Consider the following 57,555-nt stretch of genomic DNA (forward strand, 5'->3'; position numbering starts at 1 on the left):
CACTGGCCATCTGGTATGAAGATAACAGTGCGGATATTGCCGACTTTGAAAAACAAATGCGCCTCAAGGTGCATTATGTCATCGAGCCGCAATTTCTGTGGAGCAGTATTGCCGAAATGGCGCGCACCCAACACGATGATTTGCTGGATACGCTGTGGAATGGCTTTAAGTATATTGAAGAAAAATCCTTCGAGAGTACCTTTCAAGGGTTGTTCTCGGAAATCAATCTGCACTCGGAAAAGCTGGGCAAAACACCCAAAGCACGCAATGAAAAGCTCTGTACCATTATCCAGAAAATCGCCGAAGGCATTGCCGAGTTCAGTAGTGACAGCGATGCGCTGGGTGATGCCTATGAATACCTGATCGGTCAGTTTGCCGCCGGTTCTGGTAAAAAGGCGGGTGAATTTTACACCCCGCAACAGATTTCCAGCATCCTCTCCGCCATTGTCACGCTGGACGGACATGAGCCCGCCACCGGCAAAAAGAAAAAGCTCAAGCGGGTGCTGGATTTCGCCTGTGGTTCGGGTTCGCTATTGCTTAATGTGCGCAAAAAAATGGGGTCGCACGGTATCGGCAAAATTTACGGCCAGGAAAAAAATATCACTACCTACAACCTGGCGCGTATGAACATGCTGCTGCACGGCGTGAAAGATGCCGAGTTCGACATTCACCACGGTGATTCACTGCTGAATGAGTGGGATTTGTTGAATGAAATGAACCCCGCCAAAAAACTGCAATGTGATGCCGTGGTTGCCAACCCGCCGTTTAGTTATCGCTGGAAGCCAACGGACGCACTGGGCGAAGATTTCCGTTTTAAAAGCTACGGCCTGGCACCCAAATCAGCTGCTGATTTCGCCTTTTTGTTGCACGGTTTTCACTTTCTCAGTGATGACGGCGTGATGGCGATTATTCTGCCCCACGGTGTTCTGTTCCGAGGTGGTGCTGAGGCGCGTATTCGTACCAAGCTACTCAAAGACCAGCATATCGACACCGTGATCGGTCTGCCGGCCAATCTGTTTTTCTCTACCGGTATCCCGGTTTGTATTCTGGTGTTAAAACGCTGCAAGAAACCGGATGATGTGCTGTTTATCAATGCCAGCGAACATTTTGAAAAAGGTAAACGACAAAACCGTCTGTTGCCTGAGCATATCGACAAGATCATCGATACCTACCAATACCGTAAAGAAGATACGCGTTACGCCCGTCGTGTTTCGATGGAAGAGATTGAAAAGAACGATTACAACTTGAATATTTCCCGTTATGTGAGCACCGCCAAGCCAGAGAAAAAAGTTGATTTAAAAGTTGTAAATGATGAGCTTGTTGGCCTTGAAAAGAATATTGTAGAGACCACCCGTAAACATAATGAATTTCTTAAAGCACTCGGTTTGCCTCTACTGCCTTTTGAGACAAAATAATGTAGGTGAAAATTTGGGTTGCTTTTCACCCTGAAGAGTCGCCTGCTGCCAGCTTGAGGGTCGCCAGGCAGGAGACGGCCGGCCCCTTACTGCTCCTAATCTTCAACAGCAACGAGACTGCTTTATGCCGCACCTTCTGATTATTGGCTCTGTCTGGCCTGAGCCGCGCTCTTCTGCGGCAGGCGTTAACATGATGACGTTAATTCGGTTGTTTGTGGATCAGCAGTGGTCCATCACCTTTGCTTCGGCAGCTAACCCAACGACACATATGTCAGATATTGAAGCCTTGGGTGTTTCGACCGCGACGATTAAGCTTAACAGTGCCTGCTTTGATCTGTTTATGGTTGAACTACAGCCAGATGTCGTGTTGTTCGACCGCTTTATGACCGAGGAACAGTACGGCTGGCGGGTAGCAGAGCAAGTACCTGAGGCTCTGCGCATTTTGGATATGGAGGATCTGCACTCATTGCGTCTGGCACGTCAGCAGGCGCTTAAACAGCAGCGGCCATTTTCTCTGAATGATCTACAGAGCGAGGTGGCTTTCCGTGAGGTGGCGGCGATCTACCGTTGTGATCTGAGCCTGGTGGTTTCAGATTATGAGTTGCAGATACTGACTGAGCAGCTGGGTGTTCCGGCCACGCTGTTGCACCACCAGCCTTTTATGCTGGAGGCACCCTTTGCAGCAGAGGGGCTGCCGAGCTTTGAACAGCGCCAGCACTTTCTGGCTATAGGTAATTTTCGCCACCCCCCTAACTGGGATTCAGTGCTGTGGCTAAAGCAGACTCTGTGGCCCGCCATTCGACAGGCGCTTCCCCAGGCAGAGCTACATATTTACGGTGCATACCCACCCCCTAAAGCGACTCAGCTTCATAATCCCAAACAGGGCTTTCATGTTAAAGGTTGGGTCGACGATGCCATGCAGGTGATGCGCGAGGCCAGAGTCTGTCTGTCACCCTTACGCTTTGGGGCCGGTATAAAAGGTAAGCTAGCCGATGCGATGCGTTGTGGTACACCCAATGTGACCACCGCCATTGGTATGGAGGCGATGCACGGTGGCCTCCCCTGGGGAGGGCTGGTTGCTGATGAGGTGAGCTATTTTGTGGCGGCGGCTGTTGAGTTATACAGCGATCAGCGGTTGTGGCAGCAGAAGCAACGCGCAGGTTTTTTGATTGTTGAGCAGTTTTTTAATAAGGAGAGGCGAGGTACTGCGCTGTTAGAAAAAGTTAACCAGTGTTTGGTGCAACGTGAACAGCGGCGGCGCAATAATTTTACAGGGCAGATGTTGCAGCATCATCAATATAAAAGCACTCGCTATATGTCGCTGTGGATTGCGGAGAAGCAGCGGTGATGAGTGTCACCTTAGAAGAGGTTTTTCAATCAGTGTAAAAAGTTACTGGGCTTTCAGCTGGCTATCATTTTGTGCAGAGATGCCGTTGTTGAGTGACGCCATTTCTTATTGTGAAGTGTGCCCCCTTACACAGGATGTGTAAGGGGGCTTTTTTGTTCAGGGCTTATTTATAGTCGCCCCTGTTGTTCTACCGGACTAACCCAGTAAATGCCTTGCCCGCTTAGGCTATTCTGGCCGGTTATCGCGGTGATGACTTGGTTGACATCTTCATCTTTCAGTAAAATATCGACCCGAACTCGCGGTATATAGCCGACCACTTTGTCCTGTGCTGAGAGGAAGGGATCCTCCTCACTGAATTCGGAGTGGCCTTCTACAGGGCTAAAGGTGAAACCGGTGACCTGTTCGAGTGCCCGCAGGTTATCGGCCAGTGTCTGCTGGGCACTCGCGTGTATCACGATGCTGAGATTTTTCATAGCTGTGCTCCTTTGCGCTGCTCTTTGCGCCCTTCAAGCCAGGCGTAGAGGGTAGGCAGTAGAATAAGGGTGAGCAGTGTCGAGGTGAACAGGCCACCAATAACAACCACTGCCAGTGGCCGTTGCAGCTCAGAGCCTGGCCCGGTGGCGGTGAGTAGTGGCACCAGCCCTAAGCTGGCGATGAGTGCGGTCATCAGCACCGGCCGCAGCCGTCGCTCTGCACCCTCTTGTACCGCCTCGAGCACCGTGCGGCCCGCTTCACGCAGCTGGTTGAAGTAACTCACCATCACGACGCCGTTGAGTACGGCGACCCCGAACAGGGTGATGAAGCCTACCGAGGCGGGCACTGATAGATAGAGCCCGGAGAAGTAGAGGGCGACCACACCGCCGATCATGGCAAAGGGGATGTTGAGGATGATCAACCCCGCTTGTCCCAGTGAGCGGAAGGTGGTGAAGAGCATTAAAAAGATCAACACAATCGCCAGAGGGACGACCAGTGCGAGGCGCTGTGCAGCCCGCTGTTGATTCTCAAACTGCCCACCGAAGGTGACATAGTAGCCCTGTGGCAGTTGTACTTGCTGCTCTATTGTGTGACGTACCTCCTCTACAAAGCTGACCACATCGCGGCCTTCAACATTGGATTGAATCACCACCAGCCGCTTGGCGGACTCTCGTGAGATAACCACCGGGCCATCCACTTCGCTTATATCAGCGAGGCTGCTAAGTGGGATTCTGTGGCCATTGGGTGCGCTGACCAGGAGTGCACTGATCGCCTGGGGTGAGGTGCGCACCTGCTCAGGGTAGCGTAGTAACACGCCAATTCGCTGGCTCCCTTCGATCACTTCGGTGACCACTTGGCCACCCACCGCAACTTCGATAAGGCGGTTGATGTCTTCAATGTTGATACCAAAGCGGGCGATCGATGCCGGGCGAATCTCAATCTGTAGGTAGACTTGGCCTGAGAGCTGGTTGCGAAAGACATCAACCGCACCCGGTATATTATTGATCAGCTCTTCGATCTGCTTGGATTTTTCTTCAAGCAGGCTCAGGTCGTCGCCATAGAGTTTAATTGCCATGGCGGCGCGCACACCGGTCAGCATCTCAGAGACGCGCATATCAATGGGCTGGGTGAAGGCGTAGTCGATGCCGATAAACGTGTCCAGCTTTTCACGCAGGTTTGCTTGAAACTCCTCGAGTGTAATGGTCCATTCACTTCTTGGTTTGGTGATCAGGAAGTTATCTGTTTGGTTAAGATCCATGGGGTCCATACGCAACTCATCGGCACCGGTTCGCGAGACGATACCGGTCACTTCAGGAAGCTCCATAATCGCTTTTTGATACGGTGCATCCAGCTCCAGTGAGCGCTCCAGTGAGATGCTGGGTAGCTTTTCGATGATCACCACCGTGGTGCCTTCATCCATCACTGGCATGAACTCTCGACCGATCATGGTAAACAGCACGGCAGAAATCGCCAGCCCAACCAGCGCACCGCTAATCGCAACTGCCCGTTGGCGCAGTGCCCAGCGCATTACCGGCAGGTAGACGCTTTTGAGTGCACTGAGGAGGCGGCCATCATCTTCACTCCCACCACGCATTAAGAAGCTGGCGATTACCGGGATAACAGTGAGTGAGAGAATCAGCGAACCGATCAGCGCAAAACTGATGGTCACTGCCAGTGGGGTGAACATTTTACCCTCTAGCCCGGAAAGGCTGAATAGCGGTAAAAAGACCGTGATAATAATCAGGATACCCGAGATAACGGGCGTCGAAACCTCGATGACTGCACGATAGATCAGGTGTAGACGACTGACACCGGGCGGGGCTTTGCTGAGCCGGGTGTGGATATTCTCTACCACCACCACTGCTGCATCAACCAGAATACCGATGGCAATGGCCAAGCCACCCAGTGACATGAGATTGGCACTCACATCAAACAGGCGCATCATGATGAAGGTGAACATCACCGAGAGGGGTAGAATCAGTGCTACGGTGAGTGCGCTTCGGAGGTTGCCCAGCATGACTAATAAGACGATTAACACCAGGATAACCGCCTCACCCAGTGCTTTCTCAACGGTCCAGATGGCATCGTTGACCAGCTCGGTTCGATCATAGAAAGCGCTGATGGTAACCCCTTCTGGAAGGGCTGGTTTTAGCTCTTCAAGGGCCTGCTTGGCCGCCTCTATTGTGGAGCGGCTGTTGGCACCCCGGCGCAGCAGTACCAAGCCGGTGACCACTTCGCCCTCACCATCGGCAGTGACTGCACCGTAGCGTGTTAGTGAGTTGATGCGCACTTCGGCAACATCGCGGATATGTATCGGAATGCCGTTATCGCTGGCCACCGTAATGCTACCGATATCTTCCATGGTGCGCAGCTGGCCGATGGTTCGCACTAAGAGCACTTCATTGTTGCGGTTGATTCGGTCGCCACCCGCATTGCGGTTATTCGCTTGCAGTACACGCTCTAGATCATTGATTTCAAGCCCATAAGAGGCGAGCGCTACAGGGTCGGCAACCACTTCATAGACCTTGACTTCACCACCCAGCGAGTTGACTTCGGCAACCCCATCAACGCCGCGCAGACGTGGGCGGATAATCCGGTCCTGAATTCGGCGTAACTCCTGATTGCTGTAGTCGTCGCCGTTTATGCGGTACATATACCCTTCGCCGAGCGGTGTCGTGATGGGGCCCAGGCCGCCTTCAATACCGGTGGGGAGATCCCCCCAGACCTGATTAAGGCGCTCGGTGACCTGCTGGCGAGCCCAGTAGATGTCGGTGCCATCTTCGAAATCAATCACGATGATGCTCAATGCATACTTAGTGGTCGAGCGCAGTATGGTTTGGCGTGCCAAACCCTGCATCTCCAGCTCGATGGGGTAGGTGATGCGGTTTTCGACCTCGGAGGGCGAAAGCCCCGGAGCCTTAACGATGACCTGCACCTGGGGTGAGGAGATCTCGGGGAAGGCATCGATGGGCAGGGTGTTAAATGCCCACATGCCGGCACCGGTCATTCCCAGCGCCAGTAGTAGCAGCATCAGCCGCTGTACCAGGGCAAAACGAATCAGTGAATGAATCATGGTCTACTCACCTCCCTGGTACTGCCAGTGGGACTTGAGCTCGGCGACACCGTCACTGACCACTTCAACACCGGCGCTGATACCTGATTCAACCTTAACCCAGCCACCTTGAGGCGGACGGACGGTGACTTGGGTTGGCTGGTACTGGCCCGGCCCGGTGACGACAAAGAGGTAGTTTTCATTGCCACGGCGGAAAAGGGCACTTTCTGGAACCATCAAACCTGAATAGCGAGCACCCTCAAGTTGGGCTTGAACATACATGCCGGGGCGTAATAGCCCCTGTTTGTTGTTAATGACCACCCGTCCGGCAAGGGTCTGGCTACTCTCATCCACTTCGCCGCTGAGTGTTTCGAGCTGGCCGTTGAAACTCATTTGTGGGTAGGCGGCCACCTTTAGTGTCGCTTTGGCACCGATCTGAACATCGCTGATGCGCGCAACGGGAATGCGAATATTCGCCCATACCACGCTAAGGTCTGCGATGCGAAAAGCGGTTTCACCCGCCGCCAGCATCTGTCCGTTTTCAGCGCTTACGCTTAATAAAATGCCCTCTGTTGGGCTTATTAGCGGGTATTCAGCGATGTTATCAGGGTGTTGGGCAATCTTTTCAATTTGTGAAGGTGTCATGCCTGTGAGTGTGAGTGCTCGATGGTGCTGGTCGAGTATCGCGTGGGCTGTTTTATATTGGCTGTCAGCGGCGATCAGGCGGCTCTCAGAGACTACGCCATCCTCGCGCAGGCTTTTGATGCGCTGGTAATCGGCCTGCGCCACATCATAGTGAGCCAATGCCGCCAGATAATCGGCTTGTGCCTGGCCCAGGGTGTTGCTGTATAAGATAGCCAGCACTTGGCCTTTACGCACCTGGGTCTGCTCGACTACGTTAAGTTCGGTGACCAGCCCATCAACTACGGGCGAGACACGAAATAGTCGCTGCTGGTCTGCACGCAAGGTGCCATTTACTCGCAGTGTTGCCGCGGCTTGTCGCTCTGTGACGGGGCTAGTGGTCAAATTTGCAGTGCTGATCTGTTGTGGGGTTAACTCCAGTGCGGCTGCCGTCATTGGAAGAAGTATCGCAGGCAGTGTAACCAGTGTGAGCAAAAGGGGGTTTAAGAATAAGCGCTTCATTGTGCGGCTCCTTCATTAATAGACGGTTGTGTGGTGAATAACGAAATACCCGCGCTGCGGCGCAGCTCTGCGGACTCGAGCCAGGCCTCTTGTAACAGCTCAAGATAACGGCTGCGGGCATTGAAATAGGTATCAACGGCATCCACCAGGTTAAGGATTTCAACCTGGCCCGAGGAGAATCCCTTGCGGGTCAGTTGGAATATCTCATTGGCCGGTTCCAGTACATGGTGGCGATAATCGTTCGCTTGCTCAATCAGGTGAGACAAGTGCAGGTGGTTGAGGCGCAGGCGATTACCCAGGTTGCGTTGCAGTGCATTTACCTCAAATTGCGCCTTCTGTCGGGTTGCCTGCGCGGAGTCAATATTACCTGTGCCTCGATCCCACAGCGGTACCGTTACCGATACACCGAGTGCGGTAACATTTTGTCGGCGGTCTCCAACAAAGCTGCGTTCACTGCTTAGCCATATTTCAGGGTCAGAAAAACGATTGGCACGGGCGATGGTCACCCCGTTACGAGCTGCCTCTACGGCTTGGCGAGCAGCCCTAATGGATGAGTGATTTTCAAGCTGGGCCTCCAGCGTTGCCAGGTTGGGTAGGGCGGGTGGCTGGTCGAGCGCCGTCAGCTGTGGGTTGTGGTGACGCCTATTTACCAATGTTTGGAAATCAGAGAGTGATTCGCTGACTTTACCTTCAGCAGAGGTGATGGCTTGCTTGGCGGCCTCGCGTACCATATCAAGGCGTAGCCGTGCCAAGCGAGAGAGATCACCCGCCTGTTCACGGCGCTGGCCAATATGTTGGAACTCATTGGCGGCTTCCAGCTGTTGTTGTGCCAACTGAAAGAGTGCAAGGTGCAGCTGTAGATTGTGGAAAACCTGAGAGGCTTGATACTCCAGCAGCAGCTTCTGCTCGGCGAGCTGTGCTTCAGCCTGCTGAAGGTTGGCTTGCGCCTGTTTGCGCTGTCCCTTGAGGCGGCCCGTTAAAAAAGGGAGTGGTTGACTGATGGTGAATTGGTCAAAATCATGGCCACCGGCACCATCCTCTTTGCCCAGCGAATTGCTGAAGCCCAGCTCAATAGTCGGGTTGGGCCAGACGCCCGCCTGCTGTTTAGCGCCCTGGCGGCTTAGTATTTCGGCTTCAGCCGCTTGGCGCTCGGGTGCCTCCTGCAGCACTTGCTGCACTGTAGTGGTTAAGTCCCACGTCGTCTGGGCGGCAAGGTTACTGCTAAAAAGCAGTATAATGGTGTACTTTAAAATACCTTTTAACACGGTATATCTCCTGAACGCTGGATAAACGGTAACAATCACTGCGTAGGCCATTAATGAGTGGCTAACGACAGGTGTAATGGGAATAGTCGGGTGAAATATAGGTGCAAACTGATCCAAGCGCTATGGCTTAAAATGAAATTACACTATTCCAATCGGGAGGGGTTAACAGGGTGGTGCGCGTGGAGGGGGGGTGAAACGGGCTTTTTGGGAGCTGTATGGCGCGGTAAAGCAGCTTGAGTACTCTTGGCCACGACTTAAAAGGGTAACGAAGAGTATGATGCCGAAGAGTAGCATGACAAACAGGCTATCATTCAGTTTAAGGTTTTTGACCGCGCCATCGGATGAGAGCTCAAATTCGCTATCGGGGCCGTAGAGCAGGTCATTAGTATCAGAGGGCATGATGTGTATGGATACGCCGCCCTCTGCAGGCTCTTCAAGGGCCGCTGAATCGTGCTGTTGGCTATGAGTGAGGTGGCTGTGAAGCGGCAAATTTTGCACAAACAAGAGCGCCAGAATGGTGAGATAGGCCATCCATAATGGTTTAAAGTGTGTGTGAGTGCGGCGGTTCATGGGGTTTTGAGGCAGACTTACTCATGTTTAGTGTAGGGTGATTTTCCATGCCATGTTGTCACCTGTCAACTGTTGTGGATAACTTTTTTTATGTGTGGAAATGTTCAGTGAGTTCAATACAAGGTCGTTCAATAGATGAATTTTAACAAGTGGTTGCTGTTGGCTATGGTTGCGTTGTCGATCACACTGTTTTTTGTTTTTGATCTGGGTGCATTTTTCAGCCTGGATTATTTCAAAAGCCAGCAGAGCGCAATTGCCGAATTTCAAATGGCCAACCCCTGGCAAATGGCCGCCCTTTTCTTTGTTATTTATGTGGTAATGGCGGCGTTGTCGTTGCCGGGGGCGGTAATTATGACGCTGGCGGCCGGTGCCGTGTTTGGCCTGTTATGGGGGGTGATTATCGTCTCCTTCGCCTCCACTATTGGCGCAACTTTGGCATTTTTGGTGTCGCGCTTTCTGCTGCGTGATTGGGTGCAGGCACGTTTTGCTCGCAAATTAAAAGCGATCAACCAAGGGGTGGAGAGGGATGGGGTGTTCTATCTGTTTACCCTGCGCTTAGTGCCGCTCTTTCCCTTCTTTATGATTAACCTGCTGATGGGGCTTACACCACTAAAAACACGCAGCTTCTACTGGGTTAGCCAGCTGGGTATGTTGGCGGGTACAGTGGTGTATGTTAATGCCGGAACCCAGCTGGCGCAGCTGGACTCCGTTGCCGATGTTTTATCCCCGGCTCTGCTCGCTTCGTTTGTTTTGCTGGGCATTTTCCCCTGGATAGCTAAAAGTGTGATCAATCTAGTTAAACAAAACCGGCTCTATAGAGGGTATCGTCCACCGAAAAAGTTTGACCGCAATTTGATTGCCATCGGCGCGGGAGCTGGCGGGTTGGTAAGTACATATATCGCTGCGGCTACCAAGGCAAAGTCATCCCTGATTGAGCGGCATAAAATGGGCGGTGACTGCCTGAATACCGGTTGTGTCCCATCAAAGGCGTTGATCTGTTCAGCCAGATATATAAACCAGATATCACGCTGCAGCGAGTTTGGTATCGGTTCAGCAACGGTTGAGTTTGATTTCGCACAGGTGATGGAGCGGGTGCAACAGGTGATCAAGCAGATTGAACCACATGACTCAGTGGCGCGCTACAGTGCTCTGGGAGTGGATGTCATTCAGGGTGAAGCAAAAATCACTTCGCCCTGGACGGTGGAGGTGAATGGCCAAACGCTGACGACCCGTAATATTGTGATCACCACCGGGGCGCGTCCGCGCATTCCCGAACTGCCGGGGATTGAACAGATTAACTACTTCACCTCAGAGACTATCTGGAGTTTGCGAGCATCTCCTGAGCGGTTGCTGATTATGGGTGGCGGGCCCATCGGTTGTGAGCTGGCGCAATGTTTTGCGCGCCTTGGCAGTCAGGTGACTATTATACAGCGTGATGCCCGCCTCCTGCCCCGTGAAGACGACGATGTCTCTGTCCTGGTTGCAGGGCGTTTTGCTACGGAGGGGGTGGTGGTGAAAACCGCCCATGTGGCTAAGGCGTTTAAAATAGAGGGCGAGCAAAAATCACTGCTGTGTGAGTATCTGGGGGCCGCTGTTGAAATTGAGTTTGACCAGCTACTATTGGCCGTGGGGCGAGAGGCGAACAGTGAGGGTTTTGGTTTGCAGGCGCTGGGTATCGAAACCCGAGGGAATGGCACTATTGAAGTGAATGAGTACTTACAGACAAAATACCCCAATATCTACGCGGTGGGTGATGTTACCGGGCCGTTTCAGTTCACCCACACCGCCGCTCATCAGGCGTGGTATGCCACGGTAAATGCACTGTTTGGTCGCTTGAAAAAGTTTAAGGTGGATTATTCGGTGATCCCCTGGGCGACGTTTACCGAGCCGGAGGTGGCACGGGTGGGGTTGAATGAGCGGGAGGCCAAGGCGCAAGGTGTCGCCTATGAGTTGACCCGATTTGATATGGATGAGCTGGACCGGGCAATTGTTGATAGTGAGGCGCATGGCTTTGTGAAAGTGCTCACGGTGCCGGGTAAAGATAAAATATTAGGCGTGACGATTGTCGGGGAGCGTGCGGCTGATTTGATTGCCGAGTATGTGCTGGCAATGAAGCACGGCTTGGGGCTGAATAAAATCCTCGGCACTATCCATATCTACCCCACCATGACAGAGGCCAATAAGTATGTGGCAGGTGAGTGGAAGCGAACCCATGCTCCCCAGCGGTTGCTGAAATGGGCGGAGCGGTTTCACGGCTGGATGCGCGGGTGAGAGAGACTCTTTTTAGCCCTTTTCAGGGTAACCGCTATCACCAACTCCATCGCTTGGTTATAATCAGCGACTCTATTTTCCAGTACCAAGAAGCTAACACCTATGAAGAAACCTGAGTTACTAGCCCCTGCAGGCACCCTGCATAATATGCGTTATGCCTTCGCTTATGGCGCGGACGCTGTTTATGCCGGACAGCCACGCTACAGTTTGCGAGTGCGCAATAATGATTTTCAGCTGGAAAACCTGCAAATAGGGATTGATGAGGCACACGCACAGGGGAAGCAGTTTTTTGTGGCATCTAACGTCATGCCCCATAACTCAAAAGTAAAAACCTATCTGCGGGATATTGAGCCGGTAATCGCCATGAAGCCAGACGCGTTGATCATGTCTGACCCGGGGCTGATTATGATGGTGCGCGAAACATTTCCTGACCAGGTGATTCATCTCTCGGTGCAGGCGAATGCGGTGAACTATGCGGATGTACAGTTTTGGGAGAAGATCGGCCTCTCGCGGGTGATTCTCTCCCGGGAGCTGTCACTGGATGAGATCGAAGAGATTCGCCAGCGCTGCCCTGATATGGAATTGGAGGTGTTTGTTCACGGCGCACTCTGTATCGCATACTCTGGCCGCTGCTTGTTGTCGGGTTACTTTAACCACCGCGACCCCAATCAGGGCACCTGCACCAACTCCTGTCGTTGGGAGTATAAAATGGAAAATGCAGAAGAGGGTGTGAGTGGCGATATACAAAAGCTCGATTTTGACCCCTTCGCTGCGATGAATCAAACCGGCATCACAGATCTTGGCGGTATGAAAAGACATCCGCTGGCCAATCGTCCCTATTTAATTGAGGAGAAAGGACGACCCGGCGAGAGTATGCCGATCTTTGAAGATGATCACGGCACCTACATTATGAACTCCAAAGATTTGCGTGCGGTGGAGCATGTGCAGCGTCTCGCCGAGATGGGTATCGACTCCCTTAAGATAGAAGGGCGTACCAAATCCCATTACTATGTGGCGCGCACCACACAGATCTATCGTCAGGCGATTGATGATGCGGTGGCTGGCCGACCCTTCAACCCTGAACTGTTTGGTAAGTTGGAGGGGTTAGCCAGCCGGGGTTATACCGACGGCTTTTACCAGCGGCACCACACCGCTGAGCATCAAAATTATATTGATGGCAACTCAAAGGCCAATACCCAGCTGTTTGTAGGTGAGATCAAAGATTATGATGATGAGCGTGGTATGGCGCGGATTTTGGCCAAAAATAAAATAGTGGTGGGGGATGAGTTGGAGTTGATACACCCGGAAGGTAATTACCGCTTCAAACTGGAACAGATGGAAAATCTCAAGGGTCAGCCAGTAACGCAGGCCGCTGGTGGTGGCCATGAAGTGATGATCCCGCTGGAGAAGAGAGCGTTTCAGTATGGTCTGCTGGCTCGATTTCTGTAGTAAAGGGCCGCTTAACCATAACGATTGTAGATGCTGTCCCGCAGGAGTGGCGGATATTTCTTGCGGTTATTTGCCTGAGCACGTTTGAGGTTTTCCAGCTCGCCTCGAGCCAGTTCATGCCCCTGGTTTGCAGCGAGGCGAAGCCACTTGTGGGCGTGGTGCAGATTGCGCAGCACATCACCCGTCTCTAACCCATCCAGATAGATGCGGCCCAAGGTGTATTGTGCTTCACTCTCACCCTTTGCAGCGGCTTTAAAAAACCACTCCATGGCAATAAAGGTATCCTGATGAACCCGGTTGCCTGCCAGGTAAATCTCTCCCAAAGCGATTTGCGCAGCGGCAAAGCCCTGATCGGCCGCTTGTCGATACCACTGGAGTGCCTGCTCAATATTTTGAGCAACCCCGATCCCTTCCCAGTAAAAAATCGCGAGGTAGTTTTGCGCTGCCGGGTCATCCGCATCGGCGGCAAGCTGAAACCAGTATAATGATCTCTCATGATCCGCTGCCGCCAGGCCACCATTGATATATTGCAACCCAAGATAGAGCTGCCCATGAATAAAGCCAGCCTGTGCAGACTCTATATAGAGTTTGAGTGCCATTGCCTTATCGATAGCCACCCCTTCACCATTTTCGTACAGTGTGCCAATCGCAAAGGTTGCTGCGGTATAGTGATTGGCAGCCGCCTTTTCAAACCATCTTTTAGCCTCTACTGCATCACGCTGAACCCCTTGACCCTCCAGATACATAAACCCCAACATATGCTGAATTTCAGCATTTTCTTGCTTTGCAATGGGCAGCCATTGGTCATGGGCCGATGGATAGTCGCCATTTAAATAGGCATCCCAACCAGCGACCTCATCAGCTGCGAGTTGTGGCGGTAGCAGTAAAAGGATTAACAAAATGTTGAAAATAATTTTTTTCATGGTGGTGTCCATTACCAGTGAAAGCCTATTTCCATATTTTTCGGCAGGTAATTGCTAAAGCTTGAGCAAAAACAATAAAAAATATAATGTATATAAGGGCATGTTGATGCTGAGGTAGTACTTAGATCGTGTGAGGGTGTGCCTGGTGTTGGCTTTGGGTCTTGTTCTCTGCGGGTACCTTTGCAGATGATAAGCAGAGTGAGGCATGTGAAGGTTTTGGACCACAAACGCCACGGAATATAGATAGTCAGGCGGGTGGTGATAAGCGTGTTTTTGGTGCAGCTTCCGACTCAAGCGAGGTGAACTTGTGTCATATCCACTTCCACGAAAACGCTGAATATAAAGTCACGGTATTTAGTATTTATACGGGTGATCGCCAGCGGGTAACCAACCCTAAGCTGCTCTTAGATATTAAATAGCCAGCGACGCTGAGCGGCTTAAATGCTCAGACGATAGGTAATAAAAAAGCCGCTACTTGCTGATGCAGTAGCGGCTTTTTGGTGGCGTTTGATCACGCGCTATGGGCGGGGTTTAAAGATGACGGCGCGAATGCGGCGGTTCTTTGCCCGCCCTTCCTTGGTTTGATTGTCTGCAATGGGGCGGGTGTCGCCATAACCGGCAATCGAAATATGGGTTCTGGGTACATCTAGCGCGTAGATCATATATTTAGCTACCGTAGCCGCACGAATGGCGGATAACTCCCAGTTGGAAATATAGCGATATTTGAGCTCTTGGTTGAGGGGGAGGCTGTCGCTGTGCCCCTCGATGCGGATATAGTAGCCAGGGTAACGGTTTAAGGTGGCTGCAATTTCCTTCACCACTGTTTTTCCCTCTGCGGTGAGACTCACCTGAGCCGAAGGGAAGAGGGCGGTTTGATCCAGCTCGATAACGGTAAGGTTTTCTATTTTTTGAACCTTGATATTGTTCTGGCGTAGTGCTTCATCCAAGTCAAGGCGCAACGCTTCAATTTCGGAGCGAGCTTTTTTCTGCTCTCTGTCAGAGAGCTGTTGCTGGCTCTCCAGCTGCTCGTCGTAATCTTTGCGCAGCTGCTGCTGGCTGGCCTCCTCTTGTTGCAGTTGAACCTTGAGTACCTCATTTTCCTCCTTTAGCTCCTTGGTGGAGCAGCCACCTAACAGGAGGGTGGTGGCGAGTATCAAGAGCGTAATTCGGTAGCCGGACATGTTTTTCCCCTACAAAATGTCAATGGTATTGTCTAATATTCATGCTGAACTGGGTTTTAGTGAAATACTGCTTCAATACAAGGGGGAGGTCGTTATTTTGAGGTGTCATTCACTTTCGTGTTGCCTCAGTCTGCTGGGTGCAGGGTTAATAGATGCCAATATCCAGGTAGGTTCGTGAGATTTTTTTCAGCGAAACTACATAGCCTGCGGTGCGTAAATCCGTTACTTTTTCATTGTTGTGAAAAACTTCACGCAGCTCACAATAGCCAGTGCGCATGGTGTCATACAGGCCAGAGCGAACAAAGTCGATCTCTTCTGAACCCTGCTCCATTCCTTCACGAAGCTCATTGGAGATGGTGGTACCGGTCAACTGCTCCAGTAGCGAAGTGAAGTGTTGGTGGCGCAGTTCATCATGGCGGCGCTGCAGGCGGCCAAAGCGGATGTGTGAGATGTTTCGAATCCACTCAAAATAGGAGACGATTACGCCCCCGGCATTGGCAAAAAAGTCGGGAATGATCACCACGCCACGTTGTCGCAGTAGCTCATCTGCACAGTAAGTAATGGGGCCGTTGGCCGCTTCGACAATTAATTTCGCTTTGATTTCACTCGAATTACCTTCGTGGATAACCGCCTCCATCGCGGCGGGAATGAGAATGTCGCAGTCGAGCTTTAAGCCCTCTTCGGTCTCACTGCTAAAGCGTGCATTGGGGAAGTTTTGTAAGGTTTTATGTGCGGTGACGTGTTGATAGATCGCCTCAATATCAAGACCATCCTCATTGTAGAGGTAGCCGTCGCTCTTGATAATACCCACAATTATCGCGCCATCCTCTTTGCTGAGAAACTTTGCCGCATGGTATCCCACATTGCCAAAACCCTGAATGACAATGCGTTTTCCCTTCAACTCACCGCTGAGACCGGCCAGCTTAAGATCTTCCGGGTACCTGAAAAACTCTTGTAGCGCATATTGAACGCCACGTCCGGTCGCCTCTTTGCGGCCGCGAATTCCTCCGTGGTGTACCGGCTTGCCGGTGACACAGGCGAGGTAGTTGATATCTTCCGGGTGCAGATGTTTGTAAGTGTCGGCCATCCACGCCATTTCACGCTCGCCGGTGCCCATGTCCGGGGCAGGGACGTTGGTGGAGGGGCTCAAAAATCCTTTGCGTACCAACTCTAGGGTGAAGCGCCGGGTGATCAGCTGAAGCTCATCGCGAGTATATTTTTTGGGGTCAATGAGCAATGCACCTTTAGAGCCGCCAAACGGAACATCCACCAGGGCGCATTTATAGGTCATGAGTGCCGCCAGGGCTTCCACTTCATCCTGATTAGCATAAGGGGCGTAGCGAATCCCTCCTTTGGCGGGCAGGCGGTGGGTGCTATGTACGGCGCGCCAACCGGTAAATACTTCAATTTTATCGCGGATTTTCACCGGGAATTGAACCTGCAAAACCGAGCTGCAACTCTTGATGGCTTGGGCGGTTCCACTATCAAGCCCGATGACCTGCATCGCTTTATCCGCCATCAGGTTGACGCTTTGGTAGAAGCTTACGTTGCTCTCGCTATCATTCATGCTTTTTCTGCCTTTGAGGTGTTGCGGTGGCTAAAAGGATATTGGCAGCCAGCTTATTATGAACACCTGTAAAAATCAAAATGGCGCTGTAGCCTGAATGATTCATGAAATATCCGGGGCAGATGTTGGCTCGCTCTTGTGCCCACGCAGGGGTCAATACATATCAGGAGGCTGTCGGACTGAGGGTGAATCGACTGCGGAAAAGCCATTCAGGCCCCTTTCTCCGATCCTTTTCGTTGAATATGCCCAATATTCGCCTCAAACGATCAAAAAATGGACTCAAAATGGCTTTCCCTCGCTACGATCACCTCAGTCCGACAGCCTCCCAGAGGCTAAAAGTGGTGCATGGTGTTTTATGGGTTCTGGCCGCTAGGTGAATATTGATTGCGGCAATGGGCGCGACTTAGGGTATAATTTGCAAAATTGAAGCGCTTTTAACAGCCATTAGGGTGTGTTGGTTTATGCCATTTTATGAGTATCGATGTCAGTCGTGTGGGCATCAAGTCGAAGTTTTGCAAAAGCTGAGTGATTCGCCACTGGCGTGTTGCCCTGATTGTGCTGGTACCGAGATGAAGAAGTTGATGTCAGCCTCTGCCGATGTCTCTTCCCAGCGCGAGGGCGCGGGCTCCACTGCGGATGCCGTCCCTCCTTGTATGACCGGTGGTGGCTGCAACGGTTGTCCCACCAACTAGATGAGAAGGTCTGGGTCGGATTTGATGCGGGGATCACAACGCTTGCATGTGGCTCGCTCAATCCGTAGTATTTTCCTCTCTTTTTTATTACTAGCCCGTTTTTTGGAAGGAAAGAATAATGCGTAGCCACTATTGCGGCCATGTGAATGAGTTATTGGTTGACCAGGAAGTACAGCTTTGTGGTTGGGTTCATCGTCGTCGTGATCATGGCGGTGTTATTTTTGTTGATCTGCGTGATCGGGAAGGGTTGGTGCAAATTGTCTTCGACCCAGACAGACATGAGATGTTTGCCGCCGCCGAGCGCATTCGCAGCGAATATGTGTTGCGGGTTGTGGGCAAGGTACGGGCGCGCCCTGAGGGGACAATCAACCCAGAAATGGCAACCGGTCAAATAGAGATTTTAGCCCTTGAACTCGAAGTGCTTAGTCAGGCAGAAACGCCCCCTTTCCAACTGGATGATGAGCGGGTTTCGGAAGAGCATAGACTTCGTTACCGTTATATTGACCTGCGCCGCCCCGAGATGTTTCAGCGTCTGAAGATTCGCTCAGATGTTACCCGTGTGTTGCGTAACTTCCTGGATAATCAGGGCTTCCTTGATGTTGAAACCCCCATCCTGACCAAGGCAACCCCAGAGGGTGCGCGGGATTACCTGGTGCCGAGTCGTACCCACCAAGGCAGCTTTTTTGCGTTGCCGCAGTCGCCCCAGTTGTTCAAGCAGCTGTTGATGGTTTCGGGTATTGATCGCTACTACCAAGTGGTGCGCTGTTTCCGCGATGAAGATCTGCGTGCCGATCGTCAGCCAGAGTTTACACAGCTGGATATTGAGACCTCGTTTATGGATGAGGATCAAATCATGGCGATAACAGAAGATATGTTGCGCGAGGTGTTTGCCAAGGTGCTGGAAGTGGCACTGCCTAACCCATTCCCCCGTATGCCCTATTCCGAAGCGATTAGCCGCTTTGGTGTTGATAAGCCTGATCTTCGCATTCCTTTGGAGCTGGTCGATATCGACGATGTATTAAAGGATGTTGAGTTTAAAGTCTTCTCTGGCCCGGCAAGCGATCCCAAGGGGCGTGTTGCTGCGTTGCGACTGCCCAAAGGTGCCGAGCTAAGCCGTAAAGAGATTGATAACTATACCAAATACGTTGGTATCTACGGTGCTCGAGGCTTAGCGTACATCAAATGCAATGATGTTGCGGCGGGCCGTGAAGGCTTGCAATCACCCATTTTGAAGTTTTTGCCGGATCAGACAATCAAAACAATTATGCAGCGCACCGGCGCAGAAGATGGCGATTTAGTCTTCTTTGGTGCAGATAAAGCAAATATTGTTAATGAGTCACTGGGCGCACTGCGTGTCAAATTGGGGCACGACCGTGGCTTGGTGACACGCGGCTGGAAGCCTCTCTGGGTAGTCGACTTCCCCATGTTTGAGTGGGATGAGAAGGCCAACCGCTATACAGCGCTTCACCACCCGTTCACAGCACCCAGCAGTGATATTTCGCCCGAACAGTTGCAGGACAAGGCGGCCACGGCACTCTCCCGTGCCTATGACTGCGTCTTAAATGGTACCGAAATAGGCGGTGGTTCAATTCGTATCTACCGTGAGGCGATGCAAACAGCCGTTTTCCGCACCCTGGGTATCAGTGACGAAGAGGCGCAGGATAAGTTTGGTTTTCTTTTGGATGCACTCAAACACGGCTGCCCACCCCATGGCGGGCTAGCCTTTGGTCTGGATCGGCTGGTGATGTTGATGACCGGTGCATCATCAATACGCGAGGTGATGGCATTTCCCAAGACGCAGAGTGCCAGCTGTATGTTGACCAGCGCGCCCTCAGCTGTTGATGATAAGCAGTTGCGAGAGCTGGGCATTCGCCAGCGCACCCAGCAGCCATCCGAGTAATAACCGGTGGCGCAAGCCACCCTTGCCAGTGAAGAGACAGGGCTATGGCCACAATGACCATTGATAGGCAGCAATTGAGTGATCAGCTAAGTGATCAGGAGATTCAGGAACGTATTGTTGTAGCCAGGGCGGCGCTAGGTAAGCGGGTAATGATTTTGGGGCACCACTACCAGCGTGACGAGGTGTTTCAGCATGCGGATGTGTCGGGTGACTCCCTCAAGCTCTCACGCGCCGCCGCCGCATCGGATGCCGAGTACATTGTCTTTTGTGGTGTACATTTCATGGCGGAAGTTGCGGATATTATCTCTCGCCCGGAGCAGATCGCTCTCTTGCCAGACCTCGCAGCAGGCTGTTCAATGGCGGATATGGCCAATTTGGCTAATGTCGAACGCGCTTGGCGGGAGCTGAATGAAGTGCTGGATGCCGAGTCATCCATCACCCCGGTCACTTATATCAACTCGGCAGCTGACCTGAAGGCTTTTTGTGCTCGCCACGGTGGAATTGTCTGCACCTCGACCAACGCACAGAGCGTGCTGCAGTGGTCATTTAGTCAGAAGGAGAAAATTCTCTTCTTTCCTGATCAGCACCTAGGGCGTAATACCGGCTACAAGATGGGCATTCCGCTGGAAGAGATGGTGGTGTGGGATTTTGATCAGCCCATGGGTGGCCTGAGCGCTGAAGAGATCAACAACGCCAAGATGATCCTCTGGAAAGGCTTTTGCTCGGTCCATCAAATGTTCAAACCTGAACATATTGACCGCTTCAAGGAGAAGTACCCGGATGGAAAAGTAATTTCACACCCGGAGTCGAGCTTCGAAGTTTGCCAGAAATCCGACTATGTCGGCTCCACCGAATATATTATCAATGTTATTCGTGACTCAGAGCCGGACAGCCGCTGGCTAGTAGGAACCGAGCTTAACCTGGTTAATCGCCTGCACGAGCAGTTTAAGCATGAGGGCAAAAACGTACACTTCATGTCACCGATGGTCTGCATGTGCTCAACCATGTTCCGGATCGACCCGCTGCAGCTCTGCAAAATCCTTGAGTCACTGGTGGAAGGTCGGGTAATTAACCAGGTAAAGGTTGAAAGCCAAGAGGCTGAGCAGGCACGCACCGCGTTGCAGCGTATGTTTGATGTGTCACCCTAAGTCCGACAGCCTCCTGGGGTGCTCAATTTTTGCTCAGCTTAAACCCAGCCAGACGCTGCTCTAACGCGATTTTCGGTTTTCTCGCAGCAGCGACTTAAGCTCATTAATATCCTGCTTCAAGCCCTGTATTTCACCGCTTAACTGTTGATGCTCAGTCTGCACCACCGCCTCAATGCTCTCCTTATCTTGCTCCGTTTTGTTTGCTTGCACACTCTGCATGGCATCAATGATAATCGCGATAAACAGATTCAACATGGTGAATGTAGCGATCAAAATAAAGGGGATGAAGAATGCCCACGCATAAGCATGTGTCTCCATTACCGGCCTGACAATCCCCATCGACCAGCTCTCCAGGGTCATTATCTGGAACAGGGTATACATTGAGCCGCCCAGTGAGCCAAACCACTCGGGGTGGTCAGCACCAAACAGCTCTGTCGCCATTACCGAAAATACATAGAAAATAATCGACATCAAACCTGCCACTGAAACGATACCAGGAATCGCACCCAACAGCGCCTCAGCAACCACGCGCAGTTGGGGGACGAGAGAGATTAGTCGCAGTACCCGCAAGATACGTAGCACCCGCAGAACTTCAAGTGGCCCGCTGGCCGGAATCAAAGCAATCGCAACAATCACAAAATCAAATACATTCCATGCGCTGCCAAAAAACCGCCCCCTGAAAGCGTAGAGCTTAGTAGAGATTTCAATAACAAACACCGTCAACACGGCATTATCAAAAAGAGTTAGCCAATAGCCATACTCGGCCTCAAACGCATCAGAAGTCGCCAACCCCAGACTGATCGCATTCAATATAATCAAGCCGATAATAAAGTATTGAACCCGACTGGATTCAATCCACACGCCGGCGCGGGTGCGTAAAGGTGTTGCAGATTTCATAGAGACCTCGTTATTACAAGATTTTCACAATAATTTTTGTGGAGAACAGTTCGGATACTTCGTGCGGAATCAATAGACAAGCGAGAGAGTGCATAATTCACGAATGGGGCATTTGTAGAGAAAATTTTTCAGGAAACTTAACTCAGCCTGACAACGCAGCGGGTAGTTTCGACAGCCCCCTATCTTGGTTTATTATACCCCAACAGCAAACCGCTGATTCGCTTACTTCCGTATTCTTCGAAGATTCTATGCAGCATTACTAATAATGCACTAAATTTATTGGCAGGCGCTGCTTTTTAGACTTATTATTGCGTTATTGGTAATGGCGCAGAAATAATATGATTAGTTTAAGTGAAATTGCAGATATATCCGCAGGCTACTCTTTTCGTGGAAAGATAGAAGAGCAAGCGGGCACGGGTATACATGCCATCCAGATGAAAGATGTATCGGAAGAGAGCGGGCTTAACCACGATACGGTTGTGGAGACCTCCTTGCCGAGTAAGCGCACCCCTGATTGGCTACAAGCGGGTGATATCCTATTTATTGCTCGTGGCTCTCGTATCTTTGCAACTTTATATGATGGGGTTTTTAAAGCTGCCATCGCATCACCTCATTTCTTTGTCATTCGAATGACAAATCAAAATGCTTTGCCTGAATTTATTGCATGGCAACTGAATCAGAGTCCCGCTAGGCGCTACTTTGATAAAGAAGCGGAAGGTTCCGTTGCCAAAAGTGTTAAGCGTACATCGCTGGATAAAACACCTATTTCACTGCCAAACCTGCAAAGGCAGCAAACTATTTTAAAGCTACACAAGAATATACATGAGCAAAAACTGATTCATCGTGAGCTGATAAACAATGCGGACAAACTTATGAAAGATGTTGCGCTTAACCTGGAAGGACAACAGTAAATGAATAACCCAATCAGCCAAGGTGCTATTAATAAAGCCCTATGGGGAGCCTGTGACACGTTCCGTGGAACTGTCAGTGCAGATACCTATAAAGACTTTATCCTTACCATGTTGTTTCTGAAATATATCTCAGACGTTTGGCAAGACCATTATGATGGCTATAAAGATGAGTATGGTGATGAACCAGAGCTTATTAAAGAGATGATGAAAAATGAACGCTTCGTTCTTCCAGAAGCCTCAAGCTTCTACTCTCTATATGAGAAACGTCATGAACCCGGTAACGGTGAACGAATTGACCAAGCACTTCATGCCTTGGAAGAATCCAACGGAACCAAGCTACGTGATGCATCAAAATCAGTCTTCCAAGATATCAGTTTTAATACTGACAAGCTGGGTGAAGAGAAACAAAAAAATACGATCCTTCGCCACTTGCTAGAAGACTTTGCCAAAGATGAATTAAATCTTCGTCCTAGCCGTGTAGGTTCACTCGATGTGATCGGTAATGCTTATGAATATCTAATCAAACACTTCGCCGCAGGTGGTGGGCAGAAGGCTGGAGAATTTTATACCCCGCCAGAAGTATCCGACTTAATAGCCGAATTATTAGACCCACAAGAAGGTGACACCATATGTGATCCCGCTTGTGGATCAGGCTCATTGCTTATGAAATGTGGCCGCAAAATCCGTGAAAATTTCGACAGCAAGAAATATGCACTTTATGGACAAGAGGCTATCGGATCAACTTGGTCGCTCGCAAAAATGAACATGTTCCTGCACGGTGAAGATAACCACAAAATCGAATGGGGCGATACCATCCGCAATCCAAAACTTTTGGATAACAACGGCGGTCTAATGCATTTTGATATCGTTACCGCTAATCCGCCATTTAGTTTAGATAAATGGGGGCATGACGAAGCGGATAACGATAAATTCGGACGTTTTCGCCGAGGCATACCACCAAAGGCTAAAGGTGATTATGCGTTTATTCTGCACATGATTGAAACTATGAAACCAAGCACTGGCCGCATGGGCGTTGTTGTTCCGCATGGTGTTTTATTTCGTGGCAGCTCTGAAGGGAAAATTCGCAAGAAACTGATCGAAGAGGGCTTGCTTGATTGTGTTATTGGTCTGCCGGAAAAGCTTTTTTACGGCACAGGTATTCCGGCGGCGGTTTTGATATTTCGCAAAGGCAACCCCACCCCAACCCTCCCCTTGCCAGGGGAGGGAGCTAAATCAAACCCCTCTCTCGGCCAAGGGGAGGGAGGCAAATCAAGCGCCTCCCCCTGCCAAGGGGGAGGCCGGGAGGGGGTGCTTTTTATCGACGCCAGCCGTGAATGCAAAGCAGGTAAAAATCAAAACCTGCTAACCACTGAGAACATCAACAAGATCGTCGAGACCTATAAGGCAAGAGAGACTACAGACAAATATTCATACCTAGCCAATCTTGACGAAATCAAAGAAAATGATTTCAACCTCAACATCCCAAGATATGTAGATACCTTTGAGGAAGAAGAAGAGATCGACCTGATGGCCGTGCGTAAAGAACGCGAAGAACTAAAAGTACAACTAGCCAGCCTAGAGACTGAAATGGACGGCTATATAAAGGAGCTTGGCTATGAGTAAAGATGGCTCCGAAGGCGAATATCCATCATTAAGCGTTAAGGACGAGGTAACGGACTTTCTTCTTTACACAGCTCCGAATAGTGAGGTAAAAATCGAGGTGCTGCTAAACGATGAAACCCTGTGGCTAACGCAAAAGCGCATGGCTGAACTGTTTGGTGTAGGTGTGCCTGCTGTTTCAAAACATTTGAAAAATATCTTTGAATATAATGAGTTAGAAGAAAAGTCAGTTATTTCCATTTTGGAAACAACTGCCGAAGATGGGAAAAACTACCAAACCAAATATTACAACCTCGATGCTGTGATATCTGTCGGCTACCGTGTCAACTCGGCACAAGCCACCCAGTTCCGTATCTGGGCAACTAATTTAATCAAAGAGTACATCATCAAAGGCTTTGCCATGGATGATGAGCGCCTGAAAAACGGGCGCTATTTTGGTAAGGACTACTTCAAAGAGCTGCTAGAGCGTATCCGCTCTATCCGTGCCAGCGAGAGAAGAATCTACCAACAAATCACAGATATCTTTGCCGAATGCAGTATCGACTATGATCCAAAATCAGATACAACAAGACAGTTCTATGCCCATGTGCAAGATAAATTTCACTATGCCATAACGGGTCAAACAGCCGCGGAAATCATCTATAACCATGTCGATGCCAGCAAACCCTTAATGGGCATCAAATCATATAAAAACTCCCCCGATGGCCGCATCCTAAAATCAGATACCACAATCGGAAAAAACTACCTGCAAGAAGATGACATCAAAAAACTGGAAAGAGCCGTGTCTAGTTTTTTTGATTATATTGAAGGGATAATCGAGCGCCGCACCAGTTTTAGCATGGAAAGTTTTGCTGAGAGCGTAAAGAAATTCCTAGAATTTAATGAATATAAAATACTAGATGGTTTCGGAAAAATATCCCGTAAACAGGCAGAACAGAAAGCCATATCAGAATATGAAAAGTTTAACAAAATTCAGAAAATAGAGTCAGACTTTGATAAGAAGATCAAAGCCTTTTTGAAAGAACAGGAAAATAAGGGAGAGTGTTAGTTATGGTTCCTGATGGATGGAGGGCGACACAGGTCGGCGACATAGCAAGGTTTTTTTCAGGAGGCACTCCTAGTAAGAAGAATCCATATTATTGGGGAGGAGATCATCCTTGGATATCAGGCAAAGACCTTAAACAGCATTATCTATATTCAAGTATTGATAAATTAACAGATGAAGGGCTTAAAAACTCTAAACAGGCACCCAAGGGGGCTACTTTAATTCTAGTTAGAGGGATGACATTACTTAAAGATTTTCCCGTTGGATATGCAGCTAAGCGTGTTTCTTTCAATCAAGATATTAAGGCTTTAATTCCAAATAAAGGGATGAGTGATTTATACCTTTCATTTCTTTTGGCCGGAAATAAAAATTTAATTAAACAATTAGTAAGTACGGCTGGGCATGGCACCGGAAGGTTGGACAGTAATAGTATAAAAGCATTTCCTGTAAATGTCCCTCCCCTCTCAGAACAAAATAAAATCGCCAAAATTCTATCAACATGGGATAAGGCGATTGAGGTAACGGAAAAGCTACTGAACAACAGCCAGCAACAAAAAAAATCCCTCATGCAGCAACTGCTTACTGGGAAAAAACGGCTGGCGGGGTTTGGTGGGGAGTGGGATAAAAAATCTCTTTCTAAGATAGCTGATATTGTGATGGGGTCATCACCTAAATCAGAGAGCTATAATAAGCTTAAAAAAGGTCTGCCCTTATTACAGGGGAATGCAGATATAAAAAATAGAATGTCTGTCCCAAGAGTTTATACGTCTCAGATAACAAAAGAATGTTTTGTGGGTGATATTTTGCTTAGTGTAAGAGCACCCGTTGGGGAGGTTTCTCGTTCAAAGCATCATGCGTGTATAGGACGAGGCATAGCAGCAATAAGAGCCAAAGAAGATACATCGCAAAATTATCTATATCAATGGCTATTACACTTTGAGCCAAAATGGGCAAGGCTCTCACAGGGGAGTACATTTGAAGCTGTTAACAGTAACGATATTAAAACACTGCATATTGATGTCCCTCAAAAAGAAGAACAACAAAAAATAGCCTCAATCCTCTCCACTGCCGACAAAGAAATCGAAACCCTGCAACAAAAACTCAACCACCTAAAACAAGAAAAAAAGGCACTCATGCAACAACTGCTCACGGGCAAGCGTAGGGTGGTGCTATGAAGAAAAACCCCTCCCCAACCCTCCCCTTGTCAGGGGAGGGAGCTACAAGAAAAACAGAGTTATCTCCCTTGTCAGGGGAGGGAGATAAACCCCCGGCGGAGTTGGTTGTTAATACTCAAGTTACGCCGTGCCACCGCTCTGCTCCTCCCCCTGGCAAGGGGGAGGCTGGGAGGGGGTTGAAACCTCAACTACACAACCGACCCCAACAAAAAAGCACCCGCCGCCAACTACGTAAAACCCCAACCGAACCTGAAAAACACTTCTGGTCCTGGGTGAGAGGCAAACAACTCGGCACAAAATTCCGCCGTCAACAGGGCATTGGTCATTACATTGTCGATTTTTACAGTGCAGAACATGCACTCATTGTCGAAATTGATGGCGACAGTCACTATGACCCCGAAGCAATCGCCTATGATGCCGTCCGTACTGATTTTCTCAAAACAAAAGGCTTCCGTGTTGTTCGTTTTACCAATCGTGAAATCATGCAAAATAAAGAGGGTGTATTAATGTCGTTAATGGCAATTTTTACTGAGGCAAATCATGATGGATAAATTGACTGAAGTTGACAAGCTGCTGGCCAAATTAAATCACCTGCGCCCACTGCCAAAACACACGGTGAAAAGTTTACATGAGCAGCTAGTGCTGGAGTGGACTTATAATTCCAATGCCATCGAAGGCAATACGCTAACACTGAAAGAGACCAAAGTGGTGTTGGAAGGTATTACCATTGGCGGCAAGCCGATGCGCGAGCATTTTGAGGCAATTAATCACAAAGAGGCTATTGATTATGTGGAGGCCGTTGTTGCAAGTGATGAGCCTTTTAGCGAGCATGTGATCAAGTCAATACATCAGTTGATATTGAAAAATATCGATGCGTCAAACGCCGGTGTTTATCGGCAGGAGAATGTTTTAATCTCGGGTGCGGAACATATCCCCCCCGAGCATTTTTTGCTAGCTGAACAGATGTCAGCATTACTCACCTCATACCGTGAATTTTCAGGGCATCCGTTAGAGCGTGCCGCACGTTTGCATACCGAGTTTGTAAAAATTCACCCTTTTGTTGATGGTAATGGTCGCACGGCTCGTTTATTGATGAACCTTGATTTAATGCGCTCCGGTCTGTTGCCCATCATTATTAAAGCCACTAATCGCCTGGACTATTACGAGGCACTGGATAAGGCACATACTAAAAATGAGTACGGTGATTTTTTACGCTTGACAGCAAAGGCGGAGCTTGAGGCGCTGGAAAAAACATTGCAGCTGGTGGGCGGTGCTAAACCATGACATTGCTACCTAAATTCCAGGAAGAATACAGCGCAAAGATACCCGCATTAACGCTTCTCCATAATCTCGGCTGGACATTCCTATCACCCGAACAGGTTTTGGCCGCACGAGGCAGTCATCGTTCCCGGTATCCTACCTCCCACGATACTAGCGCATCCCTGCGCGTCGAAACCAGTGAAGTGGTTTTACGTGATGTGCTGAGAGACCAACTTCGCAAACGCCGTTTTACTTTCGCAGGCAAAGAACGGTCATTCTCAGAAAATGCCATTGATAATGTCATTGCTGAATTATGTTCACCGGCCTTAAACGAAGGCTTAAATGTAGCCAATGAAAAAATATATAACCATCTTCTATACGGGATATCAGTTAGAGAGTTTATAGACGGTAAAAAGATTAATCCAACCATCCAGATCGTTGATTGGAATAATGTTGATAACAACAGCTTTTTATATACCGAAGAATTTACGGTACAAAAAACCAATGGTGTGGAAAGTCGTAGGCCAGATATTGTTTGTTTTGTTAATGGCCTTCCCTTTGCTGTTATTGAAGCAAAGCGCCCCGATGGACATGCTAAAAAATCGCCAACGATAGAGGAGGGTGTTTCTCAAAATATCCGTAATCAGCGTAATGACGAAATCCCCCATCTATTTGCCTATTCCCAGCTTCTATTTTCGATTAACGGGGTTGATGGACGTTATGCAACACAGGGCACACCCTCAAAATTTTGGGCACCTTGGCGAGAAGAAGACATCAACGAAGGCGAGTTCTACACAGCAAAGAATAAAACCTTGAGTGAAGAGGCCAAAGCCAGTCTATTTTCTCGTCGGCCTCAGCATGACCGTGAATGGTATGAAAACCTTATTGCAGGTGGTGAGCTTGCCGTAACCGATCAGGACAGGCTTATTGTTAGCCTGCTGTCACCCTCGCGCCTTATTGAGATGACCCGGTTCTATGTTCTATTTGATAAGAAGGTCGGGAAAGTGGCCGCTCGTTATCAGCAGGTCTTCGGAATTAAAAGACTGATTGAACGCATCAATACAAAAGACAAGACAGGCGCAAGAGAAGGCGGTGTTATCTGGCATACCACGGGTTCAGGTAAATCATTCACTATGGTTTTTCTATCCAAAGCCCTTATCCTCCATGAAACCTTAAAGCAATGCAGAATTGTGGTAGTCACTGACCGCGTTGATTTGGAAGGCCAGCTTAGCAAAACATTCAGCAGCGGCGGTGAACTTGCCAGTAGAAAAGATAAAGAAGCCGCTATTGCCACATCAGGTAAACGACTTGCTGAGCAGATATCAAAAGGTAATGAGAGAATAATATTTTCCATCATTAACAAATTTGCCATTGCCGCAAAAATGCCAGAATGCCATAACCCAAGCGCTGATATTATCGTGCTGGTCGATGAAGGTCACCGTTCCCAAGGCGGTGAAAATTATATCCGCATGCGTCAGGCGCTGCCTAACGCCTCATTTATCGCTTTCACCGGAACACCATTGCTAAAGAATGAGAAAACAGTCAGTAAGTTTGGCTCTATCGTTCATGCCTACACGATGCAAATGGCGGTTGAAGATAAAGCAGTCACGCCACTGCTTTATGAAGAGCGCATTCCTGACCTTGATGTGAATGAACGAGCCATTGATCGTTGGTTTGATCGTATTACTGAAGGTTTAACAGAAGAACAGAAATCAGACCTCAAAAATAAATTTGCTAAAAAAGGCCATGTTTACCCGTCAGAAGACCGTATCCGCTTGATTGCCTATGACATTGCCAATCACTTTGTAAAAAATATTGATGATGGGCTAAAAGGCCAGCTTGCCTGCGATAGCAAACTATCCGCCGTTAAATACAAGCAGTTCATGGATGAACTAGGCTTGTTTGAAACGGCCATTGTGATGTCAGCACCCGATACACGAGAAGGCAATACGGATGTTGATGAGTCCACGGTTCCTGAAGTCGCCAAGTGGTGGAAAGAGAATATCGGTTCTGAAGACGAAAAGGCTTATACCAAAAATATTGTAAAGCGCTTCGAGGAAGACGACGATCTGAAAATTTTGATTGTTGTCGATAAGCTGCTGACTGGCTTTGATGAGCCTAGAAACACCGTTCTATATATAGACAAACCCTTAAAAGACCACACGCTTATTCAAGCAATCGCCCGTGTTAACCGCCTGCATGAGAAGAAGAAGTTTGGGTTGCTTATAGATTATCGCGGCATATTGGCTGAACTAGATACGACGATAGCAAAATATCAGGGTTTAGCTAAACGTACTCAGGGCGGTTTTGATATAGATGACCTAGCAGGTCTCTATCATCAAATGAGCACCGAATATAAAAAGCTGCCGATGTTCTATAAAAACCTATGGGCAATATTCAAAGAGGTAAAGAACAAGGGTGATATAGAACAGCTCCGCCAAGTCATTATTCCCAAGATGCAGGAATACCCCCTCCCCAGTCAAGGGGAGGGTTGGGGTGGGGTTGAAATGGTTGATACAAACCTGAAAATTCGCGAAGACTTCTATAATTGTCTAAGCGAATTCGCAAACTGCTTAAAAGTGGCTTTGCAGTCGGCTAGTTTCTATGAAGATAAAAGTTTCAGCGAAAAAGATAGAAAACACTACAAAGAAACCGTTAAGCAATTAACGTCATTACGCCAGATGGCCAGAGCCGACGCAGGTGAGACAGTTGATTATGACGAATATGCTGATCAGGTCAAAAAGCTGATGGATAAGCATGTGGTCGGTGTTGAAGTGAAAGAGTCCACAGGTGTTTATGAAGTCGGCAAGATGGGAAAAACAGACCCCAAAGAGTGGTCAGAAGATAAAACCAGAAATGAAACAGACATTATAAAAACCCGTGTCACCCGCATGATAGAGCAAAGTTTGCGTGATGATCCCTATGCCCAAGAGGTGTTTTCAAAACTCCTGAAACAGGTAATAGAAGAGGCCGAAGCTGAGTTCGATCACCCGTTAAAGCAGTATATGCTTTTCAGAGAATTCGAGGAAAAAGTCGAGAAGCGTGAAGTCGATGATTTACCCGATAGTTTTGCCGATAACAAACACGCACAAGCCTATTACGGCGTACTCAAAATGCATGTTGGCGAGAATCTTCCATCAATAGAGGATGATGTTTCAGAGAGGTGGGTGGCGTTGTCATTTAAAATAGATGAGATCATCACGAATGCGATAGCAGAGCATTCAATCAATCCTCAAAACATCGAAGCTGAAATCCGTAAAAACCTCCTACCGATGATATTCGGAGAGTGTAAGAAAGTTGGAGCAGGTATGGATCAGGCAAAAGCCATGATCGAAAGAGTAGTTCAGGTTGTGCGTGAAGGGCTAAACAAGTCATGACAAATCTAGCCATTAGACAAGAGGGTTCAATTCAATACGGTGACATTTCAATTAACTTTGTCATTGAACCAAGATCAAGCGATGCCCCAAAAGTCCTCATAAAAGTCCACCCCGATTGCCGAGTCGTCGCACTCGCTCCACCCATGGCCTCATACGACGAAGTGATTGATGCCGTTAAAAAGCGTGCGCGTTGGGTCTATCGTCAAATTAAATATTTTAAAGCGCAGGCTGAACATAGTCTCCCACGTCACTATGTGAGCGGTGAAAGTCATTTCTACCTAGGTCGCCGTCATCTTCTCAAAATAAAACAAGACCCTAAGCACACTCCAGAGGTTAAGCTGCTGCGCGGTGTTTTAGAAGTAAAAATAAAATCAACCGATCCAGAGAAAATTAAATTACTCCTGTTCTGCTGGTATAAAGCGCGAGCGAGAGAAGTCTTTGATAGGCGACTAGATGACGTTATCTCTCAAACCCTCTGGGTAAAAGAGAAGCCACCAATAAAGCTCCTATCAATGCAAACTCAATGGGGCAGTTGTTCACCCAAAGGCCAACTAACATTAAACCCCCATCTAGTAAAAGCACCAAGGGAGTGTATTGATTACGTTTTACTCCACGAACTTTGTCATATAGCAGAACACAATCATTCAGAAGATTTCTATCGCCTTGTAAAGCAAGTTATGCCGAATTGGCAGAAGGTGAAAGAGCGGTTGGACGGTATGGCCTGTTTTTATTTGAATGGTGTTTGAGCCTTAACTCAAATCCTGTCCCTCTCCCGCCTCCTCATGGGTACCGCCATCTCTGATGTGATAGATCCGCTTGAAGGTCGGGATGATCTTTTCATCGTGGGTGACCACTATAATGGCGGTTTGATATTGCTGGGCCATCTGGTTGAGGATGCGAATAACCGAGAGGGCTCGCACGCTATCCAGGGGTGCGGTGGGTTCATCGGCGAGAATAACGGGGGGTTGGTTGACCAGTGCGCGGGCAATGGCGACACGTTGTTGCTCTCCACCTGAGAGTTGTGAGGGCATCGCTTTGGCGCGGTGGGCAACGTCCAGTGCGTCGAGTAACGCCACTGCCCGTTTGCGCGATTCGGCATTGGAGTGCCCCGCCAGCATGGGCAGTAGTGCCACGTTATCCGTGACATCCAGGAAGGGGATTAGGTAGGGTGCCTGAAAGACAAAGCCAATATTGTCACGGCGCAGGGCGCGGAGGTCTTTTATCTGCCAGCCGTTATCATAGATCACTTTGTCTCCCAGGGTCATTCGGCCTGCCGTTGGCTCTATGACAGCCCCTAGGCATTTGAGCAGGGTGCTCTTGCCGGAGCCTGAGGGGCCAATCAGTCCAACCACTTCACCGGGGGTGACGCGCATGTTGACCTCTTTGAGGGCATCAACGGCCGTATCGCCCTCGCCGTAGCGTTTGCGCATCCCTTCAATTAAAATACCTTTACTCTCTTCCATATTAGCCTCCAATCGCTTCGGCCGGATCAACCTTGAGGGCGGCGCGGATGGCCAACAGGCTGGCCAGAATGCAGATAATGACAATAGCGATAAATCCCCGCAGCGCATCCCCCGGCTCGAGTAGTACATATTTAGGGAACATCGGTGCCCAGAGGGTGGCGGAGACCTTGCCGACGACAAAGCCGATCAATCCCAACCCCACAGCTTGCTGCATAATCATGCCAGCAATAGTGCGGTTGCGGGTGCCGATTAGTTTGAGTACGGCAATCTCGCGGATCTTACCCATGGTCAGGGTGTAGATGATGAAGGCGACAATGGCGGCACTAACGATGGCCAGGATCACCAGAAACATACCGATCTGTTTGGATGAGGTGGCAATCAGCTTGGCAACCAGAATCTCTTCCATTTGGGCGCGTGTATAGACTTGCAGTCGTTGCCAGCGCTGTATCGGTTCGGCCACTTTTTCTGCGGAGAACCCAGGCTTTACCTGCACCAGTATCGCATTGACAAATGGGTTGCTGCTTTGTGAGCTGAGGATGGCATCCAGCACTTCCGGGCGGCTAAAAGCCGGGTTGGCTGCGGTACGGTTACGCTCATTAATGATCGCATCATTATCTTTCAGGAACTGTGCTTCCTGTGCATCCCTGAGCGGGATGAATACCATGGGGTCACCTCCAGAGGAGACCATGCGCCGGGTCAAGCCGACCACGGTGTAGTTATGGCGGCGAATGCGAATGGTCTCGCCTAACTCAAAGCCGGTGGCGATATCCACTACCGCTTCGTAGTGGCTGCGGGTGATCTGTCGCCCGGCTAACAGGTGACCGGGTTCACCAGGGCCATCCGGTATGATGCCGACCACCATTGCCCTGACATCACGCTCACCTTGCCGTACCTGCATGGTGAGGTAGGTGACGTTGGCGGCACGGGCGACACCCGGCATGGCGAGGATGCTGCGATAGATGTCGTCATGCAGGCTAGAGGGTTCGGCATAGGGGCCCAGGGTATCTTTTTGAACTACCCACATATCGGCACCACTATTATTCAGCAGTACCTTGGCATCATCCACCATGCCACGGTAGACACCCGCCATGGTTAGGGTGACACCAATCAGTAGTCCCAATCCCACGCCGGTGAAGACAAATTTCCCCCAGCTGTGGAGTACATCGCGGGCAGCCAGGCTGATCATGATCCGTTACCGACCAGGTGGTCTACTATGGTGATGCGGCTGCGGCTGGTTAACTCCTGTTTACTGTAAACCACCACCTGGTCACCGGCTTTAAGCCCCTGCGTGATCTGCACCCTTCCCTCTAGGTCAGAAGTGCCGGTTTCAACGGGCGTAAATTGCAAGTCATCACCCTCAATCCGCCATACGCCCGTTTGCCCCTTAAGGCGCTTTATGCTGGCGTTGGGCACAACGGGCGTGGCATCCAGTTGAGGCAGTGAAACGGTCACCTCGGCCAGCTCTCCAATAGGGGGGATAGGCTCTGGTAGCTGTTTAAAAACCACTTTTGCCAGCGTCTCTTCCGTAACAGCGTCTGCTAACAGCTCGATACGAGCGACTTCTCCTGTGGCTGGTTGGTTTGCCCGTGAGCGCAATACAATGATGGCAGGTAACTCTTTTGCCAGTCCATTGGATTGCAGTTGGTTAAAGCGCACGTTAATCCAGAGGCTTGCGGGGTCAATTATCTCCAGCACCGATTGGCCTGCCATGGCGGTGCTGCCAGGTTCGATATGGCGGCTGGTAATGATGCCGTCCACGGGTGCGATCAGTAGTAGGTTGCGGCGCTGCCTTAGCAGGCCCTGGTGCTCTGAGCGCAACATCTCCAGCTCTTGCTGTGCCGCATTCAGCGTCGCCAGAGAAACCTCTAACCCAGCTTGGGCCACTTGATACTCTTGCTCTTTTGCTTCTGCCACTTCAGCACTGACATTACGCTCAATGGCCAGTTGCTTGTAGCGTTTTGCTTGCGCTTCGGAGTATTGGGTACGAGCAGCCAGGTCATTGACGCGTGCTTCGGCAGCTGTGATCGAGGCGTTTGCACGTCTAACGGCGGCATGGTTGGTGGCAATTTTATCATCCATATCGATGGGATCCATTTCGCCCAACACTTCCCCTGCCACAACGCGCTCACCCACATCGCGGTTGAGTGATAACAGCCGTCCGGTCATGACCGGGCCAATACGGTAGCGGTAGCGGGCTTCAACCGTGCCGATGCCAAATAGGGCTGGGGTAATGGATTGCTCCTCAACCGTCTGCACCGTAACCGGTATGGGGGCCAGTGGGCCTGAGTTGGTCACCACGTAGCCAAAAGCCAGCAGTAGCGGCAACAGCACCAATATCAAGGCGGCGGTGCGGATATTTATCAGTGGTTTTTTCATGATTTGGCCTCAATGCCTTGACGAAAGATTGTAAAAACACGGATGGCTTTGTCGCGCATGGTATCGCTCTCCCCGGTAATAAGTGACTGCATGACTAAGCCCTGAATCGCTCCAATGAAGAGCTGGCAAGCGGCTGTAGAGTCCACAGAAGGGTCAATTTCACCCGCTGCTTTCCCCTTTTCGATCCAATCCGCTAGGCGTTGGGCATACTTTTTTAGCAGAGTGCGCACCATCTGCTTGGGTGCACTGTCGTGAGTATGTTGTAACTCACCAAATAACATGCGAGGAACACCGGGGTGGCTGGAGACAAATTCGATATGTGCAATGAACATCGCCTCTAAAGCTGCGAGCGGTGTTGGGGCGCTTGCGGCGGCTTTATCCACCCGTGCCAGCAGGTGGTCAGCAACCCACGCCATCACCGCCTGCCAGATCGCCTCTTTGCTAGGGAAGTGACGAAATAGAGCGCCTTGAGTTACATTCATATGTTTTGCAATCGCTGCGGTCGTGATTTTGCTGGGATTACTCTCTGCCGCCAAGTCGATGACGGCTTTAACTGTAACAGTGCGGCGTTGGTCAGCACTCAGGTTCTTTTTTGTGGTTTTCATCGAGTTTTCGCTAAAAGATAGTAATTGATTACTATCTTAGAATATTATTGTTTGGTGTCAAGTTTTTTATGCGCACGTTTGGCGATTGTTTTTTGTTTTGCGGTTACACTTTTTCCAGCGTTACAATAGCGAAGTTGATTTTGGAGAGCGTGATGAGTGTATTGACTATAGCCCCAGAGCAAGGTGTTTTATCGCCACAGGTGATTGATGATCCATTGCAAATTAGTGCTGATCTGGCACAGCGCGGTGTGTTGTTTGAGCAGTGGCGAACAGACCACTCATTGGCACAGGGTGCCAGCCAAGAGCAGGTTATCGCCGCTTATCGCAGCGAGGTGAACCGCCTAATGAAACGCTACAATTTCCAGTCGGTTGATGTGATTAGCCTGGGGCCGGACCACCCGGAAAAAACTATTTTGCGTAATAAGTTTTTGGGCGAGCATACTCACAGCGACTACGAAGTGCGCTTTTTTGTTGAGGGGTGTGGGCTGTTCTATCTTCACATCAAAGGAGAGGTGCTTGGTTTGATGTGTGAGGCGGGTGACCTGATCAGCGTGCCGAGAGGCGTGCCACACTGGTTTGATATGGGCGAGTCGCCAGACTTTAAGTGTATCCGGCTATTTACCAGCCAGGAGGGGTGGGTTGCAGAGTATACTGATAACCCGATTGCGGTGAGCTTCCCGAGTTTTGAGCGATTTAAGGCGCAATACTTGTGATTAAGGCGGTTGTAACAGACATAGAGGGTACAACCACCTCAATCAGTTTTGTGCATGAAACCTTATTTCCCTATGCACGAAAAAAGCTCGCACCGTTTATTCGACAGCATGCAGATGAACCTGCGGTTGCTGAGCAATTGGCGGCAGTTTCCGTTGAAGTTGGGCACACGCTTTCCCTTGATGAAGCCATCCATCAACTGGCTGAGTGGATGGATGACGATAAAAAAATCACCCCGCTAAAAGCGTTGCAGGGGATGCTCTGGCAACAAGGTTATGAGAATGGCGATTATCAGGGGCACGTTTACCCGGATGCTTATGAGAAGCTTAAACAGTGGGCAGAGTGGGGAGTTCTCCTCTATGTCTACTCGTCAGGCTCTGTAAAGGCGCAGCAGCTACTCTTCGCCCATACTGAATTTGGTGACATGAGGCCGCTCTTCAGTGGCTATTTTGATACCCAGGTGGGCAGTAAAGGTGACCCCGCTTCATACCGGATGATTAGCGAGGAGATCGGTCTGCCAGCGGCGGAGATACTGTTTCTTTCTGATCTTCAAGCTGAGCTGGATGCGGCAACTGCCGCAGGGATGAGTGCGGGGCTGTTGCTTCGGGGTGCTGAGGGGAGGGCGGATGCTGCGGATGTTTATGATGATTTTTATGGTGTTACGGTGCCGTGAGCATCTACCCTGCTTATCAAATGCCTTTAGGCTTCCAATGAGTTGATAGAAAAATGGCAGAGGTGCCTATTTTTCTCCACTTATTTCTTTTTATCGCTATTTTGGCCGCTACTTCCTTAATGTTCTACTTTAAGTTACGCGGTTATCAGGCTGATTTCTAGCTGTAATTTTATGTGTTACACCCTTCTGAAAACTACTCCTATGTTGTTGTCTTATAAGAAAAAACACCGGACTTTATCTTGACTCGGGCTCCTTGTGGGCTCTATAGTGTCAGGAAGTGGGTAAAAGTGGTGTAAAGTGGTTTTTTGGGGGTGTTTTGTTACGAGGCGTTAACACAATTAATCTGGATGCTAAGGGGCGCATGGCAATGCCCTCCCGTTATCGGGAACAGCTCCAGGAGTCTTGTGAAAGGCAGTTGGTGGTCACGGTGGATCGTGAGCGCCACTTGCTGCTGTATCCGCTACCCGAGTGGGAGCGTGTTGAGCGCAAGCTGCTTGAACTACCTACTTTCGATCCAAAAGCGCGCCGCTTGCAGCGTTTGATTATGGGCCATGCAACGGATTGTGAAATGGATGGCAGTGGCCGTATTTTGCTGCCGTCGCCGTTGCGGGAGTTTGCTGCCATTGAGAAGAAAATTGTGATGATTGGGCAGGGTAATAAGTTCGAAATATGGGATGAGGGACGCTGGAATGCGCTCTGCTCATCCTATCTGGAAGAGGATGATGATGAGAGTATTAACTTGGCAAGCTGGGGCGGTCTGTCACTCTAATGGCTGAGCACACTCACTATCCTGTTTTGCTTCATGAGGCGGTTGAATCACTTAATATTCAGCCGGACGGAATCTATATCGATGGTACTTTTGGTCGTGGTGGGCATTCGGCTGAAATTCTGAAGGCGCTGGGAAGTGACGGGCGCTTAATTGGATTTGATAAGGATGATCAGGCGGTTGCGGCGGCTGAGGCGCGTTTTGGTAGTGATTCACGATTTACCATGGTCAAGGGCAGCTTTGCCTCCATGGGCGAGTGGGCGGCTGAGAGCGGAGTGGCGGGTCGTGTAAAGGGTATTTTTCTCGACTTGGGTGTTTCGTCACCACAGATTGATGATGCAGGTCGTGGTTTTAGCTTTCGTATGGATGGCCCTCTGGATATGCGCATGGCTTCGACGGGGTTGAGTGCAGCGGAGTGGATTGCTGATGTGGAGCGCCAGCCGCTGGCGGATGTTATTCGCGAGTATGGAGAGGAGCGTTTTGCCTGGAAAATTGCCGGAGCGATTATTGCGGCACGGGATGCAGCGCCTATTGAAACCACTGAGCAGCTGGCGAATATTATTCGTGCTGCCAGCCCGACCCGTGAGCACCGCATTGATGCGGCAACACGGAGCTTTCAGGGGATTCGTATCCATATTAATCGTGAGCTGGATGACCTGAAAGATTGCCTAGAAGATATATTCGAAGTGCTGGCAGTGGGTGGTCGTTTGAGTGTGATCAGCTTTCACTCCTTAGAAGATCGCATCGTCAAACAGTTTATTCGAACCCATTCGGCAGCGGATGTTTATCCGCGTGGGCTGCCAGTGCGGGAGGATGAAATGCGTAAGCCACCCCTACGAGCGATCGGTAAGGCGGTAAGGGCGAGTAAACAAGAGATTGCGGAAAATGTGCGCTCGCGCAGTGCCATTATGCGGTGTGCAGAGAAACAGTAATGGCGATACGTATCGTGGTTTTTTTGCTGCTATTGGCTGTGTTGTCGAGTGCCATTGGTGTGGTCTATACCCAGCACCAGAGTCGCAAGCTATTTGTTGAGCTGGAGCAGCAGCGCAAAGAGCAGGACAAATTGGAGATTGAATGGGGACGGTTGCAGCTTGAACAGGGCACGCTGGCAACACCGTGGCGTATTGAAAGTACAGCGGCGAAGCGCTTAGATATGGCGCTTCCCGGTGAAAACGAGGTTGTAATAGTAAGGCCGTGACAGACCAGGTGCATCAAGATAACTATCCCCTTAGGCAAGGATTTGCCCTGTTATTGCTGGGTTCTGTGATGGTCTTGCTGCTTATTCGCGGGGCTTACCTGCATGTGGTTGAGGGTGATTTTCTACAGGGTGAGGGTGATGCCCGGTACCTGAGAAATATCGAAATTGGTGCAACACGCGGGATGATTCTTGACCGTAACGGTGAGCCGCTGGCCATCAGTACGCCCGTTGACTCTGTATGGCTTAACCCTCAGAAACTGAGCCAGAATCGCGCTGAATGGCGGGCGCTGGGCCAGCTGTTAAAGGTGGATGTGGAGAAGGCCTTAAAGGGGCGTATGGGGCGTGGTTTTGTCTATCTTCGCCGACAGATTGATCCTGACCTTGGTAGGCGTGTTATGGCATTGAATATCAGCGGCGTGCATCTTCAGCGTGAATATAAACGTTACTACCCTACGGGCGAAGTTTCTGCGCATCTGGTTGGTTTTACCAATGTCGATGACCAAGGGCAAGAGGGAATGGAACTGGTCTACGATGAGTGGTTGCGCGGAGAGTATGGCGAAAAACAGATTATTCGCGACCTGCGTGGGCGGATTGTTGAGGATGTGAAAAGTATTCGCTCGCCGGTAGCGGGTGAAAATTTGACCTTGACCATTGATAAGCGTTTGCAGTATCTCGCCTATCGCGAGTTGAAGAGGGCTATCCAGCACCATGATGCTTTGGCGGGTTCTGCGGTGTTGATGGATGTTAAAACGGGTGAGGTGTTGGCACTGGTGAATCAGCCCGCATTTAACCCGAATAATCGTGCCGAATTGCGCAGTAACCTCTATCGCAACCGGGCGGTGACTGATTTGGTGGAGCCTGGATCAATATTAAAACCTTTCACCGTGGCCGCCGCTCTTGAGTCAGGCGCAGTGAGCAGCGATATCATGATTGACACCCGGCCCGGTTATCTGCGGGTGGGGAGCCACACGGTGAAGGACTTTCGTAATTATGGTGTGCTCGATCTGACCACGCTGATTCAAAAGTCTAGCAACGTGGGGGCGGCCAAGCTGGCACAGGCAACTGAGCCAGAGGCGCTGTGGCAGGTGCTGTCAGATGTGGGTTTTGGTGAGCTGCCCGGTACAGGTTTTCCGGGTGAGCGCGCGGGTCGGTTGCCTCACTATATTGATTGGAATGAGGCGCGGCGAGTGACGCTCTCTTATGGCTATGGCCTCTCTGCATCACCATTGCAAATTGCACAGTCTTACACTGCATTAGCCAATGATGGCAAGCTGGTTCCCGCTCGCTTTGTACACCATGAGAGTCTACCGGGCCAAGCGCGCCAGGCTGCTTTTTCTGCGGATGTGGCGCGCCAAGTTCGCACCATGATGGAGCGTGTTGTAGAGGCGGGTGGTACCGGCCAAAAAGGGGCCATTGCCGGTTATCGGGTTGCGGCTAAAACCGGCACAGTGAGAAAAGTGGGCGCAACGGGTTATATGGAAGATCGCTATTTAGCGCTCTACGCCGGTTTGGCTCCCGCAAGTGATCCACGACTGGTGATGGTGGTCGTGGTTGATGAGCCGCAGGGTGATGAGTATTACGGCGGCGCGGTGGCGGCACCGGTTTTTAGTGCCGTGATGGCGGGTGCGCTGCGCTTGCTGAATATAGCGCCCGATAATATATCGGTTGAAAATCGACATCAGGCAGCACAGGGGGTGCACTGATTTTATGAAGTCAAAAACGAAAAAACTGCCCCGTTTGAGTCTGATTTTGAATGGCATTGTTGATCTGCCTCAACAGCAGGACTGCGAAGTTTTTGGGATTACCTCAAACAGCAAAGAGGTATCCGCCGGTACTCTTTTTGTTGCGTTGTCAGGTATTCGTCACCACGGAGCTGACTTTATTCCCGAGGCGATTGCCGCCGGTGCGGTGGCGGTACTGTGTGAGCAGACGGATACTCTGGGTGATCTGTCAACCTACGCAGTGCCAGTGATCATCATTGATGATTTGAGCCACCAGCTAGGGTGGATCGCCTCCAGTTTTTACGGCCACCCGTCACGCGCCATGACCATGGTCGGTGTGACGGGTACTAATGGTAAAACCACCTGTACCCAGTTATTGGCCCAGGTGTTGAGTAACCAGAGCCCTTGCGGGGTGATAGGCACCCTTGGCTATGGTTTATATGGGCAGCTGGTTCACGGTGGATATACCACACCCAACGCCATTGAAGTACATAGAATATTGGCTGATCTGCATGGTGCGGGTGCAACACATGTGGTGATGGAGGTCTCATCCCATGGCCTGGACCAGGGGCGGGTTGAGGGTGTTGTTTTTGATATTGCGCTCTTTACCAATTTGAGTCGTGATCACCTCGATTATCACGGTGATATGCAGCGTTATGGCAGAGCAAAGCAGCGACTGTTTGTGATGCCTGGATTGAAATACGCCGTCATCAATACCGATGATGCATTCGGGCGTGCGCTGCTGCGCGATCTGACAGGGTATATCGGCTTGAGCGCCTACAGTTTGGAATTAACCAGTGGACTGCCTGAGAATCCGTTGATTTCAGCTTCTGAGTTAAAGCTAACGCGAAGTGGATTGCAGATGTCGGTGCGCGACCCGAGTGGCAGCGTCACGATTAAATCGTCACTATTGGGGCGTTTTAACGCGGCCAATTTATTGGCGATTTACGGAGTTTTGTTATGGCTTGGACTGCCGCGTAACCTGATTGCAGCGCGCTTGGCCAAGTGTGTTGCGGTACCCGGTCGCATGGAGTGCTTTACGCAGTCGGGTCTGCCGCTGGTGGTGGTGGATTATGCCCACACACCAGATGCTTTGGAACAGGCGCTGGAAGCACTCCGTGAGCACTGTGATGGAAAGCTGTGGTGTCTGTTTGGTTGTGGTGGTGAGCGGGATAGTGGCAAACGATCACTGATGGGAGCCATTGCAGAGTGCCACGCTGACAAGGTTATTCTCACAAATGATAACCCGCGTGATGAAGATGCGGCACGGATTATTGTCGATATTTTGGGGGGAGTTACACAGCAAGAGCGGGTTAAAGTGATTGCTGACCGGGCAGAGGCAATTGACTATGCCATTGCCAACGCCTCAGTAGATGACGTGATTTTGATTGCAGGAAAAGGGCATGAAGATTACCAGATCGTGGCGGGCGAAACGGTGGCGTTTAGTGATAGCCAGCAGGTGATAGAGCAGCTGGCTGCACGGCGGGAGCAGGCGTGATGATGACGCTGCAGCAAGCGGCAACCTTCACCCAAGGCGAGTGCCGTGGTGAGGATGTCGCATTTGATGCGGTCAGTATTGACACCCGCACCTTGGTTGAGGGTTCGCTATATGTGGCGATCCGTGGTGAGCAGTTTGATGGGCACCATTTTATAGCGCAGGCCGAGCAACAGGGTGCCCGCTGTGTGATGGTGGAGTCTATTCAAACAACAAATTTACCGCAATTGGTGGTGAGCGACTGCCGCCTGGCACTGGGGGATCTCGCCCGTCACTGGCGCGAAGAGCTGGCTTTAACCGTTGTCGGTATTACGGGTAGTAATGGCAAGACGACCGTGAAAGAGATACTCGCCGCAATTCTTGCTCAGGCGGGGCCGGTCTTAGCAACCAAGGGCAATTTGAATAATGATTACGGCGTGCCACTAACGCTGCTTAGCCTACAGCGAGAACATCAATTTGCGGTGGTTGAAATGGGTGCTAATCATAGGGGAGAGATCGCCTATTTGACGCAACTGGCTAGGCCAGATGTGGCTGTGGTTAACAATGCCGGCCGTGCTCACCTTGAAGGCTTTGGTAGTGAGCAGGGTGTCGCCATTGCCAAGGGTGAGATATACGGCGGCCTTACCCGCAGTGGCCGCGCAATTATTAATCGAGATGATCAATATGCAGACTATTGGACTGGCCTCTGCGAGGGCAAACAGATCGTGAGCTTTGCACTCCATAACAGCGCAGATATTCAAGCAACCTGGCGCGCAGATATTCAGGGCAGCCAACTGGAGGTTGAAACACCAAAGGGAGCTTTTTCCTGCCAGCTGGCACTACGGGGTGAGCATAATGTCCGTAATGCACTGGCCGCCACCGCGGCTGCATTTGCGTTGGGCATCGATATCAAAAAGATCAGCGCAGGTATTGAGGCGGTGAGCCCGGTTAAAGGGCGGCTTAAAGGCTACAACACAGCAAGTGGTGCCTCTGTAATTGATGACAGCTACAACGCTAATCTCAACTCATACAGCGCGGCGATTGAGGTACTTAAGAGGTGCTCAGGAAAACGTATATTGGTGATGGCTGATATGGCCGAGCTGGGTGAGTCGGCTGAGAAAGATCATTGCAAAGTGGGTGAGCAGGCCGCTCGTGCCGGAATCGATGTGCTGTATGCACTGGGCAAACAGTCACAGTGTGCGGTCGAGGCTTTCGAGGGCGAAGCGTATCACTTTCTTGAGCAGAATAAATTGATTGCGGCACTGAAAAAAGAGCAAATGCCAGGAAATACTTTATTGGTGAAAGGATCCCGTTCAATGGCGATGGAGCGCGTTGTTGAGGCCCTGCTGGGCGGAGGGGATGCCTGATGTTGCTCTGGTTAGCTGATTATTTAACTCAGTTTCATAGTGGTTTTAATCTGTTTCAATACCTGACACTGCGTGTCATTTTGGGGGTGCTTACTGCGCTGGTGATCAGCCTCGTGGTTGGTCCAAAAATGATTCGCAAACTGAACGAATACCAGATGGGCCAACCGATTCGTGGTGATGGCCCCGAGACACACCTTGTGAAAGAGGGAACGCCTACCATGGGTGGTGCGTTGATTTTGGTTTCGATTGCCATCAGTACGTTGTTGTGGGCCGACTTGAATAATCGCTATGTCTGGGTGGTCTTGCTGACAACTCTGGCATTTGGTGCCATTGGCTGGGTTGATGACTGGAAAAAACTGGTTAAGAAAGACCCTAAAGGGCTGAGTGCCCGCTACAAATATTTTTGGCAGTCTGTTGCTGCCTTGGTGAGTGCCTCAGCACTCTACTTTACTGCGGTGATTCCTGCGGAGACGGCATTCTATATGCCATTTTTTAAGGATGTTGTGATCAACCTGGGCGCGATGTTTATCGTGTTGAGCTATTTCGTGATCGTGGGTTCGAGCAATGCCGTCAATTTGACAGATGGCCTGGATGGTCTGGCGATTCTGCCAACCGTCATGGTGGCGGGTGCATTGGCGCTGTTTGCTTATGTGACCGGTCATGCTGGGTTTGCCAATTATCTTTCGATTGCCCACCTGCCCGGTGCGGGTGAAGTGGCTATTTTCTGTGCCGCCATCGTCGGTGCCGGGTTAGGTTTTTTGTGGTTCAACACCTACCCTGCGATGGTTTTTATGGGTGATGTCGGCGCACTGGCGCTGGGTGCGGCGCTGGGTGTAGTGGCGGTGGTATTACGCCAAGAGGTGGTGCTCTTCATTATGGGCGGAGTGTTTGTTATGGAGACGCTTTCGGTGATTATTCAGGTGGTCAGTTATAAGACCACCGGGCGACGAGTATTTCGTATGGCACCGCTACATCACCATTTTGAGTTAAAAGGGTGGCCTGAGCCGAGAGTCATTGTGCGTTTCTGGATTATAACCATCATTCTTGTTTTGATCGGTTTGGCTTCATTGAAGATTCGATAGCGGAGTATGCAAGTGAAATCAACAGCAGAGAGAGTACCGCAGCCGTTACCAACCCTGATTGTCGGGTTAGGTAAAAGCGGTCTCTCATGCGCGCAATTTTTGTCTCAACAAGGTGAGTCGGTAGCGGTGACGGATAGCCGGATTTCACCACCCGGCTTAGATGTTTTGCATGAGACCTTGCCCGATGTGCCGGTATTTGTGGGTGGTTTTGATGAAGCGGCTTTTGATGCGGCAGAGCGTCTGATTATCAGCCCAGGGGTCTCACTGCAGGAACCCTTAATCCAGAAGGCGCTGGCTCGTGGGGTTGAGGTGAGTGGAGATATTGCGCTGTTTGCCTCCTTAGCCCAAGCCCCGATCGCCGCGATTACTGGCTCAAACGGTAAGAGCACAGTCACCCTGTTGTTGACAGCGATGGCCGCCCGCAGCGGAAAGCGGGTGTTGGTGGGTGGGAATATTGGTATACCCGCTTTAGCGTTGTTGGCACAGCCGGTGCCCGACCTGTATGTGTTGGAGCTCTCCAGCTTTCAGCTTGAAACGGCCACAGAAGTTAATGCGGCGGTCGCAACGGTGTTGAACATATCAGAAGATCATATGGATCGATATGACAACCTAGCGAGTTATAGCCGAGCCAAACAGGCGATCTTTAATGGCGCGAAGAGCCAAGTGCTCAATCGTGATGATCCACGAGTTGCAGCCATGGCTGCCGGATGTGAGAAGGCAGGTTGGTTCACTTTGAATAGCCCCCGCGAGGGTGAGTATGGATTGTGTGAATGGTCGGGAGAGCAGTGGCTGTGCTGTGGTCAGCAGCGGCTGATGTTGGTGGCTGATGTCTGCATGGTTGGGCGGGCTAACTTGGCTAATGCACTGGCCGCACTCGCCATGGGTGATGCACTGGGCTTGGATCGTGGGGCAATGGTCACCACACTGAATGAGTTTGCAGGGCTGCCGCACCGTTGCCAGTATGTTGCAAACCGCAGGGGTGTGGCCTGGTACAACGACTCCAAGGCGACCAATGTGGGCGCCACGCTGGCGGCTATAAACGGCTTTGACGGTAAACTGGTTCTGATTGCCGGCGGTCAGGGGAAGGGTGCGGACTTCACGCCGCTGCAAGCCGTGAGCGACAAGTTAAAAGCGGTGGTGCTGATGGGTGAAGATGGGGAGAAGATTGCCTCATTGTTACAGGAGAGTGTGCCCTGCCAGTACGCCACTACGATGCGAGAGGCGGTGGAGATGGCGGCTAGGTTGGTGGAGCCGGGTGAGCAGGTATTGCTTTCGCCGGCCTGTGCCAGCTTCGATATGTTTGAGGGCTTTGAGGCGCGTGGCGAGCAGTTTTCCGATGCGGTTAAGGGGCTTTCAAATGGCTAACCTAGTGATGGGTGCTCAAGTGCCTGAGAGTATGTTTAACATTGACAATACACTGGTATTGACGGTGCTAACGCTGCTCTCTATTGGCCTGGTAATGATGACATCCGCCTCAATTAGTATTGCTGATGAATCGATGAATTCGCCTTTTCACTACCTGCAAAAACAGTCGGTCTTTATTGTTGTCGGTCTGGTGTGTGGTGCGGTGTTGTTTGCAGTATCTCTTGAGCATTGGGAGCGCTTTAGTCCGCTGCTACTGCTGATGGGTTTTATTTTGTTGATTTTGGTGTTGATTCCAGGTGTCGGTATTGAGGTAAAGGGTAGTCGACGCTGGTTGCCATTGGGCGTGGCAAATTTCCAGGCATCCGAGTTGGTCAAACTGTTGGTGATTATCTTTATGGCAGGCTATCTGGTGCGGCGGCTTGATGAAGTCCGAACTCATATTGTGGGCTTTATAAAACCCTTTTTTATTCTTGCGCTGTTGAGTGCGTTACTAATTGCAGAGCCTGATTTTGGTTCAACGGTGGTGATCATGGCGACCGCAATGGGCATGCTTTTTCTGGCGGGTGTGCCATTGAGCCGTTTTGTGGTTCTGCTGGCGACGGTTGCGGGGCTGCTGGCCGTTTTAGTGGTGGTGGAGCCTTACCGAATGGCCCGAATTGTCTCTTTTATGGACCCTTGGGCGGACCCCTTTGGTAATGGCTTCCAGTTAACACAGGCGCTGATCGCATTTGGGCGCGGTGAATGGCTTGGTGTTGGCCTGGGTGAGAGTGTTCAGAAGCTCTTTTACCTGCCCGAAGCGCATACCGATTTTGTATTCTCTGTTTTGTCAGAGGAGCTTGGCTTTGCGGGGGGTGCCCTAGTGATATTCCTGTTCGGTTTACTGGTGTGGCGGGCGTTTCGTATTGGCAAGCTGGCACTGTTGAATGGCCAGCTTTTTGGTGGTTACCTTGCCTTTGGGATTGGCCTTTGGCTGGGTATGCAGGCTTTTATCAATATAGGCGTGAATATGGGCGTGTTACCAACCAAGGGTTTGACGCTGCCATTGATGAGTTATGGCGGCTCCAGCATTGTCGTGACCTGTGTTGCGATAGCGCTGCTGCTGCGTGTCTACCATGAAGCGAAACTTGCCGAGCTTTCTGAATATGGCAAGGCGGTGAACGCATGAAGCAGACGGCCTCCATTTTAATTATGGCGGGTGGTACCGGTGGCCACATCTATCCGGCGCTGGCAGTGGCTGAGCAGCTGCGTGAGCAGGGTGTTGAGGTGCGCTGGTTAGGTACCCGTGCCGGCCTCGAAGCGGAGGTGGTGCCCAAGGCGAATATTGCCATTGACTACATCAATATCAGCGGCGTCAGAGGCAAGGGTTTACTGCGTAAATTGAGTATGCCCTTTACGCTGCTCAGCGCAATGTGGCAGGCGTGGAAAATACTACGCCAACGCAACCCCTCTGCGGTACTGGGAATGGGCGGATTTGTTACCGGCCCGGCGGGCCTGGTTGCCGCCCTCACCGGCAGAAAATTGTTGGTGCATGAACAGAATGCAGTGCCCGGAATGACCAACCGCTGGTTGGCTCGCTGGGCCGACAAGGTGATGGCCGCTTTTCCAGGTGTACTGCCTAGATCAGAGTTAACGGGCAACCCGATTCGAGGGGAGATTCTAAATCTTGCAGCGCCTGCTGAGCGCTTCCAAGCGCGCCAGGGACAGCCGCTGCATCTGCTGGTGTTGGGCGGAAGCCTGGGGGCAAAAGCGTTGAACGATGTGCTACCAGCAGCGTTAGCACTTTTAAGTGGTGAAAATGAATATGAAGTATGGCACCAGACGGGAAAACGGAATATTAGCACTGCCAAAGACGGCTATCAGCAGGCGGGCGTTAATGGGCGTATTGAGGCCTATATCGACGATATGGCAGCGGCTTATGGCTGGGCCGATCTGGTGATTTGCCGCGCGGGAGCACTTACCATTTCTGAATTGGCATGTGCCGGAATAGGCTCTATTTTAGTGCCGTATCCATACGCTGTGGATGATCACCAAACTAAAAATGCGGCATACCTGGTGGCGCATGCGGCAGCAACCGTGGTATCACAAAATGAGCTAAAAGCAGAGCAGCTGGCGGAGATGATCAAACAATATCTACACCTCAATAATGGCCGCACTGAACTTCTGAAAATGGCAGAAGCGGCACGCGCTTTGGGTAAGCCGGGTGCAACGCTAACCGTAGCGAACCGCTGTCTGGAGGTCGCAAATAATGGCGCATAATCAGGGTATGGGGCGAGTACAGCGCATTCACTTCGTAGGTATCGGTGGTGTCGGTATGGGTGGCATTGCAGAAGTACTGAAAAACTTAGGCTATAAAGTGTCGGGTTCGGATCTACTCCAAGGCCAGATGACACAGCGTTTGAGCGAGCTGGGTGCCCAAATTGTTATCGGCCACGATGCTGGATTAGTCGATGATGCGGATGTAGTGGTGGTCTCCAGTGCGATTGATGAATCAAATATTGAGGTGGCCCGTGCCCGTGAATTGAGGGTACCGATTATTCCTCGTGCCGAGATGCTAGCGGAGCTGATGCGCTTTCGCCACGGTATTGCGGTTGCCGGAACACACGGCAAGACCACCACTACCAGTTTTGTGGCCAGTCTGTTGGCCGAGGGGGGGCTTGATCCGACGTTTGTGATTGGTGGCCGTTTGAATAGCGCCGGCAGCAATGCTCGCTTGGGGCGCAGCCACTATTTGGTGGCAGAGGCGGATGAGAGCGACGCCTCTTTTTTGCACCTGCAACCGATGACGGCAATTGTCACCAATATTGAGGCCGACCACATGTCGACCTACGGCGGTGACTTCGAAAAGTTACGCCAAACCTTTTTGGAGTTTCTGCACCATCTACCTTTTTACGGCTTGGCGGTGCTCTGTGTAGATGACCCGGTGATCAGCGCGATGTTACATGAGGTGAGTCGCCCGGTAGTGACTTATGGTTTTAGTGAAAATGCAGATTACCGGGCCAGCGATGTGCAGTGCCAGCAGGGACGCTCGCACTTCAGTGTCTCGCGGCCTGACAAGAGCAAACGGCTACAAATCGAATTGAACCTGCCGGGGCGGCACAATATTCAGAACGCCTTGGCGGCGATTGCCGTTGCGGACCAGCTGGGCGTCGATGACGATGCCATTCAGCAGGCGCTGATCCAGTTTGAGGGCATTGCACGACGCTTTCAAATATATGGAGAGCTGCAAATGCCGGTAGGCGAGGTGCTATTGATCGATGATTATGGCCACCACCCCACAGAGATTGAGGCAACGGTGAATGCGATACGTGAGAGCTGGCCTGAACGGCGTTTAGTGGTTGCCTTTCAACCCCACCGATATAGCCGTACCGAAGAGCTGTTTGAAGATTTTGTACTGCAACTGAGCGAGCCAGACCTACTGCTATTGCTAGAGGTGTTTGCGGCAGGTGAAGAGCCTATTGCAGGGGCGGATAGCCGCTCACTTTGCAAAGCGATTCGCGCCAGAGGCCAGGTGACCCCTGTTTTTGTTGAGCAGCGAGAAGCGTTACCCGAGTTGTTACCTGCACTGCTGAAAGCAGGTGATGTTTTGTTGCTTCTCGGTGCGGGTAATATTGGCCGCAGTGCGCAGCAGCTGGCTGCACGGTGGGGAGGTCAATAGTAGTGGTGCTGCGTAACCACACTTTTACCGGTTTGCGAGGTGAGTTGAAGTTTAACGAGCCGATGTCCGCACACACTACCTGGCGTGTAGGTGGCCCGGCTGACTGTTATTACAAACCGGCGGGTATTGATGATTTGGCTGTTTTTTTGAGCCAGCTGCCCGCCGATGAGCCACTGTTTTGGCTTGGCCTAGGCAGTAATGTGCTGGTGCGCGATGGTGGCCTTCGCGGCACCGTGATTGCTTATTTTGGCGGGCTGAATGAGATCACTCAACTTGCGGGCAGTGCTGTAAAAGTAGAGGCGGGTGTTGCCTGTGCAAAGGTTGCTCGCTTCTGTGCCAAGCAGGGGCTGGTGGGGGCCGAGTTTCTGAGTGGCATTCCGGGTGCAATGGGCGGGGCGCTGGCAATGAATGCGGGTGCTTTCGGTGGCGAAACCTGGCGGCTAGTTGATCGAGTGGAGGTGATGCGGCGAGATGGCAAGTGTCAGATCCGTGATGCGGCGGAGTATAAAGTAGGTTATCGCACGGTGGTTGCCCCTGAAAATGATGAGTGGTTCGTCGCCGCTTGGTTGTCGCTGCGCGAGGGTGATGGCAACGAAACGATGAATGATATTCGTCAGTTACTGGCGCGCCGTAGTGTGACGCAGCCCACCCAGTTGGCAAATGCAGGCTCGGTATTTCGTAACCCACAAGCGGATTACGCCGCTCGACTGATTGAAGCGTGCGGTTTGAAGGGGCGAGCAATTGGAGGGGCTGTTGTATCGGAAAAACATGCCAACTTTATTGTGAATAGTGGCGATGCCACCGCAGCGGATATTGAGCAGCTTATTAATGAAGTGATGCAAACAGTAAAACAACAACAAGGTGTTGAGTTGAAAAAAGAGGTACACCTGCTTGGAGTTGAGCAATGAGTATCACGGGATCAAATCAGGCATTTGGCAAAGTGGCGGTTATGATGGGCGGGCTGTCGGCGGAGCGAGAAATATCACTTAAAAGTGGTGCTGCGGTGTTGGCCTCGTTACAGCGTTCGGGTGTTGATGCTTATGGTGTTGATGTGGGTGGAGATATTCTCGAAGTGCTGGCTAAGGGTCAATTTGATCGTGCCTTCAACATGCTGCATGGCCGCGGTGGTGAGGATGGTGTCATTCAGGGCGCGTTACAGCTGCTGGATATTCCCTATACCGGGAGTGGGGTGCTCTCCTCAGCGCTTAGTATGGACAAGATGCGCTGTAAGCAGTTGTGGCAGGCACTCGGCCTACCCACACCGGCCATGGTCGAGCTGCGGGAAGAGGCTGATCTAGCTACGGCTATTGAGCTGCTCCAGCTGCCGCTGGTGGTGAAGCCAAGCCATGAGGGGTCAAGTGTCGGCATGAGTAAGGTGATAGCGGCGGAGCAGCTGTTACCCGCCTGGCAACGGGCTAAACAGTATGATGACTGCATCATTGCCGAGCCGTGGGTCAGTGGGGGTGAGTTTACCATCGCTATCTTGGAGGGTGAGGCACTGCCACCTATAAAGGTGGAGACTCCCCGCGAGTTTTATGACTTTGCGGCGAAGTACCAGGAGAATTCCACCCGCTACCTCTGCCCCTGTGGCTTGAGTGATGAGCGGGTGGCAGCACTGCAAGCGCTGGCGCTGCGTGCATTCAAAGCGCTCAATGCCGAAGGGTGGGGGCGGGTTGATGTGCTCACCGATGAGCGAGGTGATTTTTGGTTGCTGGAGTTTAACAGTGTGCCGGGAATGACAGATCACAGTCTGGTGCCCATGGCGGCTAAGGCGGCGGGTATTGAATTTGATGAGCTGGTGCTGCGTATTTTAGCGCAGAGCCTGAAGGTGTGAAAAATGACGGCGAAGGCGACTCCGGCTATAGCATTGACATGGCGAGAGCGCCTCTTTCCCCAGCTGGTTTGGGTAAGCTTAAAAGGTGCGCTGCTGCTGGGGCTGTTCGGGGGTGCATATTGGCTCTGGTTGCAGAGCGCCGCGTGGCTGCCAGTGAAGCAGATTTCGGTGACAGGGGTATTGCATGAGGTGAGTGGTGCTGAACTTCGAGATGTGGTCAAGCCACTGCTTCAGGATGGGATTATTCGTATGGATGTTCAGCAGGTGCGGGATGCCGTAGAGGCGATGCCTTGGGTTAGCCGCGTTACGGTGCGCCGCCAATGGCCTGACACCCTGGCTCTGGAGGTGGAAGAGCAGCCACTATTGGCCCGCTGGCATGATGATGCACTAGTGAATCTGCAGGGTGAACTGTTTTATCCCGCGACCATTGAGGTGGATGCCAAAGTGCCACGGTTTGAAGGGGTCGATGGGTTGAGCCGCGAAATGGCAAAGCACTACCAGCGCTATCAACGGATATTAAGCGAGGTGGGCCTTTCGATTGTCGCCATCCGGGTGAGTAAGCGACACGCTTGGGTTGTTGAATTGGATAATGAAATTGAACTGATTCTGGGGCGCGAGCCACAAGATCAACGGATAGAACGTTTTATTAATGTTTATCGCAATGAGCTGGCTGAAAAATCAAAACGAATCAGCCGGGTGGATTTGAGATACAGCAACGGGTTTTCCATTAGCTGGAAAGAAAACAAGGTTGGGTAAGAGGCTTATTTGATGGCAAAGCAGGGAGAAAAAAACTTAATTGTCGGGCTGGATATCGGCACCTCGAAAGTGGTTGCCGTGGTGTGTGAAATCACACAGGAGAATGAGATAGAAATTATCGGCTTAGGTTCTCATCCATCCAGGGGACTTAAGAAAGGAGTGGTGGTTAACATCGAGTCCACTGTGCACTCCATTAAGCGTGCGGTTGAGGAGGCTGAGTTGATGTCAGGGTGCCATATTCATGCGGTCTATGCGGGGATTGCGGGCAGCCATATTCGCAGCCTTAACTCCCACGGCATTGTGGCAATCTGTGACGGTGAAGTGACCCATTTTGATGTGGATCGTGTGATGGATGCGGCTCGTGCGGTCGCTATTCCAGCGGACCAAAAAATTCTCCATGTATTGCCCCAGGAGTTCATTATTGACAATCAAGAGGGGATTCGCGAACCGGTAGGCATGTCCGGTGTGCGCCTGGAAGCCAAGGTGCATGTGGTGACAGGGGCTGTTAGCGCGGCGCAAAATATTATCAAGTGTGTACGCCGATGTGGCCTTGAGGTTAATGATGTCATCCTTGAACAGTTTGCCTCGAGTTACGCAGTGTTGAGTGAAGATGAGAAAGAGCTGGGTGTCTGTCTTGTGGATATTGGCGGCGGCACCGCAGATATTGCCATCTTCACAGAAGGGGCGATTAGACATACTGCGGTGATCCCCATTGCGGGTGACCAGGTGACCAATGATATTGCAGTGGCACTGCGTACCCCGACACACCACGCAGAAGAGATAAAAATTAAATATGGCTGCTCATTGACGCAGCTCGCCAGTGCAGATGAGACGATAGAGGTGCCGAGTATTGGAGATCGCCCGCCGCGCCGCCTCTCGCGACACACCTTGGCCGAGGTGATTGAACCCCGCTATGAAGAGCTGTTGGGCCTTATTCAGGCGGAGTTACAACGCAGTGGCTATGAAGAACTGGTGGCAGGTGGAGTGGTTTTGACCGGTGGTAGCTCAAAGGTTGAAGGTTTGATCGAGTTGGCGGAAGAGGTTTTTCATATGCCGGTGCGGATCGGTATTCCTAAAAATGTAAGCGGTTTGGTTGATGTAGTAAGCAATCCGATTCATGCCACGGGTGTGGGCTTGTTGCAGTATGGCTTTCATCATTGCCACTTGGGGGCGGGAGAGCGCAAGTTGAACGCCGATTCGGGCGTGAAAGGGTTGTGGGACAAAATGAAAAGTTGGTTTCAGGGGAATTTGTAGTTTTTCTGGGTGTAAGGGAAATTAGGAGGTATAGAAATGTTTGAATTATTGGATACAGTAGAATCAGATGCCGTTATTAAGGTTATTGGTGTCGGTGGTGGCGGTGGCAACGCCGTGGAGCACATGGTGGTGCAAACCCTTGATGGGGTAGACTTTATCTGTGCAAATACCGATGCTCAAGCGTTGCGAAACTCATCTGCAAAGACAGTTTTACAACTGGGTGGTGACACCACTAAAGGGTTGGGCGCGGGCGCTAACCCCGATATAGGCCGCCAGGCAGCATTGGATGATCGCGAGCGGATAGCGGAAGTGATTGGTGATGCCGACATGATCTTCATCACTGCAGGGATGGGCGGTGGTACTGGTACGGGCGCTGCCCCGGTTGTGGCCCAGATTGCCAGAGAGCTGGATATTTTGACCGTGGCGGTTGTCACTAAGCCCTTTCCGTTTGAAGGAAAAAAACGCATGGCAGTGGCCGAACTTGGGATTAAAGAGTTGAGTGAAAATGTTGACTCACTGATTACAATTCCCAATGAAAAGCTGCTCTCAGTATTGGGTAAAACCACCACCCTGCTGGATGCATTCAAAGCAGCAAATGATGTACTTTTTGGTGCAGTACAAGGGATCTCAGAGCTGATCACCCGTCAGGGTTTGATCAATGTGGATTTTGCTGATGTACGCACCGTGATGTCAGAAATGGGCATGGCGGTGATGGGCACCGGCAGTGCCAGTGGTGAAGATCGGGCGCAAGTTGCGGCTGAAAAAGCCATCTCCAGTCCATTACTGGAAGATGTGGACCTTTCAGGGGCGCGGGGCATTTTGGTAAATATTACCGCAGGCTTTGATATGTCGATTGGTGAGTTTGAAGAGGTGGGTAATACCGTCAAGCAGTTCGCCTCTGATTGTGCCACGGTAGTGGTAGGGACGGTAATCGATCCTGAATTAAGCAATGAAATGCGCGTTACCGTAGTGGCTACCGGCCTTGGACGTGGAGAAGAGAAGGCCCCTGGTGTTCGTATTGTTGCCCCGGTTCCCGTTGCTGAGCCTGTTACTGAGCGTAAAGCAGATGTAAAAATTAACTACAGTGACTTGGATCGCCCTGCGGTTAATCGAAAAAATCAGATCGCATCTGAGCGTTATGAGCTGCGCAATAAGGCGGTGGGTGACGATATGGACTACCTTGATATTCCCGCTTTTTTACGCCGTCAAGCGGATTAATTAAGGGAGGTATCAGCGGTGCCCTATTACACAAATGTCCTGCCCCGGTGCCGCGTGCGCCGGGCATGGATGAGGGTGTAATTGCTCGCAAAATCAACAAAAAGAGCTTGGTATATCGGCTGGAGGAATAGGCAAGAATGATAAAATTGTGGTATGGTTCGCAGTTCGATAAAGATAACTTCCATACACTGCGCGAATAATGATTAGACAACGAACACTAAAAAATACCATCCGAGCAACGGGTGTTGGGCTGCACACAGGAAAGAAGGTCTACTTGACCCTCAAACCTGCTCCTGTAGATTGCGGCATCGTTTTTCGCCGTGTCGACCTGGACGAACCGGTTGAAATACAGGCGCGTGCCGATAACGTGGGCGATACCCGGCTATCATCAACGCTGGTCAAGGGTGATGTAAGAGTCTCGACCGTGGAGCACCTCCTGTCGGCCTTAGCAGGGCTTGGTATCGATAACATCTATATCGAATTGAGTGCTTCAGAAGTGCCGATTATGGATGGCAGTGCCGGGCCATTTGTTTTTCTATTGCAATCTGCGGGTGTAGCAGAGCAGGATGCGGCCAAGAAATTTATTCGGATCACGCAGCCCGTTCAAGTCGAAGAGGGTGATAAATGGGCGCGTTTTGAGCCCTACAACGGCTTTAAAATTAATTTTAAAATCGACTTCAAACACCCCGCTTTTCAAGCGTGCCAAGAGGCCACTATCGATTTCTCCACCACCTCATTCGTGAAAGAAGTGAGTCGGGCACGCACCTTCGGCTTTATGCGCGAAATCGAACTGTTGCGTCAAAACCAGCTAGCGCTGGGCGGCAGCATGGATAATGCGATTGTTGTGGATGATTATCGAGTATTAAATGAAGATGGCTTGCGCTACGAAGATGAGTTTGTAAAGCATAAAATGCTCGATGCCATCGGTGATCTATACCTGCTTGGGCACAGCTTGATTGGTTCATTTTCAGGATACAAATCAGGCCATGCCCTCAATAACAAACTACTGCTGACACTGCTGGAAAATGAATCCAGCTGGGAAACAGTAACCTTTGACGATAAGAAAGACTCCCCCATCGCTTTCTCAGAGCCCAGCTTAGCCTTTCAGCAATAACCCCCTCCCTTATGCCAAGCTATCGCCATAGCTTGGCAAAATACTCCACCATAAAAAAATAGCCTGCGACAAATTGTCGCATTGCCATCTTCTGCGCTACTCTTTAAGCTAAATGCTAAATTAGCATTTACTAATAAATATAACGTAGATTAAAAAACGGAGTCCAAAAATGAAAAACCAGATCCTTTTTTTACTGCTCATGGGTGCACCGATGCTGGTGAGTGCCAGTGATCCATTGGTAAAAGAGAGCCGCGCAGCGATTAAAGCCTTTGCCGGAGAGCTGAAGGGCAACCTACAGGCGGCAATGAAGAGTGGTGGGCCACTCAAGGCGGTTGAAGTGTGTAAAAATGTATCTCCCGTCATAACAGCTGAACAGTCCAATGCCCGTGGAGTAGAGATTCGCCGTACCAGCCTAAAGCTGCGTAACCCAGACAACGCCCCAGATGCCTGGGAGCGTAAAATACTTGAGAGCTTTGAAGCAAGAAAAGCGGGCGGTGAAGATGTACGCAAAATCGATCACCACGAGCGGATGGTCATGGAGGGTAAACAAGTATTCCGCTACATGAAAGCGATTCCAACAGCCCAAAAACCCTGCACCCTCTGCCACGGCAAGAACATAAGCCCCGAGCTGAAAGTAGCACTGGACAAAGCCTACCCCAATGATCAAGCACGAGGCTTTGAAGCAGGTGATATTCGCGGTGCCTTTAGTATTATTAAACGGCTGTAGGGGCTCGCTATCGACGCCTACTCTTATTGCCTATAAGAAATGAGGCTGGCCAGAAGAGTGCTAACTTAAGCACTTTTAGCACGAAACCTGGAGTTGATAGGTCCGTGCATATTCCGGCTCATCATGAACACCCATTTTTGTTCAAGGTGAACACTTTTCTACTTTTTCCAGAATAGGTGCTCACCCTCCCGGAATCCATTTGATCTTTACTGCTTCACTTGGCTCCCTATGGCAATCAGCGTCGGCCGACCCCCTTTTTTCTTCTATGCCACAGCTGTGAACTCATTTGCAATCAGTTCAGCTTGTTTCAGCACCGTTTCTGTAGCCAGCTTTTGCATATCGGGTGGGTAGCCATATTGCCTGAGTGTACGCTTGATAATCACTTTAAGTTTAGCTCGTACACTCTCTTTGATTGTCCAGTCAATGGAAGTATTTTGCTTAACACGCTCCGTTAAAACCACAGCGAGTTCTCGCAATTTATCATGCTGCATCAGCTCTTTAGCACTTTTATTATCCGCAACGGCAGTATAAAAAGCGTATTCAAAATCGGTTAACCCCAGCTCACTTGCCTCATTGTCCATGCTGACAATCTCTTGACTCAATTGAATCAATTCATCCATCACCTCTGCGGCGGTTAAGACTTTGCTGTGATATTTTTGAATCGAATTTTCCAGCATTTCCATCAGTGATTTACTTTTGACCAAGTTCTTTCTGGAACGGGATGTTAACTCATCATTAAGCAGTTTTTTCAACACCTCCAAAGCAACATTCTTATGCTCCATGCCTTTGAGTTCCAGCAAAAACTCTTCAGAAAGAATGGAAATATCGGGCTTCTTAATGCCTGCGGCATCAAACACATCAATCACTTGTTCAGAAACCAACGCTTGATCAATCACTTGTCTGATGGTCGTTTCAATCTCTTCATCACTTTGCCCCAAGCCTGTCGCATCAAACTTAACCAATCGATCTTTTACCGCCTGAAAAAAGGCAACTTCATCTTTAACATCCATCGCCTGTTCATGCGGTATGGCAATGGCAAATGCTTTTGAAAGTGCCGTTACCTCATTAATAAAACGTTTTTTACCCTCTTCCAGCCCTAAAACATGATCTTCCGCTGCCAGAATAAGTGACAGTTTTTGGGCGGTGTCCGCAGCAAAATAATCTTCATACCTAAATCCTGCAAGTAAGAATACCGCAAATCACCCCCCCCAAAAAGTGATCACTTATTGGCCTGAGGGTGGTGGATTATCACCCACCCTCAAGCTAAAGAAGCAGAATAACGCCCTCGTTGTTCTTTCGTAAGCGCCAAATCAACCCCACCCTACCAACCTGAGCCATTTCCCTCCACCCTGTGATACTCAATCACCACGGAGCATAGAAATGAATGAAGCAGGCACGACAGCACTGACAGAGCGCCAGCGTTACTGGCTTGATCACCTGCGGGCCTGCGCAGCATCGGGAAAAAGTATCGCCAAGTATGCGGCGGTTCACGACCTTGCTGCCCCGGCGATGT

The 57,555-nt window shown here is 50.5% G+C and carries 49 protein-coding genes and 1 pseudogene; 36 read left to right on the forward strand and 14 right to left on the reverse strand.

Features of this window, described 5'->3' with window-relative positions:
- Window positions 1-1,415, forward strand: a 1,415-nt coding sequence (locus L3J94_06835) for a type I restriction-modification system subunit M (protein ID MCF6218457.1), incomplete at its 5' end; no start/stop codon positions are given.
- A gap of 124 nt (window positions 1,416-1,539) precedes the next feature.
- The gene (locus L3J94_06840) at window positions 1,540-2,763 is read left to right on the forward strand and encodes a glycosyltransferase family 4 protein (protein MCF6218458.1); all 1,224 of its coding nucleotides are present in this window, start codon (window positions 1,540-1,542) and stop codon (window positions 2,761-2,763) included.
- A 167-nt stretch (window positions 2,764-2,930) separates the two neighbouring features.
- Here the strand turns inward: L3J94_06840 and L3J94_06845 are convergent, their stop codons facing one another.
- From L3J94_06845 to L3J94_06865, 5 genes are all read right to left on the reverse strand, one after another.
- Window positions 2,931-3,236 (reverse strand): P-II family nitrogen regulator, encoded by a 306-nt coding sequence (locus L3J94_06845; protein ID MCF6218459.1) that lies wholly within the window; start codon window positions 3,234-3,236, stop codon window positions 2,931-2,933.
- Window positions 3,233-6,310, reverse strand: coding sequence for a CusA/CzcA family heavy metal efflux RND transporter (locus L3J94_06850; protein MCF6218460.1), 3,078 nt, complete (start codon window positions 6,308-6,310; stop codon window positions 3,233-3,235). Before L3J94_06850 ends, L3J94_06845 begins: the two co-directional genes overlap by 4 nt.
- Window positions 6,311-6,313: 3 nt before the next feature.
- Window positions 6,314-7,432, reverse strand: a complete 1,119-nt coding sequence (locus tag L3J94_06855) for an efflux RND transporter periplasmic adaptor subunit (GenBank protein ID MCF6218461.1) — start codon at window positions 7,430-7,432, stop codon at window positions 6,314-6,316.
- Window positions 7,429-8,697: a TolC family protein gene (locus L3J94_06860; GenBank protein ID MCF6218462.1), complete on the reverse strand. Its 1,269-nt coding sequence runs from the start codon at window positions 8,695-8,697 to the stop codon at window positions 7,429-7,431. The genes L3J94_06855 and L3J94_06860 overlap by 4 nt, the downstream gene beginning before the upstream one ends.
- Window positions 8,698-8,859: 162 nt before the next feature.
- Window positions 8,860-9,267 (reverse strand): hypothetical protein, encoded by a 408-nt coding sequence (locus L3J94_06865; protein MCF6218463.1) that lies wholly within the window; start codon window positions 9,265-9,267, stop codon window positions 8,860-8,862.
- Between the two features lie 135 nt (window positions 9,268-9,402).
- Between L3J94_06865 and L3J94_06870 the strand changes: the two genes are divergently transcribed.
- The gene (locus L3J94_06870) at window positions 9,403-11,538 is read left to right on the forward strand and encodes an FAD-dependent oxidoreductase (protein ID MCF6218464.1); all 2,136 of its coding nucleotides are present in this window, start codon (window positions 9,403-9,405) and stop codon (window positions 11,536-11,538) included.
- A 102-nt stretch (window positions 11,539-11,640) separates the two neighbouring features.
- Complete coding sequence (gene yegQ / locus L3J94_06875) at window positions 11,641-12,987, forward strand: tRNA 5-hydroxyuridine modification protein YegQ (protein ID MCF6218465.1); 1,347 nt, start codon at window positions 11,641-11,643, stop codon at window positions 12,985-12,987.
- An 11-nt stretch (window positions 12,988-12,998) separates the two neighbouring features.
- Here yegQ and L3J94_06880 read toward each other — a convergent pair whose 3' ends face one another.
- On the reverse strand, window positions 12,999-13,910 hold the full coding sequence (locus tag L3J94_06880) for a sel1 repeat family protein (GenBank protein MCF6218466.1): 912 nt from the start codon (window positions 13,908-13,910) through the stop codon (window positions 12,999-13,001).
- A 161-nt stretch (window positions 13,911-14,071) separates the two neighbouring features.
- On the opposite strand from L3J94_06880, the gene L3J94_06885 reads away from it, so the two are divergent.
- A complete protein-coding gene (locus L3J94_06885) occupies window positions 14,072-14,329 on the forward strand; it encodes a hypothetical protein (protein MCF6218467.1) in 258 nt (85 codons plus the stop codon).
- Between the two features lie 99 nt (window positions 14,330-14,428).
- Here L3J94_06885 and L3J94_06890 read toward each other — a convergent pair whose 3' ends face one another.
- Entirely contained in the window at window positions 14,429-15,091 is a 663-nt protein-coding gene (locus tag L3J94_06890; GenBank protein ID MCF6218468.1) for a flagellar motor protein MotB, read from the reverse strand.
- A gap of 145 nt (window positions 15,092-15,236) precedes the next feature.
- Window positions 15,237-16,658 (reverse strand): Glu/Leu/Phe/Val dehydrogenase, encoded by a 1,422-nt coding sequence (locus L3J94_06895; GenBank protein ID MCF6218469.1) that lies wholly within the window; start codon window positions 16,656-16,658, stop codon window positions 15,237-15,239.
- A gap of 461 nt (window positions 16,659-17,119) precedes the next feature.
- Here L3J94_06895 and L3J94_06900 point away from each other — a divergent pair, with 461 nt between their 5' ends.
- The 3 genes from L3J94_06900 to nadA all read left to right on the forward strand — a co-directional run bounded on the left by L3J94_06900 (window position 17,120) and on the right by nadA (window position 20,398).
- On the forward strand, window positions 17,120-17,350 hold the full coding sequence (locus L3J94_06900) for a zinc ribbon domain-containing protein (protein ID MCF6218470.1): 231 nt from the start codon (window positions 17,120-17,122) through the stop codon (window positions 17,348-17,350).
- A 118-nt stretch (window positions 17,351-17,468) separates the two neighbouring features.
- On the forward strand, window positions 17,469-19,250 hold the full coding sequence (gene aspS / locus L3J94_06905; protein ID MCF6218471.1) for an aspartate--tRNA ligase: 1,782 nt from the start codon (window positions 17,469-17,471) through the stop codon (window positions 19,248-19,250).
- Between the two features lie 44 nt (window positions 19,251-19,294).
- Window positions 19,295-20,398, forward strand: a complete 1,104-nt coding sequence (gene nadA / locus L3J94_06910) for a quinolinate synthase NadA (protein ID MCF6218472.1) — start codon at window positions 19,295-19,297, stop codon at window positions 20,396-20,398.
- 60 nt (window positions 20,399-20,458) lie between these two features.
- On the opposite strand, the gene L3J94_06915 is transcribed toward nadA, so the two are convergent.
- Window positions 20,459-21,295: an ion transporter gene (locus L3J94_06915; protein MCF6218473.1), complete on the reverse strand. Its 837-nt coding sequence runs from the start codon at window positions 21,293-21,295 to the stop codon at window positions 20,459-20,461.
- A gap of 338 nt (window positions 21,296-21,633) precedes the next feature.
- Between L3J94_06915 and L3J94_06920 the strand changes: the two genes are divergently transcribed.
- The 8 genes from L3J94_06920 (at window position 21,634) to L3J94_06955 (ending at window position 31,429) form a co-directional block, all read left to right on the forward strand.
- A complete protein-coding gene (locus L3J94_06920; protein ID MCF6218474.1) occupies window positions 21,634-22,206 on the forward strand; it encodes a restriction endonuclease subunit S in 573 nt (190 codons plus the stop codon).
- Complete coding sequence (locus L3J94_06925; protein MCF6218475.1) at window positions 22,207-23,829, forward strand: type I restriction-modification system subunit M; 1,623 nt, start codon at window positions 22,207-22,209, stop codon at window positions 23,827-23,829.
- Window positions 23,822-24,874: a virulence RhuM family protein gene (locus tag L3J94_06930; GenBank protein ID MCF6218476.1), complete on the forward strand. Its 1,053-nt coding sequence runs from the start codon at window positions 23,822-23,824 to the stop codon at window positions 24,872-24,874. Before L3J94_06925 ends, L3J94_06930 begins: the two co-directional genes overlap by 8 nt.
- 2 nt (window positions 24,875-24,876) lie before the next feature.
- The gene (locus tag L3J94_06935; GenBank protein ID MCF6218477.1) at window positions 24,877-26,046 is read left to right on the forward strand and encodes a restriction endonuclease subunit S; all 1,170 of its coding nucleotides are present in this window, start codon (window positions 24,877-24,879) and stop codon (window positions 26,044-26,046) included.
- Between the two features lie 176 nt (window positions 26,047-26,222).
- The gene (locus L3J94_06940; protein ID MCF6218478.1) at window positions 26,223-26,597 is read left to right on the forward strand and encodes an endonuclease domain-containing protein; all 375 of its coding nucleotides are present in this window, start codon (window positions 26,223-26,225) and stop codon (window positions 26,595-26,597) included.
- On the forward strand, window positions 26,587-27,330 hold the full coding sequence (locus L3J94_06945) for a Fic family protein (protein MCF6218479.1): 744 nt from the start codon (window positions 26,587-26,589) through the stop codon (window positions 27,328-27,330). Before L3J94_06940 ends, L3J94_06945 begins: the two co-directional genes overlap by 11 nt.
- Window positions 27,327-30,683, forward strand: a complete 3,357-nt coding sequence (locus L3J94_06950) for an HsdR family type I site-specific deoxyribonuclease (GenBank protein MCF6218480.1) — start codon at window positions 27,327-27,329, stop codon at window positions 30,681-30,683. Before L3J94_06945 ends, L3J94_06950 begins: the two co-directional genes overlap by 4 nt.
- Window positions 30,680-31,429, forward strand: a complete 750-nt coding sequence (locus L3J94_06955) for a M48 family metallopeptidase (protein ID MCF6218481.1) — start codon at window positions 30,680-30,682, stop codon at window positions 31,427-31,429. The genes L3J94_06950 and L3J94_06955 overlap by 4 nt, the downstream gene beginning before the upstream one ends.
- A gap of 3 nt (window positions 31,430-31,432) precedes the next feature.
- Here the strand turns inward: L3J94_06955 and L3J94_06960 are convergent, their stop codons facing one another.
- The 4 genes from L3J94_06960 to L3J94_06975 are packed head-to-tail and all read right to left on the reverse strand — an operon-like array spanning window position 31,433 to window position 35,127.
- On the reverse strand, window positions 31,433-32,146 hold the full coding sequence (locus tag L3J94_06960) for an ABC transporter ATP-binding protein (GenBank protein MCF6218482.1): 714 nt from the start codon (window positions 32,144-32,146) through the stop codon (window positions 31,433-31,435).
- Between the two features lies 1 nt (window position 32,147).
- Window positions 32,148-33,332 carry an ABC transporter permease gene (locus L3J94_06965; GenBank protein ID MCF6218483.1) on the reverse strand — a complete coding sequence of 395 codons (1,185 nt, stop codon included), beginning with the start codon at window positions 33,330-33,332 and terminating at the stop codon, window positions 32,148-32,150.
- Window positions 33,329-34,522, reverse strand: coding sequence for an efflux RND transporter periplasmic adaptor subunit (locus L3J94_06970; GenBank protein ID MCF6218484.1), 1,194 nt, complete (start codon window positions 34,520-34,522; stop codon window positions 33,329-33,331). Before L3J94_06970 ends, L3J94_06965 begins: the two co-directional genes overlap by 4 nt.
- Window positions 34,519-35,127, reverse strand: a complete 609-nt coding sequence (locus L3J94_06975; protein ID MCF6218485.1) for a TetR/AcrR family transcriptional regulator — start codon at window positions 35,125-35,127, stop codon at window positions 34,519-34,521. The genes L3J94_06970 and L3J94_06975 overlap by 4 nt, the downstream gene beginning before the upstream one ends.
- Window positions 35,128-35,279: 152 nt before the next feature.
- Between L3J94_06975 and L3J94_06980 the strand changes: the two genes are divergently transcribed.
- The 20 genes from L3J94_06980 to L3J94_07075 all read left to right on the forward strand — a co-directional run bounded on the left by L3J94_06980 (window position 35,280) and on the right by L3J94_07075 (window position 56,042).
- Entirely contained in the window at window positions 35,280-35,840 is a 561-nt protein-coding gene (locus tag L3J94_06980; protein MCF6218486.1) for a cupin, read from the forward strand.
- The gene (gene mtnC / locus L3J94_06985; protein ID MCF6218487.1) at window positions 35,837-36,511 is read left to right on the forward strand and encodes an acireductone synthase; all 675 of its coding nucleotides are present in this window, start codon (window positions 35,837-35,839) and stop codon (window positions 36,509-36,511) included. The genes L3J94_06980 and mtnC overlap by 4 nt, the downstream gene beginning before the upstream one ends.
- Window positions 36,512-36,827: 316 nt before the next feature.
- The gene (mraZ, locus tag L3J94_06990; GenBank protein MCF6218488.1) at window positions 36,828-37,280 is read left to right on the forward strand and encodes a division/cell wall cluster transcriptional repressor MraZ; all 453 of its coding nucleotides are present in this window, start codon (window positions 36,828-36,830) and stop codon (window positions 37,278-37,280) included.
- Window positions 37,280-38,209 carry a 16S rRNA (cytosine(1402)-N(4))-methyltransferase RsmH gene (rsmH, locus tag L3J94_06995; GenBank protein MCF6218489.1) on the forward strand — a complete coding sequence of 310 codons (930 nt, stop codon included), beginning with the start codon at window positions 37,280-37,282 and terminating at the stop codon, window positions 38,207-38,209. The genes mraZ and rsmH overlap by 1 nt, the downstream gene beginning before the upstream one ends.
- Window positions 38,209-38,475 (forward strand): cell division protein FtsL, encoded by a 267-nt coding sequence (gene ftsL, locus L3J94_07000; GenBank protein ID MCF6218490.1) that lies wholly within the window; start codon window positions 38,209-38,211, stop codon window positions 38,473-38,475. Before rsmH ends, ftsL begins: the two co-directional genes overlap by 1 nt.
- A complete protein-coding gene (locus L3J94_07005) occupies window positions 38,472-40,178 on the forward strand; it encodes a penicillin-binding protein 2 (protein ID MCF6218491.1) in 1,707 nt (568 codons plus the stop codon). The genes ftsL and L3J94_07005 overlap by 4 nt, the downstream gene beginning before the upstream one ends.
- Window positions 40,179-40,182: 4 nt before the next feature.
- A complete protein-coding gene (locus L3J94_07010) occupies window positions 40,183-41,694 on the forward strand; it encodes a UDP-N-acetylmuramoyl-L-alanyl-D-glutamate--2,6-diaminopimelate ligase (GenBank protein MCF6218492.1) in 1,512 nt (503 codons plus the stop codon).
- Window positions 41,694-43,037, forward strand: coding sequence for a UDP-N-acetylmuramoyl-tripeptide--D-alanyl-D-alanine ligase (locus tag L3J94_07015; GenBank protein MCF6218493.1), 1,344 nt, complete (start codon window positions 41,694-41,696; stop codon window positions 43,035-43,037). The genes L3J94_07010 and L3J94_07015 overlap by 1 nt, the downstream gene beginning before the upstream one ends.
- Entirely contained in the window at window positions 43,037-44,119 is a 1,083-nt protein-coding gene (gene mraY / locus L3J94_07020; GenBank protein ID MCF6218494.1) for a phospho-N-acetylmuramoyl-pentapeptide-transferase, read from the forward strand. Before L3J94_07015 ends, mraY begins: the two co-directional genes overlap by 1 nt.
- 6 nt (window positions 44,120-44,125) lie before the next feature.
- Window positions 44,126-45,484 carry a UDP-N-acetylmuramoyl-L-alanine--D-glutamate ligase gene (murD, locus tag L3J94_07025; GenBank protein ID MCF6218495.1) on the forward strand — a complete coding sequence of 453 codons (1,359 nt, stop codon included), beginning with the start codon at window positions 44,126-44,128 and terminating at the stop codon, window positions 45,482-45,484.
- Window positions 45,477-46,649: a putative lipid II flippase FtsW gene (ftsW, locus tag L3J94_07030; GenBank protein MCF6218496.1), complete on the forward strand. Its 1,173-nt coding sequence runs from the start codon at window positions 45,477-45,479 to the stop codon at window positions 46,647-46,649. Before murD ends, ftsW begins: the two co-directional genes overlap by 8 nt.
- Window positions 46,646-47,740 (forward strand): undecaprenyldiphospho-muramoylpentapeptide beta-N-acetylglucosaminyltransferase, encoded by a 1,095-nt coding sequence (gene murG / locus L3J94_07035; GenBank protein MCF6218497.1) that lies wholly within the window; start codon window positions 46,646-46,648, stop codon window positions 47,738-47,740. Before ftsW ends, murG begins: the two co-directional genes overlap by 4 nt.
- On the forward strand, window positions 47,730-49,139 hold the full coding sequence (gene murC / locus L3J94_07040; GenBank protein ID MCF6218498.1) for a UDP-N-acetylmuramate--L-alanine ligase: 1,410 nt from the start codon (window positions 47,730-47,732) through the stop codon (window positions 49,137-49,139). Before murG ends, murC begins: the two co-directional genes overlap by 11 nt.
- A 62-nt stretch (window positions 49,140-49,201) precedes the next feature.
- A complete protein-coding gene (gene murB / locus L3J94_07045) occupies window positions 49,202-50,047 on the forward strand; it encodes a UDP-N-acetylmuramate dehydrogenase (GenBank protein MCF6218499.1) in 846 nt (281 codons plus the stop codon).
- Window positions 50,044-50,973, forward strand: a complete 930-nt coding sequence (locus L3J94_07050) for a D-alanine--D-alanine ligase (GenBank protein ID MCF6218500.1) — start codon at window positions 50,044-50,046, stop codon at window positions 50,971-50,973. Before murB ends, L3J94_07050 begins: the two co-directional genes overlap by 4 nt.
- A gap of 3 nt (window positions 50,974-50,976) precedes the next feature.
- The gene (locus L3J94_07055) at window positions 50,977-51,729 is read left to right on the forward strand and encodes an FtsQ-type POTRA domain-containing protein (protein MCF6218501.1); all 753 of its coding nucleotides are present in this window, start codon (window positions 50,977-50,979) and stop codon (window positions 51,727-51,729) included.
- 12 nt (window positions 51,730-51,741) lie between these two features.
- Window positions 51,742-52,983, forward strand: a complete 1,242-nt coding sequence (gene ftsA, locus L3J94_07060) for a cell division protein FtsA (GenBank protein MCF6218502.1) — start codon at window positions 51,742-51,744, stop codon at window positions 52,981-52,983.
- A 36-nt stretch (window positions 52,984-53,019) separates the two neighbouring features.
- The gene (gene ftsZ, locus L3J94_07065; GenBank protein MCF6218503.1) at window positions 53,020-54,201 is read left to right on the forward strand and encodes a cell division protein FtsZ; all 1,182 of its coding nucleotides are present in this window, start codon (window positions 53,020-53,022) and stop codon (window positions 54,199-54,201) included.
- Between the two features lie 199 nt (window positions 54,202-54,400).
- The gene (gene lpxC, locus L3J94_07070; GenBank protein ID MCF6218504.1) at window positions 54,401-55,315 is read left to right on the forward strand and encodes a UDP-3-O-acyl-N-acetylglucosamine deacetylase; all 915 of its coding nucleotides are present in this window, start codon (window positions 54,401-54,403) and stop codon (window positions 55,313-55,315) included.
- 169 nt (window positions 55,316-55,484) lie between these two features.
- Window positions 55,485-56,042 (forward strand): DUF3365 domain-containing protein, encoded by a 558-nt coding sequence (locus L3J94_07075; protein MCF6218505.1) that lies wholly within the window; start codon window positions 55,485-55,487, stop codon window positions 56,040-56,042.
- Window positions 56,043-56,305: 263 nt separating this feature from the next.
- Here the strand turns inward: L3J94_07075 and L3J94_07080 are convergent.
- Window positions 56,306-57,220 (reverse strand): annotated as a pseudogene (locus L3J94_07080) (DUF3387 domain-containing protein).
- Window positions 57,221-57,555: the final 335 nt, after the last annotated feature.

The sequence above is a fragment of the Gammaproteobacteria bacterium genome, from assembly GCA_021647245.1.
GTDB lineage: Bacteria > Pseudomonadota > Gammaproteobacteria > RBG-16-57-12 > RBG-16-57-12 > JAFLJP01.

What these genes read in the sequence shown, in the direction of transcription:
- L3J94_06840 (MCF6218458.1), top strand. Translation starts at nt 1,540, where the DNA reads ATGCCGCACCTTCTGATTATTGGCTCTGTCTGGCCTGAGCCGCGCTCT.
- L3J94_06845 (MCF6218459.1), bottom strand. Translation starts at nt 3,236, where the DNA reads ATGAAAAATCTCAGCATCGTGATACACGCGAGTGCCCAGCAGACACTG.
- L3J94_06850 (MCF6218460.1), bottom strand. Translation starts at nt 6,310, where the DNA reads ATGATTCATTCACTGATTCGTTTTGCCCTGGTACAGCGGCTGATGCTG.
- L3J94_06855 (MCF6218461.1), bottom strand. Translation starts at nt 7,432, where the DNA reads ATGAAGCGCTTATTCTTAAACCCCCTTTTGCTCACACTGGTTACACTG.
- L3J94_06865 (MCF6218463.1), bottom strand. Translation starts at nt 9,267, where the DNA reads ATGAACCGCCGCACTCACACACACTTTAAACCATTATGGATGGCCTAT.
- L3J94_06870 (MCF6218464.1), top strand. Translation starts at nt 9,403, where the DNA reads ATGAATTTTAACAAGTGGTTGCTGTTGGCTATGGTTGCGTTGTCGATC.
- yegQ (MCF6218465.1), top strand. Translation starts at nt 11,641, where the DNA reads ATGAAGAAACCTGAGTTACTAGCCCCTGCAGGCACCCTGCATAATATG.
- L3J94_06880 (MCF6218466.1), bottom strand. Translation starts at nt 13,910, where the DNA reads ATGAAAAAAATTATTTTCAACATTTTGTTAATCCTTTTACTGCTACCG.
- L3J94_06890 (MCF6218468.1), bottom strand. Translation starts at nt 15,091, where the DNA reads ATGTCCGGCTACCGAATTACGCTCTTGATACTCGCCACCACCCTCCTG.
- L3J94_06895 (MCF6218469.1), bottom strand. Translation starts at nt 16,658, where the DNA reads ATGAATGATAGCGAGAGCAACGTAAGCTTCTACCAAAGCGTCAACCTG.
- L3J94_06900 (MCF6218470.1), top strand. Translation starts at nt 17,120, where the DNA reads ATGCCATTTTATGAGTATCGATGTCAGTCGTGTGGGCATCAAGTCGAA.
- aspS (MCF6218471.1), top strand. Translation starts at nt 17,469, where the DNA reads ATGCGTAGCCACTATTGCGGCCATGTGAATGAGTTATTGGTTGACCAG.
- nadA (MCF6218472.1), top strand. Translation starts at nt 19,295, where the DNA reads ATGGCCACAATGACCATTGATAGGCAGCAATTGAGTGATCAGCTAAGT.
- L3J94_06915 (MCF6218473.1), bottom strand. Translation starts at nt 21,295, where the DNA reads ATGAAATCTGCAACACCTTTACGCACCCGCGCCGGCGTGTGGATTGAA.
- L3J94_06920 (MCF6218474.1), top strand. Translation starts at nt 21,634, where the DNA reads ATGATTAGTTTAAGTGAAATTGCAGATATATCCGCAGGCTACTCTTTT.
- L3J94_06925 (MCF6218475.1), top strand. Translation starts at nt 22,207, where the DNA reads ATGAATAACCCAATCAGCCAAGGTGCTATTAATAAAGCCCTATGGGGA.
- L3J94_06930 (MCF6218476.1), top strand. Translation starts at nt 23,822, where the DNA reads ATGAGTAAAGATGGCTCCGAAGGCGAATATCCATCATTAAGCGTTAAG.
- L3J94_06935 (MCF6218477.1), top strand. Translation starts at nt 24,877, where the DNA reads ATGGTTCCTGATGGATGGAGGGCGACACAGGTCGGCGACATAGCAAGG.
- L3J94_06945 (MCF6218479.1), top strand. Translation starts at nt 26,587, where the DNA reads ATGATGGATAAATTGACTGAAGTTGACAAGCTGCTGGCCAAATTAAAT.
- L3J94_06950 (MCF6218480.1), top strand. Translation starts at nt 27,327, where the DNA reads ATGACATTGCTACCTAAATTCCAGGAAGAATACAGCGCAAAGATACCC.
- L3J94_06955 (MCF6218481.1), top strand. Translation starts at nt 30,680, where the DNA reads ATGACAAATCTAGCCATTAGACAAGAGGGTTCAATTCAATACGGTGAC.
- L3J94_06960 (MCF6218482.1), bottom strand. Translation starts at nt 32,146, where the DNA reads ATGGAAGAGAGTAAAGGTATTTTAATTGAAGGGATGCGCAAACGCTAC.
- L3J94_06965 (MCF6218483.1), bottom strand. Translation starts at nt 33,332, where the DNA reads ATGATCAGCCTGGCTGCCCGCGATGTACTCCACAGCTGGGGGAAATTT.
- L3J94_06970 (MCF6218484.1), bottom strand. Translation starts at nt 34,522, where the DNA reads ATGAAAAAACCACTGATAAATATCCGCACCGCCGCCTTGATATTGGTG.
- L3J94_06975 (MCF6218485.1), bottom strand. Translation starts at nt 35,127, where the DNA reads ATGAAAACCACAAAAAAGAACCTGAGTGCTGACCAACGCCGCACTGTT.
- L3J94_06980 (MCF6218486.1), top strand. Translation starts at nt 35,280, where the DNA reads ATGAGTGTATTGACTATAGCCCCAGAGCAAGGTGTTTTATCGCCACAG.
- rsmH (MCF6218489.1), top strand. Translation starts at nt 37,280, where the DNA reads ATGGCTGAGCACACTCACTATCCTGTTTTGCTTCATGAGGCGGTTGAA.
- ftsL (MCF6218490.1), top strand. Translation starts at nt 38,209, where the DNA reads ATGGCGATACGTATCGTGGTTTTTTTGCTGCTATTGGCTGTGTTGTCG.
- L3J94_07010 (MCF6218492.1), top strand. Translation starts at nt 40,183, where the DNA reads ATGAAGTCAAAAACGAAAAAACTGCCCCGTTTGAGTCTGATTTTGAAT.
- L3J94_07015 (MCF6218493.1), top strand. Translation starts at nt 41,694, where the DNA reads ATGATGACGCTGCAGCAAGCGGCAACCTTCACCCAAGGCGAGTGCCGT.
- mraY (MCF6218494.1), top strand. Translation starts at nt 43,037, where the DNA reads ATGTTGCTCTGGTTAGCTGATTATTTAACTCAGTTTCATAGTGGTTTT.
- murD (MCF6218495.1), top strand. Translation starts at nt 44,126, where the DNA reads ATGCAAGTGAAATCAACAGCAGAGAGAGTACCGCAGCCGTTACCAACC.
- ftsW (MCF6218496.1), top strand. Translation starts at nt 45,477, where the DNA reads ATGGCTAACCTAGTGATGGGTGCTCAAGTGCCTGAGAGTATGTTTAAC.
- murG (MCF6218497.1), top strand. Translation starts at nt 46,646, where the DNA reads ATGAAGCAGACGGCCTCCATTTTAATTATGGCGGGTGGTACCGGTGGC.
- murC (MCF6218498.1), top strand. Translation starts at nt 47,730, where the DNA reads ATGGCGCATAATCAGGGTATGGGGCGAGTACAGCGCATTCACTTCGTA.
- murB (MCF6218499.1), top strand. Translation starts at nt 49,202, where the DNA reads ATGTCCGCACACACTACCTGGCGTGTAGGTGGCCCGGCTGACTGTTAT.
- L3J94_07050 (MCF6218500.1), top strand. Translation starts at nt 50,044, where the DNA reads ATGAGTATCACGGGATCAAATCAGGCATTTGGCAAAGTGGCGGTTATG.
- L3J94_07055 (MCF6218501.1), top strand. Translation starts at nt 50,977, where the DNA reads ATGACGGCGAAGGCGACTCCGGCTATAGCATTGACATGGCGAGAGCGC.
- ftsA (MCF6218502.1), top strand. Translation starts at nt 51,742, where the DNA reads ATGGCAAAGCAGGGAGAAAAAAACTTAATTGTCGGGCTGGATATCGGC.
- ftsZ (MCF6218503.1), top strand. Translation starts at nt 53,020, where the DNA reads ATGTTTGAATTATTGGATACAGTAGAATCAGATGCCGTTATTAAGGTT.
- lpxC (MCF6218504.1), top strand. Translation starts at nt 54,401, where the DNA reads ATGATTAGACAACGAACACTAAAAAATACCATCCGAGCAACGGGTGTT.
- L3J94_07075 (MCF6218505.1), top strand. Translation starts at nt 55,485, where the DNA reads ATGAAAAACCAGATCCTTTTTTTACTGCTCATGGGTGCACCGATGCTG.